The sequence below is a fragment of the Microcystis flos-aquae FACHB-1344 genome, assembly GCF_014698375.1.
Taxonomy (GTDB): Bacteria; Cyanobacteriota; Cyanobacteriia; order Cyanobacteriales; family Microcystaceae; genus Microcystis; species Microcystis aeruginosa.
This window is the reverse complement of record NZ_JACJSW010000216.1, coordinates 115,343-165,328: the sequence shown is the minus strand read 5'-3', so window position 1 is coordinate 165,328 and position 49,986 is coordinate 115,343. Positions and strand designations below refer to the sequence as shown.

Below are 49,986 nucleotides of genomic sequence, written 5' to 3'. Positions count from 1 at the left end.
GCGTAAAGATTTCAGGAGTTTGTACCCAGTAGTTTATTAGTATTACATTGCTTTAACTCAGGCTCTGTAAGACTTTGAGCCATAGCTAGTATATTTATACGGGGGAAGTTCAGCAATATCTAAAATAATCACCTTTTTTGCGGAATCATCTATCGCGTAAATAACGCGATAAACTCCAATCCGAATCCGCCAGCCTTCTCGTCCTGTCAGTTTGAGACACCCTGCTGGTCTTGGATTGTCAGCTAATGCTCTAATCCCGTCTCGAACTTTCTGATAACTATCTTGGGGAAGATTAGCTAAAGCCTTAGAAGCTTGTTTTTTAATCGCAATAGTGTAATTCATTGACGACTATTTTCAATTTCGGCGATCGCCTCTTCAAAAGGAATTTCTTCCTCTTCCGAAATAGCTAAATCATAGGCTCTAATAGCATTCAATTCTTCAGAATCTTCTAGGAGTTTTCGATATTCCTCTATATCTAAAAGAATACCGATTTGATTACCCTGTTCATCAGTAATATACTTTTGCTTTAATGGCATTGATAATTACCTTGTTTGTTAATTTTATCCCCTATTATAGCTCAAATTTCTCCTTCATCCTCAACTCAACAGCGATCGCCTTTCTCAAACACAATAAAACAGCGATCGCTCCAATTAAAGTTAAGATGAGAAACTATACCTCAACTTATCCTAAGAATTAAAGATTAAAAAGTATTTCCTATTCTACAAACTAATGGTATTAATTTAGCTAGAGTTGAGGGTTTGACTTTAGAAAATTGGAATGCTATAATAAATAATGCCTAAATACCAATATTCGGAATAAGTAATTATGCCATCTTTAGACTTCTTAATTAAAGAATTGAATAATAATGGTAGCGAAGTAATAGATATAATTAAAATTTATTCCCCAAACACCATTAAGCAAAAAGTTATGGGAAATCCGACAGCGAGCGATTGCATCTGGATTGCAACTGCTCAATGAAGACGAAATAGAACAAGAACTTGCTGCACGTCGAGGAGGGTGCAGTGAGTCATGAAATTGCTGGCACTTACGGTTTAGCGGCGATGGATGCACTTCACGTTGCTGCTGCGCTGCAAATTCAAGCTGATGAACTAATCACCACCGAAAAGCCAACCAAACCAATGCACCGAGTCAGGGAAATTCAGATTGTTTCAATAGACATCTCTTTTGCATGAGTAGAAAACGGGTTTCTCCGAGAAACCCGTTTTCTGTGCGTTACTCAGTCTCAACTTAGTTGGGGTTTAACAACCTTTCTAGGTTTTGTTCACAGTTCTCTTTATGGGAGAGCATATTTAATTTTTCAGAAAGATGTAAAGCTCGTTGCCAGTGATTAATAGCTGATTTAAGATCATGGGTTTTTTCTTCAAATTCGGCCAAAATAATTAAAGTCTCTAGTTCTACATATCGTTCTCCAATATCGAGGGCAATATCTAAAGCTTGATTAAGATATTGATAGGCTAGATCATCCTTTCGAGTGATACTATAAATTTCTCCTAATCCAGCACAAGCATGGGCAACACCTGCCACATCTGAAATAGCTAAAGCTTTTTTCTTTTGTTGTTTAAAGTATTTTTCAGACTCCTGAAAATTTGCTTGTTGCCCATAAATTGAGGCTAAATTTCCCAAAGACAAAATAATTCCTGCTTCATCGGTTATTTGCTCAGATAAGTTAAGACTTCTTTGAGTGTAATCGATAGCTTGATTCAAATCATTGATTCGCCGGTGTGCTTCTCCTAAATTTCGTAAAGCTATTGCTTGATAAATAAGATTTTTAATTTTTTCTGCCCATTTTAAGTATTTTTCTAAACAAGCAATAGTCTGGTCAACTTTTCCCTGATAACCATAACAATTACCGAGATTTAAATAAGCAACATTAATAATCTCAAATTTTTCGTCACAATCGGGAATAATCTCGGCTAGATTTAAAACTTCATTCAGTACTATTTCAGCGCTTAAATATTCCCCTTTTATTCCATCAATTGTTGCTATATTTACTTTTCCTCTTGCTTTCCAAAGAGGATTATTTAATTGCTCTGCTAAGGATAACAGTTTCTCTGCATAATTTTTTGCTTGGTCTAATTGTCCTAATTCTCGATACATATAACCAAGTTCACTTAAACAGAGAAAATCGGTTTCATTGTCAAGATTTCCTAATAATTCTTTACACAGTTTTATGCCCTCTTCATACCGTCCCCAGATGAGTAATTGTTTGTGCAAAGGTAAAGAAGTTGGATCATGAATTTCTAAGGGTAAAGAAAATAAAGATTTAGCTTCTTTATACCAACCTAATCGACACAGACAGAGAAATGCTTCCACATAACGACTTGCCCGTTCTTGAATAGAGAGCTGCTGTCCCATTTTATCCTTAATATGGCGTTCATAACCAATTAAATGCCAGATAAATGCGCCAAAATGTGCTTTTTCAAAATGACTCCCTGTCGCCCCTAAAATTTCCCCTTTTTGTTTAACTTGAGCGAGTTCTCCAAAAACAGTAAAATCGATACTTGTGAGACGTTCTTTGACTCTTAATTGAGGAGATTGAAAATCATTCATGATTTGGTTTTCCTTCTTTTCTTTGGGTAGATACTAGATGCTTGAAAGCAACATTGCGAATTAAGCTGTGCTGTTTGATATGTGGTTCATATCCCAGTTGTTTTTGAGTTTCTACTAAATAACGGTTAAACAAGGTAAAAAGAGCTAGGTCTAAATCTTGTTCCTCGTATTCTGAAAATAATTGAAGATTTTCAAACCACGCATTTTTAAATTCAAAAGATGAATAAGTGGAGCCATAGATAAGCAATAAATAAGCAGTTTCAAAAGTGTTTTCAAGTCGCTCTATTGTTCTTTCGATTTCCTCCTCTAACAGTTGTTTTCGTAATTGTTTGGTCATTAAGTTAACTTTGTAATAATCATCAGGATTGGCTTTTTGAGCTTCATCAATCATTTCTCTTAATCGTCGAAATCGGGATTTATTCTCCTCATAATAAGTGCTGATATCTCCATTCAGTCTATCAATAATATCACCGGAAATTAAGCGGATAGCGAGAGGATGTCCCTCATAAAGTTTTCCGATCTCTTTGAGGTAAGCAAGGTTACGTCCATGAAGAATTAATTCTACTTCTGCTTGTTGAAATAAGCGCTCAAATAACTGTAAACTTTCCTGATCTTCTAATCCCATTAATGGCTGAATATGCCAATATTGATCTTGACTAAAAGTTTCAAAATCTTCAGGCTTATCCTGCGAAGTTATCACAATTCGAGTCTGACAATTTTCGGCTTCTAATATTTTTTGAAAAAAGACTCGCCAGAGGGGGTCTTTAAAGCGATTACTGCCATCTTGTTGTTCTCCTTGTAAAAGATTTTCCATTGAATCAAACCAAATCAATCGACGATTATTGCTCAGATGATTAACCAGTTGAGTTAATAATTGTTCTGGGTTTTTTGCTTGTTTTGCCGTAACAGGTTCATCGCCACGATTGAGTAAATCAATAGCTGTGCTGATAAAGTTTTGTGCTTCTGATTGTGACTGTTGATCCTCCCGTTGATTAAACCCATCAAAATCAATAGGCAGTTCAGGAGGAAACCCTTCTTGACACAAAGCTAAGGCTAATTTGTAGGCGAGGGCAGTTTTTCCAATACCTGTTATTCCTGTAATTACGACAATGCGACAATCGCCTCTTAGTTTTTCCAGTAAATCACTTTGAAGAGACTCTCGCCCCACCCAAATAGGCTCGATATCTTGAGTCAGTTTTTGCAAAAGATTATCTAGATCTGCGACTTTTGAAGGGTCGATGTTCAAAGCTCGACAAAAGGCAAAAAAACCTTCCGATTGAATGGTTTTACCCCTCAAAAAATGATCTAAAGTCTCCAGTGAGCAGTTGTCGGCGTAATAAGAGTAATAAGTGTGGGCTGGGTCTTTTGAAATTTCCTCCCAATTCCCATCGGGTTTGGAAAATTGACTAGCCTCGGTGCATAAGTATTTTCTAGTCCAGCCTTCTTTTTGTTTTTGCGCCCATCGGTTTTTGACTTGCTCAAGTCCCGCTACGGAGAGTTTTAACTTCATTGCTCTCTATTCAATCTACATAAGTTTATTTCTCTATTGTTGATCAATTATCCCCAGAAATTCTCATTTTTTGAAAAACTTTCTCTCAATGTGACTAAGTACATATCAGCTATTTGCTCAATTATAGGTATAGAAAGCCATTCAAGCTTTCTAATTCTTTCTAATTCCAGCTTCTTTTGCTTTTTGCGCCCAAAAATAATCGTTTTGCTTGCTTCTCTGTAGAAATCTAAGGATTTCTATCGCTTTACTCCCAATGAAGAGAGCCTCATTGCTCGTTGTCCTCTTCCTAAGGGTAGCAAAATGGCTATTTCTCAAATAATCAACCAAACCAATGGTAAACAGTTTATCTCATTATCATCTACATCGGTGCGGCTACTGTCGTCGGATGGAGTTGATGTCAATCACTTATTTAGCGGTCAAATACCAGAGCGTCACTATGAGCAACTTTCTTGTTGGCTTGATTTAAAACCAAACGAGGAAAAGGATTCAACGGCACAAACATTTGCAACGCTAAAGACCACAAATTACACCCAAAAAGATCCCCTATTCACTTTAAGGACTGTCCGAAGAATGTTACAGGATAACGGTCTTCTCTTTGTCTATGATATATCCCAAACCCCTGATATTGAGCAATATGTGAAGATTCTGTTTTCTTGTGCTGGATTTATTGTGTTAAATAACATTGGCAACTGCTGGATTCTTAGCAAAAGAGCCTTACTTTCTTTTGATGTGCCAAAGGTCAAAGGTTATCTGGTCAAGGAAGCGGAAACACCGGCAGAAATTGAATCCTATTTCTTATTTCTCAAGAATCGCTATCCTGAGTCACAAAATTATTGCAGAGAAATCGACGATTTATTTACTCACCAATCGGTTATTTTTCTAGCCTATCCTGAACAGAATCCCTCTCAGGTAATCGGTGTTGCACGTTATACCTATTCTCTGGCTGAATATGGCTACTATTTGCCTTGTCAACTGGCAACATTTTGTGAAGGAAAACACACAGGAAAGCATTTGATGTTACCCAAAAATGTAACAAGCATCGGAGAAAGTCTCTCTCTGTATGATGAAAAGGGAACTGGCAAAAAAGGAACAAGTTATCTTGTTTATCAGCAATTGATTCGAGCTATCTTGACTTACAAACATGATATTGCTCACACTGAAATTTCCTACACGACTTATCCAAAAGGGGACGAAACCATTGAAGCACTGTATAAAGAACGTTTTGGATTTAAGCACACTCTACACGATCATGAAAAAGTTTGCTTAAAATATGGAACATTTGCCGGTCAATGGTATCTCATTGAACTGGAGCAGTGGATGATTAAGCATCAGTACCACAACGCTGACCAGATTTTTCATAAACATAAGGAAGCGTTTGCGGTGTGAAGTCTAGCTCAGTATATTTCCGATAAATACTAGATTTTGGGAACTTAAGGTAAATTATCCTGAAAATTGGCTATATCCTTAAGTGTCCCGAAGTTGAACTAGAGTCTTAGCGACGCAATGCCTTATCCCACAAAGACTTACAGCTTTTCAAAAAAAATCTGCATCGGGGAAAGTCCCAAGTTTATACCATAGAAAGTATCCATAAGGCTGATCACACGAAATTCAAGAGAGTCGCAGAAATTAAAGCGTAAAGGGCAAAAGCTAAAATCCAAACCGATATGCAAACACACGATGCCAACAAATTCAGTATTCTAGTAGGAAACCTTTTCAGAGCAAGGTTTCCCTATTTGTATATCCCAACTTGGGAAGAAGAAAGAGTGATTAATATCCTTCGCTCGGTTGCTACTGAGGCCAGCAAAATTCGCACAACTCGGAATTGTTTTGTGTGGAAGTTGACAACAGGGATGACAGCGGATAATAAACAATCTAGTCAAGCTGAAACCAATACACAGAGCAAACTATTAGAACCAATTAAAGCTCTTGAGTTCATAGATAACTATGCCGAGCCTGCTATCTTTATCCTAGTAGATTTCCATGTGTACTTTGGTGAACGAGGTAAAACACCCGATTATCAGATTATCCGCAAACTACGCGATCTTTCTGCTAGATTAAGACGCAGCAGTAAGCCGAAAAATGTTGTTTTTATTGCTCCTACAGTTGTTTTGCCCAATGAATTACAGAAAGAGGTCACAATTGTTGACTTTGAGTTGCCATCTTTTGAGGAAATTAAGGCTGTTTTAGAGGAGATGATTACAGCAAATCGGCAAAGTGGCAAAATTATTATTGAGCTTAACGACGAGGAAACTGAACGTTTAGCAAAAGCAGCATTAGGTTTGACTTTACAGGAAGCGGAAAATGCTTTTGCTCGTGCAATGGTCGAAGGCGGAAGACTCGACATTTCAGACATTGAGATTATACTTGAAGAAAAACAGCAAATTATCAGAAAAACAGGCATTTTAGAATTTATTAAAAGTACCATCAATCTAGAAGATGTAGGAGGACTCGAAAATTTAAAACGCTGGCTTAGTAAGCGTAACAAATCTTGGCAGGAATCAGCACAGCTTTATCATATTCCTCCACCAAAAGGCGTATTGATTACAGGTGTCCCTGGCTGTGGAAAAAGTTTAATTGTTAAAGCGATTAGTGCTATGTGGCAATTGCCATTACTGCGCCTAGATATGGGTAAAGTTTTCAGTGGTTTAGTTGGCAGCAGTGAAGAGAATATGCGTCAAGCTATCAAAACTGCTGAGGCGATCGCTCCTTGTATTCTCTGGATTGATGAGATAGAAAAGGGATTCAGTAGTGTTTCTGGTTCTGGCGGAGATGGTGGCACTTCTACTCGTGTTTTTGGTACTTTTCTGACTTGGATGCAAGAGAAAACAAAACCAGTTTTTGTAGCAGCAACCGCCAATAATATACACAGTTTGCCACCTGAACTACTTAGAAAAGGTCGTTTTGACGAAATTTTCTTTGTCGATTTGCCCACTTTACATGAAAGAAAGGAGATTTTTCGTGTTCATCTAAACAAACGTTTACAAGAGCCTGAAGTGTGTGGCAATCTACAGCTAAACGAAAATTTTCTAGTTAGTTTAGCTCAGATAACTGAAGGTTTTGTGGGTGCGGAAGTTGAACAAGCGGTAATCTCAGCCCTATTTGAAGCATTTGCTGAGAATCGTAGTATCGAATCTGATGATTTTTCCCTAGCCATAAAAAACACTGTACCACTTTCAGTCACACAAGCTGAACAAATTCATGCTATCCGAGAATGGGCAAACGTGAGGGCTGTAGCGGCAACCAGCAACCAAGACAGATCAGGTTACGACCAAAAAGTCGAAAAAGCTGATGTTGACGTTCGGGTGTCACGAGGCGGCAGAACTATTGATTTCTAAAGGAGAAATAATTTTATGTCTATCAGTCTTTTATTACTTCCAGTTGCTTTAGCTTTAAGAGCAATAGTTGGCAAAGATAAATTAGAAGAATGGGCAGCTTCTTCACAAAATAAAGTTCCCACTAATTTCAAGGATGGTAATGAACTAGAACGTTTTGTTATAGGTGCTGGTTACGATGCAGAAAAGTGGGGAAGTAGTTATAAAACCCATCTACAAGGAGAAAAAGATTTCTTTTTCTGGGATTTAATAGATGGCCAATGGGTTGCTGTGTTTAGAAAATCTACTCCAGATGATGTACTTAATCGCTTTATTAAGGCTGTAGAAAAGCGTGCTGGTCGTCAAATTTTTTATGCTACTAATGATTCCACCAGTCAATCAGTTAAATCAGCTAAAACGATTGAACCGGTGGAATCAACAAAATCTGAAGTATTTCCTACAAACTTTCGAGATAAAAATCTGTTACGTCAAACCTTAATAAAGTTTGGTATGCTTCCCAAAGAAACAATAAATGGCGAGTTAATTTGTAATGTTGGTCCAACCTCCTTGTGCTTTTTTCCTTCCGATGATGGTTCGTTTTTTGTTGAAGTTAACGCCAAAGAACTGAAGTTAATTTACAACAGCTTATCAACCATTGATGAAGATTACAAGCTTCAAATCCAAAAGGAAACTCTCGAATCACTGAAACAAAGAGCTAAAGAGCGAAACCTTGTTATTGAAAGCGAAGAAGTACAAGAAGACAATTCTATACTTTTGACATTAACAATTAATTCTTGAGGAGGAATTAAAAAATGAAAGATCAAGAAGAGGTTTACTTCAATGAATCTGGACTTAAAGTGACAGACCGAAATGTTTATTTAGCAAATAAAACACTCAAGACAGATGAAATTGTCAGCTTTAAAAAAGAGGAGATACCAGCTAAAGTACATCCTGTTTTATGGCTGCTTCAGCTTGTTATTGTTGGGATAATGGTATTTCATTTATACACAACTTACCAAAGCAATATCTTTCTTTTTGTTTTAGCATTGATTTTTATTGTTTTTGTTGGAGCTATGCAGTTTACGTCTATAGTAACAATTAAGCCTAGCAAAACTGTAATGGCAATCATCCTTTTTGCGGGTTGTCTTATTTTAACTTGGCCAATATTTCCACGAATCTTTTTTTATTTGGCTCTGATAATAAGTAGTGGAGCTATAAGTGGTGGTAGTAAAGAAAATGAACCGAGTCAAGAAAGACTGATTATCACCAGTGCGTCTGGACAGCATACAGTGGAACCTTTTAGCAGGAGAGAAGCTACTTTAGCTCTAGATGCAATTGAAAAGGCGATAGAAGCCGCCGAAAATTACAAAAATCTTCGAGAAAATAATTATAGTTTAAGAGTATCAGGTGAAACTTATGGTCCGTATGATTTAGATACCGTTCGGCATTTGCTTACTACACGCCAAATAAATCCTAATGGATGTCTATTTTGGAAGCCTGGAATGATAGAATGGACTCCAATAACAGAGATTCGACAACTAAGAGAATTAATTCCACCCTCCACATTAGAAAATATACAAAAACCAACAGAGACTATATCTAAAAAGACAGAAAAACAATATTCTTCTCAACAAGAAAAAGCTGTTGAATTTGAACCTGTTGATTTGAATAATGCTCCCCTAGAAGATTTACTTTTATTGCCAAATATGACAATAAACAAAGCCGAAAATCTAATCAGAGAACGTGAATTGCGTTTAGGATTTAGTAGTATTGAGGAAGTTGCCGAATTTTTACAATTACAACCTCATCTAGTAACAAAGTTAAAAGCAAAAGCTGTTATTCTTGCTTACCAATCTGAAAATATTTCAGACGCTCAAGATCAACGTCTAATTGATTTTTAATTAATAACTTAAGGAGAGTCAACTATGTCTAAAAAAATACAACTTCGGATTTTCCCTGATGGTCGCGTACAAGCAGAAGTTCAGGGTATTAAAGGCAAAGCTTGTACCGACTATATTGAAATTTTAGAAGAAGTTCTCAATGCTGAAGTATATGAGTCTTCCTATACTCCTGAATATTACGAGAATCAAGAAGTTTGGTTAAGTCAACAAATAGACGAAACCGTACAGGATAGAAGTTAAAAGGCTTCTAGTTTGTTCATCAATTGCTAACTCTATTAACATAATCTTGGCTTTTTCTATGGAATTACGAATCAATAAGTTTTTGCCTCATACGCGGGCTGAAGGACCCGGAGAACGTGCTTGTATTTGGGTTCAAGGTTGTCCAATTCGATGTCCTGGCTGTGCTGTTCCTTGGACGTGGGAAGATAACGGTGGCAAAATTGTTGAAACAGAACGTCTTTTCGAGCGCATTCTCAGCAGTCCAACTATAGAAGGAGTAACCTTTGTCGGTGGCGAACCTTTTGCCCAAGCTGCGGCTCTAGCTCATCTTGGTCAATTGTTACAAAAAGTAGGCTTGTCAGTTGTCACTTTTACTGGGTATCTTTATGAGAGTCTTAGCACCAGTTCTCGGCAAGATTGGCATAATTTACTTGCAGTAACCGATTTATTAATTGACGGTCCTTATCGTCAAGATTTAAATGACATAAATCGTCCTTGGGTTGGTTCTTCTAATCAACAATATCACTTTCTTTCACCGCGATACTTACACATGAAAAATACTTTAACCAACATTGCCAATCGTTTAGAAATTAGGATTTATCAAGATGGTCAGATATTTCTTAATGGGATGGCTAGTAGTGAACAGATAGAAAGTTTAATTAACAACTCTGGCTTTTACATATCATCGGCTACAATACCTAGTGATTGATAAATTTTATCGTTTTCTTTGTACTACAAACTTTACCAAGAGGTGAATTTATGCCTAACGAATTTATTCCCAGTGACGCTGAATTACAACATCTTATTAGTCAGTTTGAAGCAAAAGCTGCTGCACACCAAGCAGAAGCTAACAAATATAGTGAAATGGCAAAGGGTGCTAGTGATCAAGAGCGTAAGGCTCTTATAGAAAAAGCTAAACAGGAATATCGAGATGCTCAGAATTGTAGAAGTCAAGCTAATGATTTGAGGAAACTTCTCAAACAACGACAAGACCAACAAAGACAAAAATTTTCTGAAGCTACAAAAGAAGTTATGAAAGCAAGAGAAGAAGTTAATCGTCAAAAAAATGATGGTACTAAAGAAAGACTTAAAAGCGAAAAAGATCATCAGGTGCAAAGTATTTTAAAAGACAAAAAAGAAAGAGAAGAAGCTGCCCGTCAAAAAACCCTTGAAGAACAAAGACAGAAACAAATGCAAGAAGTTGCTAGAAATGCTGCTAGTTTAAGTCAACAACCAATGACACAATTACCTAGCAATCAAAGAACTCAAGGATAGAGGAAAAAATCATGTCTCAAGATCCATTTAACTTAGTGTTTAAAATGTTTGAAATATCTATAGCAGTAGCAGGTAAAATACTGCTAATGTTTTTCAACATTGTTCGTCGCTATCCCTTTCATTTCTTAACAGGTTTGCTATTTGTTCTCGCTGCTAAATATCTTGTCCCTCAATTAACCGTTGATTATCTTGCTCTGATTTTTGGGGTTGGGTTTATAGCAGCAATGATCTTTCAAGTAAAAAGCTTTGCTCTTCCTTCTAAAAGTTCAGATAGAAAAAAAATTGGTGGTGGACAAGCTACAGCACGCTGGTCAAATGAAAAAGATCTGGAAGCCTTAAATCTATTTGATTCTCAAGGTCTTGTGCTAGGAAAAATTACGAAAAAGAAAGGAATGATCTCACGAAAAACACAATCAGATTCACTACTACTTAGATTTAATCAAGATTGGAGTGGCTTTGAAGGCAATTTAATAACTATTGCTCCCCCTGGTGCGGGTAAAGGTGTTGGAGTAGTTATTCCTAATCTTTTAACCTATCCCGGCTCAGTTATTGTTACAGATCCTAAAGGAGAAAATTATGCAGTAACAGCATTTGCACGCCAACGCATGGGACAAAATGTACTTTGTTTAGATCCTTTTGGAATTTGTGACAAAAAAGATCAGGCTCAATTGAATCCTTTAGATCTTTTAGATCCTGATGAAGATGACTTAATAGATGATGCTAGAACTTTAGCAGATTCTTTAATTTTAAGACCAAAAAGTGAGCAGGGTAACGATAAATATTTTAATGATGAAGCAGTTACTCTTTTAACTGGATTTATTCTCTATGTCGTTTGTGAATCCCCTGAAGAATCGAGACATCTAGGAGAGGTAAGAAAACTGCTCACTTCTCCTCCTAATGAATTAGCTTTTCACCTTAACATGATGGAAAGCTCTTCTTATGCTCATGGAATAATTGCCAGAACCGCATCTGGTTTCAAACAATTAGCAGAAAACACCGCTTCTAGTGTCCTTTCCACTGTTAAAAGTAATACCGGATTTCTTGACTCTCCCAGAGTTATCAAGTCTTTATCTCGGAGTAGTTTTGATATTAAAGACCTCAAAAGAACGGGTGATGTTTCTCTTTACTTAGTTTTACCTACTGATAAATTATCATCCTATTCTCGCTTACTCCGATTATGGATAAGTACGGCTATTCGAGCCATTTTAAGTGTTCAAGGTAAACCGAGACATCGAGTTTTATTCTTACTAGATGAAATGGCACAATTAGGTCGGATGGATTCTCTAAGAGATGCTGTTTCAATTGTCAGAGGTTATGGCGCAACTATTTGGACAATTTTACAAGATTTATCTCAAATAAAAGCACTTTATCCCAATGATGAATGGCAACCATTTATTTCTAGTAGCAAGGTGCAGCAGTATTTTGGGGTCGCCGACTTAGAGACGGCCAAATATGTCTCAGAAAAGCTAGGCAAAACAACAATTGAAGTGATATCGACTAGCGAGGGTCAAAATCAAAGTTATGGTCAAGTTGGTGGCAATAGCACAAGTTCTGGAACTACAAGAAACCAACAAGTTAGAGACCTTCTACATCCTGATGAAATCATGAGAATGAATCGCAATGAACAAATAATTTTTATTCAAGGTCACGATCCAATTATGGCAAAAAAGATAGAATATTTCAGAGAACCTTACTTTCAAGAAATGTCCTGTGACAATCCTCAACACGAATCAGTTTAGTAAAAATGTTAAACTACTTAAAACTCCAAACTATTTTTTCAGAGAGAGCCTTTTTAGCAATTGTCGCCGAAACCTATGAAAGCTCTAAAACAGAAACAGGTGGAATTTTCTTGGGAATAAAAACAGTTAATATATGGTACATTCTCGAAACATTAGATCCGGGCATACATCCTATTTTTCAACCCGGTTATTTTGAATATGATACTGAGTATATTAATCATTTATCTAAGAAAATAGGAAGATATTATCAGGAACCTATAGAACTTCTTGGACTTTGGCATAGACATCCTAGTAGTTTTGATTGTTTTTCACAAACTGATGATATAACAAATAAAAAATATGCTTCTCAAAATTCTGATGGAGCTATTTCTGCCCTAGTTAATCTTGACCCTGATTTCCGATTAACGATGTACCATGTTTTAATTGAACCCGATTCTTTATCACGCCCTCAATATACTAAAATTCCTATAGAAGTAGGCGACCACCTCATCCCAGAAAAATTTTTAACCCTCAAATCCTTCCCAGATTCCTTAGAAAATATTAATCAACATTGAAAATATAGCTATAATGAGAAAAATTATCTTCATAGATTATGCCAAGACTAAATACAAGTGATACAGTTAAAGAACAACTTTCTCTTTTGTTAAGAAGATTATTAACGTATGTAAACGGTGAATTAGTAGATCAAGCTTATTGGTCAGATAAAATAATCTATAACTGGTTGAAATATGATAAACCTCACCCAAAACTAATTGTCAAAACAGAATTAAAGGTTTTGGTAGATTTTTGCAACGCTGGTACTAAAAAAACATCAGTTATTTCCCTCACTACAATTCAGATGAGAAATGTTCTTGATGTTTTAAAAGATTGGGGAATTCTTACAGATAATCGCACGAATCCTCAAGGATCACGACAAAGGCACTTCACCCTCAACCTTTGGAGTTCATTTACAGAAGAAAATTTGTGGAAATTTGAGGAAGAATGGGATAAGCGCAAATCTCCCGGTCTTGAAAACTCATCAGTTAAAACAGAAATAAATTATGATAATTTCGGATTAATTCCTGATATTTCTCAGATTTATGGTAGAGAAAAAGAACTAGAATTATTAAAACAAAAGTTTTTTCAAAATAGTCCCCCGTGTAAAATTATCGGAATTTTCGGAATAGCAGGAATCGGAAAAACATCTCTTGTCTGTAAACTGATTGAGCAAATTCAAGAGGAATTTCCCCGTGTTATCTATTGGTCTTTTTTGAATCCTCCTTTACCCCTAGAATTTCTTGAAAATATAAGTAATATTATTTCACAGAATATTAGTTTTAAGACAGAAGATAAATTTAAAATAAAACTGATAAAATTTATCAAGATACTAGCCAAATCTCGTTGTTTATTGTTTTTAGATAATATTGATGCGATTATTGAGCATGAAAACTATCGAGAATATAGTGAAATTTTACAAGCAATTGGTCAGTCAAAGCACAATAGCTGTTTAATTATAACCAGTCGAAAAATTCCTCAAGAACTTGAATCGTTAGTGGGAAATAAAACTTCAACTTATTTCCGAGAGTTACAAGGACTTGACTATCAAACTGGACGACAAATTTTGGGAGATATTGACACCTTTCATGGTTCAGAGGATGAATGGCAATTTTTAATTCAACAAGTCTGTCACGGCAATCCTTTATTCATCAAATCTATCGCTCATCATATTCAACGAGTTCATCATAATAATCTCTCGTATTTTCTTTTAAAAGGGAATCTTCTGATAGAAAAAGTCGAGTCTATTTTAAATTCTTACTTTCAGCAACTATCTAATTTAGAAAAAGCGATTATTTTTGAGTTAGCGATTAATCGAAATCCAGTTTCTTTGTCGGAACTAGAACATAATATTATCATTGAACCTGACGGTAAAAGTATCCAAGAAGGGATCAGATCATTATCTAGCAAAATTCTGTTAGATAAAAAAGATGACTACTTTACCATACATCCTCTACTGATTGAATATTTCACTCAAAAAATTATTACCATAGCAACCGAAGAAATCAAAACTCAAAAATTCCAATTATTAAGAAGTAACTCCTTGACTAAAACCACTGTTCCTGATTATCTAAGAAAGATTCAAATTAATGTTATTTTACACCCAATAATCAAGAACTTAATCCATAATTTTCAAGAAAATAATCTAGAAAGCAAACTAATTGATTGTTTAAAGACATTAAAACATCAACCTTCTGGACAAATTGGCGGCATTGCTGGCAATATTATCAACTTACTTAATATACTGAAAAATGGTCACTTAATCGGCTACGATTTTTCTCATATCTCTATTCGACAAGTCGATTTCTCAAACATTAGACTCAACCAAGTAGATTTTTCCTATTCACAGTTTTTTGACTGTATTTTCCCTCAAACTTGCGGTAGTATTTTATCAATTTCTTGCAGTCAGTTTAATCGCTCTTTTCCAAGAGAAGATCTTTTAGCAACTGGTGACAGTCATGGGATGATTTACCTCTGGAAAGTCAAACAAGACGGAAAATTAGAATTAAGCAAAAGTTTTCCTGCTCACGGAAGTTGGGTGTGGTCAGTAGCCTTAAATTCCGAGGGACAGTTACTAGCAAGTGGGGGACAAGACGGAATTATTAAAATTTGGTCTATTACAACAGATATATCTATAAATTGTCATTCTTTGCCCCACCCTTCTCAAAAACATCATGCTCCTATTAGAGCAGTTACTTTTAGTGCTGATAGTAAGTTTTTAGCCACAGGAAGTGAGGACAAAACTATTAAAATATGGTCAGTTGAAACAGGAGAATGTCTCCACACCCTTGAAGGACATCAAGAACGAGTAGGTGGTGTTACCTTTAGTCCAAATGGTCAACTTTTAGCCAGTGGGAGCGCTGATAAAACTATCAAAATATGGTCAGTTGACACGGGAGAATGTCTCCATACTCTTACAGGACACCAAGATTGGGTTTGGCAAGTTGCCTTTAGTTCCGATGGTCAACTTCTAGCCAGTGGAAGTGGGGATAAAACCATTAAAATATGGTCTATTATAGAAGGAGAATATCAAAATATTGATACTTTAACGGGACACGAAAGCTGGATTTGGTCAATTGCTTTTAGTCCGGACGGTCAATATATAGCCAGTGGGAGTGAAGATTTTACACTGCGGTTATGGTCAGTAAAAACCAGAGAATGTCTTCAATGTTTTAGGGGATATGGCAATCGATTATCATCAATTACTTTCAGCACCGATAGTCAATATATTTTGAGTGGTTCTATAGATCGTTCGCTCCGATTATGGTCTATCAAAAACCATAAATGTCTTCAACAGATTAATGGTCATACTGACTGGATCTGTTCAGTAGCTTTTAGTCCCGATGGAAAAACATTGATAAGTGGAAGTGGAGATCAAACGATTAGATTATGGTCAGGGGAAAGTGGCGAAGTAATTCAAATTTTACAAGAAAAAGATTATTGGGTTTTATTGCATCAAGTCGCAGTTAGTGCGAATGGTCAACTGATTGCTAGTACCAGTCACGATAACACCATCAAACTTTGGGATATTAGGACAGATGAAAAGTACACTTTTTCCCCAGAACATCAAAAGCGCGTATGGTCGATCGCTTTTAGTCCTAATAGTCAAATGCTGGTAAGTGGTAGTGGAGATAATTCTGTTAAGCTTTGGTCAGTTCCGAGAGGATTTTGTCTTAAAACTTTTGAGGAACATCAGGCCTGGGTATTATCAGTAACTTTTAGTCCTGACGGAAGATTAATAGCAACTGGTAGCGAAGATCGAACTATAAAACTCTGGTCTATTGAAGATGATATGACTCAATCTTTACAGACTTTTAAAGGTCATCAAGGAAGAATCTGGTCTGTTGTCTTTAGTCCTGACGGTCAGCGATTAGCCAGCTCCAGTGATGATCAAACGGTCAAAGTTTGGCAAGTCAAAGATGGTAGATTAATTAATAGTTTTGAAGGTCATAAGTCTTGGGTATGGTCAGTAGCTTTTAGTCCCGATGGGAAGTTACTAGCAAGTGGGGGGGATGACGCAACAATCCGAATTTGGGATGTTGAAATAGGTCAACTTCATCAACTACTGTGTGAACATACTAAAAGTGTGAGGTCAGTGTGTTTTAGTCCCGACGGTAAGACATTGGCCAGCGCAAGTGAAGACGAGACGATTAAACTTTGGAACCTAAAAACAGGAGAATGTCAGAATACTTTACGCTCTCCCAGACTTTATGAACAAACAAATATTAAGGGAGTAGAAGGGTTAAATTATGAAACGAGCAACACCATGAAAATTTTAGGAGCTTTTCTGTCACGTTGAAGAGAAGATATAAGGAGAGAAAGCGCGGGTTTGTGTTTGTTCCGGTTTGGTGTTATTATTCATAATAAATATGTTAATTTTTTGTACAAGTCGATTATAGTATGTAATCTCCATACTATAATCAGTAAGCTCTCAATAAGCGCTGGAAGCTGACCCCAAGAAAAATAAAGCTCGTGGAGGGGTTGCCATGATCTCCCAAATCTGGTTTAACAGAAACTTTGACATCCTCACCGCCGTAAACGGACGGTGATTCCCAAACCTCACGATTTAGGTTTCTGCTTCTTTCCCTTGCGGGGTTCCGCACCTGCCTTAACAGATTTACTCTGTTCTGGTCTTATGGTCGCTCTACAGACTGACACCGCAAGCCCTGCGGCCAAAATATTTTTACTAGCGTTAACATCTCGGTCATGGTGAGTCCCACAGTCTGGACAGTCCCATTCTCGAACATTTAACGGCATTTTTTCAGCAATATACCCGCAATTACTACATCTTTTAGAGCTAGGAAACCATCTATCTATTTCGATGTAGTTTCTCCCATACCAACGGCATTTATAGGCTAATTGTCGGGTTATTTCTCCCCAACTAACATCAGATATTGCCTGAGATAATTTCGGGTTTTTGACCATATTCTTGACGGCTAAATTCTCAACCACAATCGTTTGGTTTTCACGAACTAATTGAGTGGTTAGCTTATGTAAATGGTCTTTTCTGCTATCGTTGATTTGAGCGTGAATCCTTGCTACTTTGATTCTTGCTTTTTCCCGATTTTTTGACCCCTTCTGTTTTCTAGAAAGATTTTTCGATGCTCTTCGCAACCTCTGATAATGTTTCTTAAAATGCTTGGGATTAGACACTTTATCGCCATCGCTGGTAATCACGAGGCTACTAATTCCTAAGTCAATTCCAATGGCTTTATCTGTTACTGGTAATGGCTTAATCGTTGGGTCATCAAATCTTATTGAGATATGCCAGCGTCCTGAGGGATGTAATCTGACTGTTACTGTGCTTGGTTCACAGCTTTCTGGTATTTGTCTTGACCATCGAATAGGTAAAGGTTCTGTGCATTTGGCTAAATAGATTTGTTTGTCTTTGAACTTAAAAGCAGATTTGGTAAATTCGGCACTTCCTCCCTGATGTTTTTTCTTAAAGTTAGGATACTTAGTACGACCAGCAAAGAAATTAGTGAAAGCTGTTTGTAGGTGTCTTAACCCTTGTTGTAAAGGTACACAGCTTACCTCATTGAGAAAGTCTAATTCTTCTTGTTTTTTCCAATCGGTTAGCATTGAAGAAGTTTCAGTATATCCTACTCTTTCTTGTCTTTCGTACCATGCTTGTGTTCTGAGATGGAGTGCCTTATTGTAAACCAATCTTACACAGCCCAAAGTGCGCCGCAATAGCGACTCTTGTTCGGGTGTGGGGTAAAATCGGTAAGAATAGGCTTTTTCCATGTCTCATATTTTAGCATATATTTCGTAAACGATGCTCATATTTAACAGCAAAGCCGCCGTAAAACGGCGGGGTTTCAGACCCAAATTTTCGATGAGTGCTGCAACAGAGAGCCAAGGAAATGTCGAGAAAGCCCTCCACCAGGAACATAGAGGGCTTACAAAACCTCGTGAGAAATCAGCAGCAGCAACTGCAAGAACCACAAGAAACCATTTCCGAACTCGAACGTCATGGATAAAATACCAAAGGGCTCCCCAACGTGATTCTCCATTTTTTTAGAGAAAGATAGACTCTCTCTCACCAGCCGAGAAATCCTTTGTCGAAAGGTATTATTTAATCTTTCAATAGGATTAGTTTGACCAGTTTCTTTTCCGACCGGTCGATGACGTTTACTAGGAATTACTGTCTTATAGGACTCCCAAAAGTCTGTGTAAGCAACAGCACATTGTCGGTAAACACCGGGTAAACTGGCCCCAAAGTTTTTTGGCTGATTGACGACTCCTATCTCCGCGCATAGCAACCAATAATTTCCCTTGTCTTTCTATCAATTAACCGCCAAATATAAACCTTTATCGTCTTAGAAAAAACCCAAGACCACATCTCATCACATCATCACACATCACATGGGAGCATCTCATTTATGCAAGTGAGTAATTATACTTGTCCCTAAAACTGGTTTCTAGTAAGGCTTTCAAAATAGTTTGACATAAAACCTGATTTAGGGGTTACAAAGGTGAGATGCTCCCCATCACATCATCACATTCTCTAACCAATTTACCTTTTGGTTTGTCCGCAACCTTTATTTGACGGGGGACAGCCGCCAGTTTATTGTTGACATAGTTTTGTAACCATGACCAACTTACCCCTGTTACTCTAGCAATTCCTCGTCAGTAAATTCGTTCGAGTAAGAGTTTATCAATTAATTGTTTGGTTTCGTCAGAGACGGTTTTATTAGTGGGATTGAGCACAAACTGACGACCACACTCTTTACCTTGACGTTTGGGTTTTCCATTATGAATAGAACCATTCTTAATCCTATGGTGAGAACCACAATTAGGACAGGGGAATAGAGGTGAAGGGGGGACTTTGTTCGGTGCTAGACTGATATTTGAGTAAGCCAGACAGGAGCCAGAAAAAGATATTTATTAGAAAAGTCATGATCAAGCTAGAGGTTTAAAGACTGAGCGGGTTCCAATTATTTTTATTAATAAATATTTTACACAATTCATACCAGGTAAGCAAGAGAGCTACGCCACTACTACCGAATCATTACCGAAAATCAATCTGTGCGGGAAAAGATAGCCGAGCTTGAGAGGAATGCCGAGCAATAGGAAACGCGCGCAGCGCATCGACTCGGAAGGTCAAGAACTTCACCTCAACAAGTTTCGACTGTGACGCTCGAACCTTCCGCTTTGTCGAGAAAGATGGGACGATTACCGTTAGTACCACGGGGAAAAGAGCGACTCCCCCGCTAACCCTACGGGTGTAACGGGGGCATCCTGCCGACATTCAAGGTGACCAGGACAATTCTTGTCGGAGGGCAGATAAAAGTTTATGCGGATGGCGAGACTCGAACTCGCAAGGCGTAAGCCACACGCCCCTCAAACGTGCGTGTCTACCAGTTCCACCACATCCGCTTGATTTTAGCCTAACCACTATAGCACAGAAAAAAAATAATCTGCAAGCAACTTTTAAAAATTACTGCCGCACAACTTTCGCACCACCTGAGTTAGTACGGATAAACCTTTTAGGGAACCTTGAATCAAATGGAAGGCCGGGATGGGACGGATTAACATTTGTCGAGCTAGGGGCAATGGTAGCAGCTGACCTTGATTATCAATTGCCGGGGCTAAATCGGGTAAATCCTGCGTCACCTCGTCGCTAATCACGCGCACAATTGCCACTTTTTGCCCCGATAAAGCCGCTAAAATCCTTGCTCCTTCCATATCGACCACCTCATAGCCCCCCTGTCCTAAACGTCGTTTTTCCTCGGAATGGCTAATCAGGCGATCGCTGGTTAAACCTTTAACGAGGCTATATCCGGTTAATTGGGCGATTTCTGCGGTTATTTCTGGTTCGCACTGCCAATAATTCCCCTTTTCTAGGCCACAACCTTGATAGATTACCCCATCTCCGACTCGATAGCGATCGCTGAGACTGCCCGCTAATCCCATCAGCACAATTTTTCCTTTGAGCTTATTAAGAAATTCTAGAGATAGCTTAGAGGCTGGGGAACTGTCGAGGAATTCTGGAGCGCCAAGGTTAATCGGGATAATTTGCGGGGCTAAATCGCCGATGTTTCTTAATCCTCGACGGATTGAGCTATGCTCGGCCCCCCGGGGAACGAGAATAATATCTTCAGGTGTGAGCATGAAAGTTTTGAGAAAGTTTCCTAATTAGTCCCTTGAGATGTTATAAACAATAATAGTGAACTAATTAGGAAAATTCCCAAGTAAATAGCCCCGCCACTGACTGGGCGATTGTCTTTCCCACCATGAAAAAGTCTGTCATTCTGCGTTTATCCGAGGTTAACAAGCGTTTTCCCGCTTCTACTAATCTAGCTGTCGATAATATCAGTTTTAGTTTAACAGAGGGCGAAATTCTCGGATTATTGGGTCCGTCGGGCTGCGGTAAAACCACTCTACTCCGGATGATTGCGGGATTTGAAAAACCATCTCAAGGAGTGATTGAATTGGGAGGGCGAATAGTTGCCGACGAAAAAACCTTTATTCCCCCGGAAAAACGCAATACGGGCATGGTTTTTCAGGATTACGCTCTTTTTCCCCATTTAACCATTGCTGAAAATATCGCCTTCGGGTTAAAAAATTCTGGGGAGAAATTATCGACCAAAGCTATTAACGCTAGGGTGGCGGAAACTTTGGATTTAGTCGGACTGCAAGGACTAGAAAAACGTTATCCCCATCAGCTATCGGGAGGACAACAGCAAAGAGTCGCCCTCGCCCGCGCTTTAGCCCCAAAACCCTCTTTAATCCTCTTAGATGAACCTTTAAGTAATCTCGATGTGCAGGTACGGCAACGGTTACGGCACGAGATCCGTCATATCCTGAAAGCGACCGGCATCTCGGCCATTTTTGTCACCCACGACCGGGAGGAAGCAATGGTAATCAGTGACACAATTGCGGTCCTTTGTCAAGGAAAATTAGAACAAATTAACAATCCCGAAGCAATTTATAGTCATCCGGCCTCGCGATTCGTGGCTGAGTTTGTTACCCAAGCTAACTTTCTCCCCGCTAGACGGGAGGGGGAACAATGGCAAACCGAGATAGGAGTCTGGGAAATTGCCGATGGTCAAGATTTGGACAAAGGGGAATTGATGCTGAGAGAGGAAGATGTCAAAATTAAACCGGATGAGACGGGAGCTCTGGTTATTTGTGATCGCCAATTTTTAGGGCGGGAATACCGTTATTGTCTGCTAACGGCCACCGGCAGCCAAATCCACGCTAGAACAACGATTAACACCCAATTAGACATCGGTACAAAGGTAAAACTATCGATTATTCCCGATAGCGTCCGTGTATTTTCCGACTGATAACTGATACTAAATCCTGTTTAAGGGGTGTCGGGTGTGGGGTGTGGGGAGATTTTTTTCAGTAAAAAGGCAGCTCCGAGCTTATCGCTTAATACTATTGACTGATAACTGATAACTGATCCAAGGCTGACGGCTAATATTGATATCGATCGCGATTTAGGACTAGGGGGGCATTTTTAGCGACAAAATCGATAATTTTTTTAGCCACATCCACACTGGTGGCTGCTTCTATTCCTTCTAAACCGGGAGAGGAATTGACCTCGATAACCACAGGCCCATGATTGGACCGTAATAAGTCCACACCCGCAACCCGTAAACCCATGGCTTTAGTGGCCCGTATGGCCGTACTGCGTTCCTCCGGGGTTAATTTTACCTTTTCTGCCTTACCACCGCGGTGAAGATTAGAACGAAAATCCCCTTCGGCCCCCTGTCGCTTCATCGAGGCCACCACTTTTCCATCGATGACAAAACAGCGCAGATCTGCCCCACTGGCCTCTTTAATATATTCCTGTACTAGGATATTAGCTTCTAATTGCCGAAAAGCTTCAATAACTGACTTGGCTGCTTGATCGGTTTCCGCTAAGACTACCCCAATACCTTGGGTTCCTTCTAATAATTTAATCACTAGAGGGGTGCCGCCGACGGTTTCGATTAAACCATCGATATCTTGAGTTGCGTGGGCAATTCCCGTCACCGGTAAACCGATCCCTTCCCGAGCGAGGATTTGCAGACAACGCAATTTATCCCGCGACCGAGAAATTGCTTGCGAGTCGTTGGTAGTAAAAACATTCATCACCTCGAATTGTCGGACGACTGCGGTTCCATAGAAGGTTTTTGAGGCGGCAATGCGGGGAATAATTGCGTCGAAACTCTCCAAGGGTTTACCGTTATAGACAACCGTGGGTTTATGGGAGGTGATGTTCATGTAACAGCGCAAATAATTGATCACTCGTACCTCATGGCCTTGGGCTTCTCCCGCTTCTTTCAGTCGCTTGGTCGAGTAAAGAGAAGCGTCTTGCGATAAAATAGCGATTTTCATAAATTTTCGCTTAAATATTGCTTTTAAAACTGAATAGCTCGTTATCGAAAAAATCGGGTCTAAAACCTCGCCTTAAGGCGAAAAGTTTTTATCGCTCTCTAACCCACAACGAGGACAGATTGCTTTTTTATTTTTCGATTCGACTGGTCAAACTATACCGATATTTTCTAGGTGTCGATAGCCTTGAATACAGGTTCCTTCTAGGTTCAAAAATTTGTCAAGTATCATAAGTAAAATAATCTCGTTTTTGGCTATTATATCAAATCTTAACTCGATTGTCTATCTTTTGGTATTAACCTGTTTGTGCCTTAAGTCCTTCCCTATATGGATTTCAGCTACTTTTGGGCGTAGGCGCTCTCATCTAATTTTCTTTTAAGTTAATTATTTGCATAACAATTCCCGAAGAGCCATTCAATTTGACTGAAAAAATACGGGGCAATAAAAATCATTTTTATTTGGGTAAGTTTCTTGTCTAGAAATAATTTTATTCTTGAGACAATATTAGGTAGAATTCCACTGATTACTGATTACTGATTACTGAAATGCTGAAGATAAATTTTTTCGTTGTGTTTGATCGATTGAAAAAAATCGACAATGGGACGAGGATAATTAACCCCTAAAATCACACCATAACGCCTTTGTTCATCTGGAGATAATTTATAAGGTTCGTGAACTTTATCGCCTTTTATTCGGGCTAATTCGGGCAACCAGTGACGTAAATAGTCACCTTTGGGATCATAATCTTTCGACTGTTTAGGGATATTAAAATAACGAAATCCTCGCGCGTCATTACCGACACCAGCAGTGTAATTCCAATTACCCCAATTACTACAGACATCGTAATCAACTAATAATGACTCGAACCATTCTGCTCCCATACACCAATCAATACCGAGATTTTTGGTCAGAAAACTAGCGACATTTTGCCGGCCACGATTTGACATAAATCCTGTAGCAGCTAATTCTCTCATATTAGCATCCACAAGGGGATAACCAGTTTTTCCCTCACACCAAAGATTAAATCTTTGCCAATCTTCTAACCAAGGTAAATTAAGCTCTTGTAAACCAGATTTATAGAAGATTTTATTCCCGTGTTTACTGCAAATAAATCGGAAAAAATCTCGCCACAATAATTCAAAAATTAGCCAATAGGTAGAGTCATTTTTTACTCTTGTTTGCTCATATTTTTGTACTTCCTCATAGATATAACGGGGGGAAAGACAGCCAAAACTTAACCAAGCTGAGAATTTTGAGGAATAATTAGTCCCTAACATTTCATTGCGGGTTTCCTTATAGGTTTTTAAGGAATCACTATCCCAAATATATTCTTTAACCCGTGATTTTCCTGCCATTTCACCCCCTTGAAACGACAAAACACCTCCCCGGTCTAGAATGGGTTCTGTTAAGCCTAAATCGTTTAAACTAGGAAGGTTTCCCCAATCTATTTTAGGTGGTTTTGTCAACTTTTTCGGATTGGGATAAGTTGTTCTTATTTCCCAATGACGTTCTACTTGTTTACGAAAATTAGTAAATAATTCCGGCAGTTGATTAAGGGTAAAAGGTAAATCATCAGGATGATATAAAGTGGCTGTCCAAAAAGTTTTTATCTGCACAGGAACCCTGGATAAAGCCTTATTTACAGCTTTTTCTACCGCTAATTCCTCTGCTGTTACCTCTTGATGATAATAAACCCTGGCTATCTGCAATTCTTGAACTAATTGCGGGATAATTTCCTCTGGTTTTCCCCATCGGATAATTAAATTACTGCCTAAACCTTCCAGAGATTGTCGCAAATTTGCTACGCTTTCTAATAAAAATTTAGCCCGGAACTTGCCAGTTTTTGGAAACCCGTAGGAAGTAAAACCAAATTGACGCTCATCAAAACAATAGAAGGGAATTATCTCGAATTGTTCTTGAATGGCTCGATAAATTGCCTCGTGATCGTGAACCCGCAGATCATTGCGATACCAGATTAAAACCCGCATTTAACATAAATTAAAAGTTGATAACTGATCAATAAGTAGTTAGGTGTTAAAAACCATCAGACACCCCCCTTATTAAGGGGGATTAAGGGGGTATCTATCTTCAATTTAATTATCTTTTGCCGTAGTAATGGCCATAGTAACGATAATTGTGGTCTTTCCGACTAACATTATTAGCCACTAAACCTAATACGGAAATGTGGGATAATCTCAGGTCTTCGAGCAGATTTTTCAGGGCAAAGCGGTCGGTTTTGCCCAATCTGGTGACGAGAATTAGGCCAGTGGCCATGGCGGCGAGAATTTTCGCATCGGCAAAAGCGGCGAGAGGAGGTAGATCGTAGATAATTAGATCGAAGGCGTGGTCTTGCTGTAATTGGGAGATCATCTCCTGCATTTTCTGGGAAGAAAGCAAGCGGGTGGGATCCGGGGGAATTGAACCGGCGGTAAGAATCGATAAATTCTCGTAGCGGGGTAGGGATTGAACGGCCTCGTTCCAATCGAGACCCTCGGCGAGGACATTACTAAGGCCGTGGTCGTTATCGAGATTAAGTCGCTGGTGAATCTGGGGCCGTCGCAGGTCGGCATCCACCAGTAAAACTCTTTGTCCCATACCAGCGGCGGCCTTAGCGATATTTATTGCCATGGTGGTTTTACCATCTCCCGGTGATACAGAACTAATCACGAGAGACTTGAGGGGGGAATCGGAACCGAGGAGGCGAATATTGGTGTTGAGAGTGCGGAAAGCCTCCGAGAAGGGGGAGAAATTATAGTAGTAGGGGTTTTCGTTGGCTGATTTTGGGGTACTATTAGGGATAGTGATTTTGCGATCGCCGACTGTTAACTGGGGTAGGGCGGCGGTGATCACTTTTTCGATCGTGCCAAGGTCTTTTTGCCAGGGAATTGCACCTAAAAGGGGTAGTTTGGTATCTTCTTTTATTTCATCTGCACTATGATGAACGGGGTCTAATCTTTCAGCTAAAAAGGCTGCCCCCATACCTAGTAACAGACCACCGATAACCCCTAAAGCCAGATTTCGCACGGGTTTAGGGGAAACGAAGTTCTCCCCTACTTCTGGTGGGGAAATTAGTTGCCAAGGCACCACTTGTTGTGCCACCTTGAGTTGGAGTTTTTGTTGTTCCTCCAGAAAACGGCCGAGACTGGTGGTGGCAATTTCCAATTCTCGCTGCAAATCCGTATAACGACGGGCTAAAACCGCCAGATTTTTGACCGAGGCTTTCTGTTGTTCGAGGGCCCGGGCAAGGGATTCTACCTTAATTTCTAGGGTTTGGCGACTGTTAGCGGCTTCCACCAATTGTTGGGTTAATTGTACCCGCAAAGCGCTCTGTGACACCAAAGCCGGGGAGTCACCCACTGTCTGGGGCAGTTTTTCCCCTAGGGTTCTCTGGGCTTCGTTTTGCAGTAGGGGCAGTAAATTAGCCCGTTTTTCCTCTAGGGTGGCGATTATTGGGCTATCCTTGGCAAAAACTGCCGATTGTTTGGCCAATTCCACTTCCACTTCTTGCAACTGCTTGAGCAAATCTTGATAACCGGGAGATTCACTGAGATAAGTAGCGATAATTGCTTGATCGGGGGCTAATCCCACCTGTTGCTGTAAAGCCTGATAGCGAGAGTTAATTTCGTTAAGGGCAACTTGGGCTGCCCGATAATCTTGTTCAGTATTGGTTAACTGTTGTGATAAACGAGTCGCCTCTTTATCGGGATCGAGGAAATTGTATTGCTGCCGGAATTGCTGCATTTGTTTTTGTAGAGTATTAACTCGTTCCCGCAGCACGGGCAATTGAGCGTTAACAAAATCTAACCCTTGATTAATTTCGGTCTTCCGTTCCTGAGAACTATAGTTGAGGTAATGACGGGCTAAATTATCTAAAACCAGCTTAATTTTTTCCGGTTCCGCATCTTGATAGGAAATTTCTAAAACTTTCGTCTTTTTTAATTGACTAATTTCGAGATCAGATTTGCCAGTTTTACTAATTAAATCACTGTAGGTAAAATCGGGATACTTAGGGGTTATTTTACTAAGGATGGGGTTAAGAAGTTGAGGACTGGTTAAAACAGCGATTTGGGTATCATAATCGATGTCTTCACCACCTAACTGAGGTAGGATATCTTGGGCTGCCAGTCTGGAAGAACTTTTATTTTGCTCAATCGGTTGACCGATGAGCAGCAGGAATCTACCTTGATAGATAGGGGTTTTTAAGAAAGTCCAAGTAGCGATCGCTCCTGTCACCCCTAGGGTGATGCCAGCGATTATCCACCAGCGATGCTTGACCACAGAAAAGACTTGACGCAGGTTGAGTTCCTCTTCTTCCTGCGTCGGGGAGGGGATAAAAGCCGGTTGGGCAAAAACTGGCAGATTTGCTTGACTTTGGGTTTTTAAAGCCCCGTTTTGTTGGTTGTTCATCATTAATCAAATAGTTAAGGGATAACTGTATTAGACCGCATCTAGTATGCCAGTATAGCTTGAGAATAATTTGGGAATTTGTCCAAACATGGTATCTATTTAAAATAGCCTCAAACCCTTATAGAGTAAGGAATATGACATCTAAGCTGAGATTGACTTCGGGACACTTTTAAGGAGATGAACCGCAACCAGCTAGAGAACTGGAATTTCACTGGCAGGCCATTAACCCTTAAAAGTATTGCTATGCAAGGATCATAGCCGAAAAAGCCAAACTACGGGTTTCCCTGTGGATGCGGTTTCAAAGATTTTAAAGTAGGCGGGAGTAGGGTTTGATGAGAAATAGAACCAATCTCCAAAACCCTATGAACCAGTATAGTGGCTTAAAGCAAGCCCTTCAACCCCATCTCGGATGGCATGGTGCCGGGGTTTCGTTTCTGGCACTGTTCCTACTAGCCTTAATCAAAGTCAAAACCGTCAATCTGAGGGAGTTAGCCGTTGGATTTGGAGGTAAAGCTCTGAAAGAGTCTAACTACAAAAGATTACAACCCTTTTTTCGAGGATTTGAGCTAGATTACTCCTAAATTGCCAAAATTGTTGTGATACTAAATCCGGTTATTAAAGAATGATTATTTATTCCCCCTTTTGCCTATTGCAAGAGTGCATGAGTGCCTGTCCTCATAAGTAGCCTATGCTCAACGGATTTAGTCTTATGTGACAGTTGAGGGTGCGGAATGTGGGTTGACATATTGTAAAAATTGTACGGAGACAAAATTGTGGTGGTGATTCGGTAGTAGTGATGGCGGCTTAATCCTTTGCTTTGCTGTGCATTGTAGTCATGGATAAAATACCAAAGGGCTCCCCAACGTGATTCTCCATTTTTTTAGAGAAAGATAGACTCTCTCTCACCAGCCGAGAAATCTTTTGTCGAAAGGTATTAAGCTGTTCGTAATTTAAATTGCTTGTTGAGACTTGGTTTATCCGAAACCTTTATTTGACGGGGGACAGCCGCCAGTTTATTGTTGACATAGTTTTGTAACCATGACCAACTTACCCCTGTTACTCTAGCAATTCCTCGCAAGTAAATTCGTTCGAGCAAGAGTTGATCAATTAATTGTTTGGTTTGGTCAGAGACGGTTTTATTAGTGGGATTGAGCACAAACTGACGACCACATTCTTTACCTTGACGTTTGGGTTTTACATTATGAATAGAACCATTATTGATAGTATGGTGAGAACCACAATTAGGACAGGGGAATAGAGGTGAAGGGGGGACTTTGTTCGGTGCTAGACTGATATTTGAGTAAGCCAGACAGGAGCCAGAAAAAGATATTTATTAGAAAAGTCATGATCAAGCTAGAGGTTTAAAGACTGATTGGGTTCCAATTATTTTTATTCATAAATATTTTACACAATTCATACCAGGTAAGCAAGAGGGCTACGGCACTACTACCGAATCATTACCCGTTTCTTTAGGTGGCTGACCGAGAATCAGGATGTGTTTGCCGCTTATCAAGCCAGTTTCGGCTTTGTTTGGGCTTAAAATTTGTTGAAGTCCCACTAGAAGCATTCAGTCATCAGTTTTTTGTCATGCCCACTACTGCCCAACAAGTTTATAATCAAGTGGTTTGTAACTTATCATCTGGGGAACGTTTGCGATTGGCCACAATCATTCTCAATCAACTTGTCGGACAACAACAACCATCGCTCGATCAAAGTGATACCTGGACTGAGGAGGATCAGATCGATCTTGTCAATTTTTCCCTAAACTACGCGGCCAAAACTTTCTCTGATGTGGAGGGGATTTAATTGGTGACGTTTTCTTCTGGAGATGTGGTGACAATTGATTTTCCCGGTGTGACAGGAATTAAGTGCCGTCCGGCTGTGGTTTTGTCATCCGATGATGGAAAACCATAAGGGCAAGTTATGGCGAATACTAAACAATTTAGTCAACGACATAACCCCTTGTCCCCTAACCCTACGATTTTTTACTAAAATAACTGATATAGTCATTTCAGATAAGTCTGATACAATCTAGACCAGTTAAACCCTTATGAACTCTGGCATTGATATTCTCAATCTTAATTGAAATGACTATAACTGATAACTGATAACTGATAACTGATAACTGATTATGTCTCGTCGTCAACTGTTGAGTTTTTTAATTGCAGTAATTCTGGCATTTTTTGCCTTTATTCCCGATGCTAACGCTTTAGGTGGCCCCCAACCCCCTTTAAATCAACCGGCACCCGATTTTACCCTACCGACTAACACGGGAGAAGGGAATATTTCCCTATCGGATTATCGGGGTAAGTGGGTAGTTTTATATTTTTATCCCAAGGATTTTACCCCCGGCTGTACCCTAGAAGCGCGGCGTTTTCAGCAGGATTTGCCGAAATATATGGCTAAAAATACGCAAGTTTTAGGGGTAAGTGCCGATGATGTCGATTCTCATGCGGAATTTTGTGACTCGGAGGGGTTAAAATTTCCCTTACTGGCAGATACTACCGGAGATGTTAGTAAAGCTTATGGTTCTTGGATGGGTTATGTTTCCCTGCGTCATACCTATCTTATCGATCCGCAAGGGATTTTAAAAGAGATTTATTTAGGGGTAAATCCTGCCATTCACAGCGCCGAAGTTTTAGCACGTTTAGAGGAATTACAGGCGAGTTCTTGAGATAATTGCTCTTGAATCTAGAAATTATCTTGATAAAAGCTATCTGCAGCCGATGGGATAAAAAAAATCCCGACCACGATTTTTTCATCGGTGGGGGATATAGATTAACAACCTTAACCGAGATAATCAGGACTAATTGCAATTATCGTCCTTATCACCCTTACAGTCACGGTTTTGTAAAATTAGCGGCCAAGAGGAATGGTCAAAATGGTTATCTTGACTATTAACCGCTAAAGTGTGAGGAATTGAACCTAACAGCAAGGAGGCCACAACAAACAAGGTTAACGAGATTTTCATGGTTTTACTCCCTTAGACACTATCAGGTAATTGACCTATTTTTACCATAGGGCCTTCCTTCTCGGATGTCAGTCCCATTGCCAAGAGGGAAAAAGGGGTTAACATGGAAAAAAAGGGAATATAAGTAGAATAAAGTAGAACCGGATGAAACCACAGGGATGGGACGAGTTTCTTAAACATCTAGCTAGAGAATACGGTGTTCAAGGCAAATTAAAAGAGATTTTTTTAGTTCGTTTTGCCTACGAAAATTGGCGCAAACCGGATGAGGAAATTTGGGAAATGGCTGAGGCCGCCAGCCATGAAACCTATAAAAAACAAATGACTAAAATCTATAGCTATTTCTCGGCAGATAAAGATAATGGCTGTCCCGAACTCGAATTAGGTAGTAAAGGGCCGGGTAAGTTCCAAATCCTCCGAGAATGGTTCAAAGATATCAAATATCCTCAATGGAAAAATCACCCCACCCCGATACTAGCAGAAAAATCAGTTATAGATACTTATATTAGCCGCCCTCCCGTCGAAAGCGACTGTTATCAAGAAATTAATCGTCCGGGGTCACTCATTCGCATTAAATCCCCCGAAAAGACCGGTAAAACTTCTCTCCTTAAACATCTGCTCGCTCAGGCAGATAGTTGGGGACATAGCACAGTTTATATTAATTGTCAAGTGGCAGAAAAGGCGATGTTTGCCAGTTTAGACCGATTTTGTCGCTGGTTTTCGGCAAATGTCAGCCGAGAATTGGGTTTAAAGCCTCAATTAGATGAATATTGGGACGAGGAACTATTTGGCAGTTTAATCAGTTGTCAAACCTATTTTCAGTCCTATCTTTTGGAACAGATTAACGGGCCGCTCTTTTTGGCCCTAGATAATTTAGACAGAATTTTCGAGTATCCCGACATCGCTAGGGATTTTCTGCCGCTTTTGCGCTGTTGGCACGAAGAAGCTAATAATTTAGAAATCTGGCAGAATTTGCGGTTAGCGATTGCTAATTCCACGGAAATCTATATTCAATTGGACGCTAATCAATCTCCCTTTAATGTCGGTCGCGCGATTAAATTACCCGGTTTTAGCCTCGAACAACTGGAAAACTTGGCTAGTAGCTACGGATTGCCTAAAAATGACGATAATCAGCGTTTTATCGGGGATTTAATCGCTCTAGTTGCTGGTCATCCCTATCTTAGCCGTTTGGCCCTGGAAGCGCGGGTGCGCGGGGAAAAAAATATTCTCCCTAATGCTGCTACCCAAGGGGGAATTTATGCGGCACACCTGCGTCATCACTGGGATAATCTGCAAAAACAGCCGGAATTATTGACAGCGATGGGGGAAGTGGTTAATTCTTCCGATAAGGGAGCGCGATTAGAACCGATTACTGCCTATAAACTGGAAAGTATGGGTTTAATTCAGCTAAAAGGCGATCTAGCCCAGCCTAGCTGTCAATTATATCAGCTTTACTTCCGAGAGGAACAGACCAGCAGCGATCTCTAGTGGATAATTAGACACCGATAAGCATCCGGTGCGCTCAAAGATTGTTCAACTTGCTAAAGATTGTAGTTCGGAAGTGCCATAAACTCTCACGATTTTGTCTTGGCAGGCCGTGGCGATATAATTACCGTCGGGACTAAAACAAACGGAATAGATTTTCTGGGGATGGGGAATAGAAATAATGGCTTTTCCTGCTTTTAAATCCCATAATTTTAATCTTTTATCATCACTACCACTGGCTAATAGTTGATTATTAGGACTAACACTAACTGAATTGATATGATCACTATGTTCTAGGGTGGGTGAGGGGACAATAATCGAAAAAATTGCCCGATAAATTAAGTATTGACCGTAACCTAACTAAAAAAGGCTGCTATTTAGGGACGCTATAGGGTAAGATTAACTATTAGGGTGGAATTTATTGCCGATTTTAATCTTGTCCTAACCGAGCAAAATTAGCAATTGAATGTGTAATTTAAAATATCTATCCCGTCAATCTCATCTAACCGCAAATGCTTAAAATTTTAGTTGATGGTACACCGATAAGACAAAATCCTAGCGGAATTGGATTATATGCTTATCACCTGATTGCCGAATTAGCTAAATTACAAAACCAAGAAAACTTTTCCCTGTCCCTCTGTTTTCAACCATCGGTAAAAAACTGGCTGCGGGGTAATCTTTCTATACCCGAAAAACTGCAATCCTATCCAGAGGTTAAATGTTTACCAATTCCCGTCAGTCTTAGCAATATTTTAACCCGATTTCCTAATCCTCTAATTCCCTATCTAGAAAACTTTCTTGATTCTCCCGATATTCTCCACGGATTGGATCATGTGGTGTATCCTTGTCGTCAGAGTCGTCAAGTTATGACTATTCATGATGTTACCTTTATTAAATATCCTGAGTTTGTCACGGGGATTGTCAAAACCTACACCCAACGGATTAAACAATCTCTACAATGGACAGATTTAGTTATTGCTAACTCCGCAAGTACCAAACGAGATATTATTGAATATTTAGGTGTGAACCCAGAGAAAATTTTTGTTACTCCCCTCGCAAGTCGTTATTCTTCTCTCCCCAATTCTCCCTCATCTCTAACTATCACTAAACCCTATTTACTCTTTGTTAGTACCCTAGAACCACGAAAAAATATTATTAATCTTATCACCGCTTTTAACTATCTCAAGGACAGGTATAAATTAGACCATAATCTGATTCTGATTGGCAAAAAAGGATGGAAGTATCAACCAATTTTCGATAAAATATCTCAGTCTCCCTTTCGAGATAGTATCCAACATCTTGATTATCTTGCTGATGACTTAGTTGCGGATTATTATCAAAAAGCCGATGTTTTTGTCTATCCTTCTTTTTACGAAGGTTTTGGATTACCAGTTTTAGAAGCGATGACTTTAGGTTGTCCTGTGGTAACTGCTAATACTGCATCCTTACCCGAAGTCACGGGAGACTCGGCAATATTAATTAATCCCGATAATTCCCTAGAAATTGCTGCGGCAATCTATCAAGTTATTAGTGATACCTCTCTCCGTCAAGAATTAATCACTAAAGGAAAAAAACAAGCAGCAAAATTCTCTTGGCAAAAAACCGCACAAGCTACTATAAAAGCTTATCGTTCTCTTTTATAATAAGTAAGTAGTTATAATTAAATTGAAGATGGATCCCCCCTTAATCCCCCCTTGATAAGGGGGGTGCTGATCACCCCTTAATCCCCCCTTGATAAGGGGGGTGTCTGACAACTTTTAACACCTACCTACTTAACTAGCTAATATCTATGAATAGGAATCATCAATTATTAATCAATCTCGCTTTTCTCGGTACTAAATATACTGGATTGACTACCTATACTAAAAATCTAATTCCCCAATTAGCTAACTTAAATCCTACCCTAATCACTTCTAATAGTTACCCAGATTTTAACACCTATCCTGTCTCGGCAAACCTCACCCAAGAGCAGGGAACCAAAGGCAATATTAAGCGCTTAATTTGGACAGAAACCCAACTCTATCAAACCTATCAACAATTGAAATCCTCTCTGCTATTTACCCCCATTCCCGAAGCACCTATTTATGGAAATTGCCGCTATATTGTCACAGTTCATGATTTAATTCCCCTGCGATTCCTGAAATTTTCTCCTCTAACTTTTTATAATAAATACTATTTACCCCAAGTCCTGAAAAAAGCCACACATATTATCGCTGTTTCCCAAGCAACTGCCTCCGATATTCATAAGTTTTTTAACATACCTCTTGACAAAATAACCGTGATTCTTTCTGGATATGATTCTGATAATTTTCGTCCTCTAAATCTGGCGACTCGTCCCTATTTTATCTATCTTGGTCGTTATGATCCTCATAAAAATATCGCTCGTTTAATTACTGCTTTTTCCCAAATCGATCCCGAATATCAATTATTAATTGTCGGTCAATTTGACCCCCGTTTTACCCCTACTCTACAGCAACAGGTAGAAGCATTATCAATCTCTCAACGAGTGCAATTTTTAAACTATGTTTCCTATGAAGAATTGCCGCAACTTTTAAACCAAGCAACTGCTTTAGTTTATCCCTCCCTTTGGGAAGGTTTCGGATTACCTGTACTAGAAGCGATCGCCTGTGGAACTCCTGTGATTACTTCTAATCTTTCCTCTCTCCCGGAAGTCACAGGAGATGCGGCAATTTTAATTAATCCCTATAGTATCGATGAGATGAGGGAGGCAATGCAGCAAATCGCTAAAAATAACCAATTGCGTCTTAAATTAAAATCCCTGAGTCGCCAACGCGCCGAGCTTTTTAGTTGGGAAAAAACCGGTCAAGAAACCGCCACAATTCTGCAAAGTTTTCTCTAAAAATGGTGATAAAAAATTTATCAATCATTGTCGGATGAGTTATACTAAATCCGTTGAGTAACGCACAGAAAACGGGTTTCTCCGAGAAACCCGTTTTCTACTCATGCAAAAGGCAACAGGGTGAATAAATAATCAGTTTTTAATAACCGGATTTAGCATCAACTCGTAGTAGATGGATTCATGAATCCATCTACTTGGGGGGGAGATTCAGTGTTAATTCCTATATATTATTGTGCCATTCTTCGGGAATTTGAGCAACTTTTTCCTTACCATTAGGCTGATGAATAGGTTTTCCTAAAGGACGAATTTTGAGATTTCCTTGCCAATAAGCGGCGATTCTTTCCTTGGCAATTTTCACATATTCTGCTTCTTTTTCACTCCCCATCACTCGACGATTGTGCATAATACTAGCAATCAGAGAAGTTCCGACTCCGGCAAAGGGATCAAAAACCCAATCCCCCTCATTTGTCAAGGCTAAAACACATCTTTCTACTAATTCGATCGGATATTGACAAGGATGAATAGTTTTCTCTGGATGATTAGATTTAACGTTAGGAATATCCCACAGTAACTCATCCCATTCTTGTGCCAAAAACTCCCAAACATCGCTGGGATTTTTTCCTAAAGGATTACCAGAGGGTTTACCGATATTTTTACCTTTAAAATGGCGCTTACCAGGGTATTTAGCGGGGATTCTCACCGGATCAAGATTAAAGGTATATTTATCGGTTTTTGTCAACCACAAAATAGTTTCATATCTGCCAGAAAATCTTTTAGAGGTATGTAATCCATGACCAAAATGCCAGACAATTCTATTTCTTAAAAAGAAACCCATTTGTTTAAATAGCTGATAATAAAAAATATCTAAAGGATAAACTTCTCCCTCTTGAACGAAATTTCCCACCTGCCAGCAAATACTGCCATTATCTTGCAAGATTCTAGAGAATTCTCGCAGAATTTTGGTTTGGGTTTCCAGATAAGTATCCAAAGAGATTTTTTTTTCGTAGTCTTTTCCTAAATTGTAGGGAGGAGAAGTAATAATCAAGCTCACAGAATTATCTGGTATAGTCTTGATAAAATTATTGCTATCTCCTTGATAAAGAATTATTTCGGCATCAGGTTGATAAAAGTCTCGCACTGATTTTGATTGAGAAAATAAGGGCAACTGATTCATAGAAAATTTAGCAGAGAAGAGCCACTTTTAATTAGGGTTTGCGGCAAAAGTTTTTCCTGGGGGCAGGGTGTGGGGTGTGGGGTGTGGGGTTTTACCCATTTTACATCTAATATTCAAGAGAGCCAGTTTTTTCAAACAATTAATGTCATCTATAGCCAGCAAAGATATAAAAAAAATTCTACTTTTTTAGATAAAAATCGGGAAGAAAATTTTAACTTTTTTCTATTCTTCCCTCAATTGAGATTAGCTCAAACCCGGAACGCACTCACCTAATTCCACCGTAAAAGGTTGCCAAGGACGAGGATCAATTACCTTTGTCGGCAAAGCATGGGATGTTAATAATTCTTGAAAGGATTCGGGACTACCCCCAGCACTTAACACCGCCATCAATAATCCTTTAAACTCGATATCACCACCGGCAGCCGTAGAAATAATATATTGAGGCTGCAAGCGTTGACAGACTGCTAAGGCGCTTTCTTGTCCTTTGATTACCGGTCCGAGGAAAGGTATTTTTAAGTCAATCAAAGGAGTGATAATCACGGAGATTTTACCAAGAGAATCGAGGCTAGGAGAATGATAACCGTGGGGTTCGTAGTAGATACTCTGATTTGTCGCTAATTCCTTGATAACATAACCATTTTCCACCAGAGTCGGCCCGACTGGAGAACCGGGGACAGCAGTAATTTCGATCGCATTGTCAAAGATATAACTAGCACCGTGGGTTAAAGGGATGGGATGGGTATAATTGAGCGCTCGAACGACTTTTTCGGCATTAGGAGAAGCTACCACGGGAATTTGGCGATCGAGTACCTGTAAAGTAGGAGGATGGGCGTGATCTTCCAAACCTTGGGAGAGAAGAATCAGATCGATATGTTCGGGAATGGCATGATTAGCGGTTTTTTTGCCCTCAAATAGCCAAGTTAAATTACCAAAAGTCAGGGAACCTACCAACCAAGGATCGAGAAGCAGGCGTTTTCCCCCGATTTCGATTAACCAAGAATTACTATCAAGCCAAGTTAACTGCATATAACAAGAATGAGGATTTTCTTAATTTAATTTAACATTACCATTAATTTTTCTGCGCTTGGGGGTTTTTCAGTCATCAGTGAATGCCATTCATAGCAGTTATCTTAATGGTGAGGTAGGAAGTCTCTGGTTTTAGGGAACGGGCAACAGTAGCCAGTCGTCTGGGGATGATACCAAATTAGGTTACACTTCATCTTGAGGAGAAACGCTGTCACACTCCTCACTCAATGCCGGTCACTGAAAACCCAAATCTGATTACTGATTACTGATTACTGATTACTGATCACTGATCACTGATTAGTCAAGGCTTAAGAAATAGGGAAAGTTTAGCTATCTTAGGGAAAGTAGGCGCTAAAAGGGGAGGAAGAACGCATCAGCCGAGACTGAATTTCTATGACTAAACGTACCTTCGGTGTTATCGGACTAGCTGTCATGGGAGAAAATCTCGCTCTCAATGTGGAGAGTCGGGGTTTTCCTATAGCTGTTTACAATCGCACCGCCAGCAAAACTAAAGAATTTATGGAAACTCGCGCCGTCGGCAAAGATGTCAAGGCGGCCTATAGTTTAGAAGAATTCGTCCAAATTTTAGAGCGTCCCCGCAAAATTCTGGTCATGGTAAAAGCTGGCCCGCCGGTGGATGCCGTGATTGAACAATTAAAACCCCTTCTCGAAGAAGGAGATATGATTATCGATGGCGGTAACTCCCTCTATGAGGACACAGAAAGACGCACCCGCGACCTAGAATCGACCACTAAACTCGGTTTTGTCGGTATGGGAGTCAGTGGTGGCGAAGAAGGCGCTCTGCACGGTCCTTCCCTGATGCCGGGGGGTACAGAGTTCGCCTATCGGGAATTAGAGCCGATTTTAACCAAAATTGCCGCCCAAGTCGATGATGGTCCCTGTGTCACCTACGTGGGACCCGGGGGTGCGGGCCATTATGTGAAAATGGTTCACAATGGCATCGAGTACGGCGATATGCAGTTAATTGCGGAAGCCTACGATGTGCTGAAAAATGGTCTAGGACTAAGCAATCAGCAGTTACAGGAAACTTTCACCGAGTGGAATCGCACCGATGAGCTTAATTCTTATTTAATTGAAATTACCGCCGATATCTTTAAGTATGTTGACCCGGAAACCGGTCATCATTTGGTAGATTTAATCTTGGATTCGGCGGGACAAAAGGGAACCGGACGCTGGACCGTGTTAAGTTCCTTGGAGTTGGGGGTGTCAATTCCGACTATTTATGCTGCGGTTAATGCTCGCGTGATGTCCGCTTATAAGGATGAACGGGTGGCCGCCGCAAAAGAGCTACCCGGACCGGGGGAAACCTATCCGGGGGATGCGGCACTATTTGTGAATAAGGTGCGTGATGCTCTTTACTGCTCGAAAATGTGTTCCTATGCCCAGGGTATGGCCTTAATCGCTAAAGCTTCTCAGGAGTTTAACTATAATATCAGTCTGCCGGAATCGGCCCGGATCTGGAAGGGCGGCTGTATTATTCGGGCCGGTTTCTTGGATAAAATTCGCAAAGCTTTTGCGGAAAATCCGGGGCTGCCGAATTTGTTGTTAGCGCCGGAATTTAAGCAAAGTATCCTCGATCGCCAAGAAGCCTGGCGTGAGGTGTTAGTCTTGGCTAATAAGTTGGGAATTCCTGTCCCGGCTTTTAGTTCTTCTTTGGACTATTTTGATAGTTATCGTCGGGCCAATTTACCGCAAAATCTCACCCAAGCACAACGGGATTATTTTGGCGCTCATACCTACGAACGTACCGATAAACCCAGAGGTGAGTTTTTCCATACGGAATGGATGACTGAATCCTAAAGCTATCTAATATCTTCTCCCCTTTTTATTTCTGGTAAAAAGGGGAATTTTTTGGCTATCGGTCAAGAATTTTCGATAACCCTTGGGCAAATTGTTCGGCAGTCATGCTCCCACCTCGGTTGGCAGGGACTAAAAGAGAGCCGGTGCTGAGAAGTAACTCCCTGGTTGCCAATCGCTTCTAGGTGTTGAGCAGTGCCATAACCCTTGTGACGAGCGAGTCCATAATCGGGATAGCGTCTGTGCCAACGAGTAATTAAGTCATCGCGCCAGACTTTGGCCACGATACTAGCCGCCGCAATTACCGGGGATTGTTGATCTCCCTGAATTACCGCCTTTTGGGGGATTGACAAATCTTTAATAATGTGCTTGCCATCGACCCAGCAGAGACTGGGGGAAAGGGGTAATTTCCCGATAGCTCTGCTCATCGCCAGTAGGGAGGCCTGAAGAATATTCAAGCGATCGATCTCTTTCACCGTAGCATAACCGATGCGACAAACAAAATCCCGTTGTATTTGCTGGCTCAACTTTTGCCGTTTTTGGGGGCTAAGTTGCTTACTATCCTTCACCCCCAACTCCCACAGCCGCGCAAAACCAGAGGGGACAGTGACCACTACCGCCGCCACCACGGGGCCAAATAAAGCCCCGCGCCCCACCTCATCGACACCGGCAATTAAGGGTTCTGCGCTCATGACTCATCGACAGTGGCGGAGGAACGACGACGACGACGACGCAGCACCGCGGTTTCAGGCTCTATTTGTGGCTCCTCTGTCACCTCGGCGCTCACCGGGGTCTCGAAAGGAATGACTTCGCCCAGAAAAACTGGAGTTTCGGTCGTAATCGGTTCGGGCGTAAAAGTCACTGGTGGACTAGCTTCTTGGTTGATTTCCTGACTAACTTCGCTAGTGGTGGAACGACGACGACGGCGCACCAAGGAGTGATTTTCGGCTTCCTCGCCGATTTCCGTCGCTTCTACCGGGGTGTCCTCGACTTCTAGGGTAGGAGTCAAGGATATTTCAGGAGTAACAGGCATTTCTGGGTTTTCCGCTTCTCTTTCCCCTGCCAGTTTCACGGAAACAATCACCGATTTCGGGTCTTTAAACTCCTTATCCACCAGAATCAGGGGAGAAATGCCCATTAAAGAATAAACTTCCTGTTCTACCGGGGTCATTTCCACGGAAACCCGCTCCCGTTCGCTGACGGGGATATTTTTGGCGGCGCTGGCATCTTCTCCCCGTTTCGAGAGACGGGCGGGGCGTTCTCGTTTTTCCTCAAAGCGTTGGGGTTCTGATTCCGGCTCGATTTCGTTGTTAACACCGTTAGTAGAGGCTTTTTCGCCCCGTTCCTCTTTTAGTAACAGTTCCGAGGGACGACGACGGCGGCGACGGCGAGAATTATTAACCTGTTCTTGATAGTTGGGATGGAAGGAAAGATCTATCTCTTGGGCGTTTTCTTCGGCCTCAAATTCAGAGAAAACTTCTAGATAGGGTTCGGCAGCGGCAACGCTAGGAGCGCTCTTATCGGGTAGAACTTTTGTATTAGTCGGAGCAATGACAAGGGTTTCTTTTTCCGCGCGGCTAAGGGTGGGGGTTTCTAGGGCGATGGCGTTGCCTTCTCCGGGTAGATGGGCTAAATGGCCCAGTCCGCCGCAATGGTCACAGGTTTTGCCGAATAATTCATAAATGTTTTTCCCCTGACGCTTACGAGTTAATTCCACTAACCCCAATTCCGATAATTGGGCAATCTGGGGCCGGGCCTTATCGCTTTTCAGGGCCTTATTAAACAATTCCAGCAGTTTCAACTGGTCGCGACGGGAATCCATATCGATGAAGTCCACCACCACCACACCGCCGATATTTCTCAAGCGCAGTTGTCGGGCGATTTCTGTGGCGGCCTCGCTATTAGTCCAGAGTACGGTTTCTCGGGCCGTGGCCGAACGGGTAAAGGAACCGGAGTTAACATCAATTACCGTTAAAGCTTCCGTCGGTTCGATGATAATGTAGCCGCCGGAGGGTAAATCAACCCGGGGTTTGAGGGCCTCGCGAATGGCGGCGTTAACCCGGAAATAGTCGAGAATTGGCTGGGTTTCCCGATGGGAGTCGATATAAACCCCTTCGAGAGCTTTGCCGCCGCCCCAGTTCGTCAATTGCTGTTTAACTCGTTTTACCGCCACCGGGTTATCCACAACAATGCGATTGACATCGGCACTGTACATATCCCGCAAAACCCTTTGAATAAAGTCATCATCGCGGTTAAGCAGGGCCGGGGCGCGGCTGCTGACGGCCATCTGTTGGATGCTCTCCCACTGTTTTTGCAGAAATTCCAAATCCTCGATAATCGCTTCTTCCGCTTTGCCTTCGGCCTCGGTGCGTACCAGCAAACCCATCCCCGCCGGTTTGACCAAAATCGCTAAAGCTCGTAAACGGGAGCGCTCGTCTTCACTGCGGATGCGACGGGAAAGATTCACCCCGCGACCATTGGGCATCAATACCAGATAACGACCAGGGAGAGTGACATTTCCCGTTAGTCGCGGTCCTTTATTGCCGGTGGGTTCCTTCATTACCTGTACCAGCACTTTTTGCTGGGGGGCCAGTAATTCCGTGATGGCACCGGCGGTTTTTTTCAGTCTTAAGGGGCCCAGGTCGGTGACATGGATAAAGCCATTGCGTTCCGCATCGCCAATATTGACGAAGGCTGCATCTATCCCGGGGATAACATTTTCTACTAATCCTAGATAGATGTCGCCCACCTGCTGATTACCTGTGGCTACAACTAATTCCTGAATTTGATCTTCCCAAAAAACAGCCGCTATATGGTGTTGTTCGGCTATGATTATTTGTTTTGGCATTCAATTTCCTCAATCTTTCGGTTTCAAAAGCGACGGACCATGGGCTATTTGTCTATGCTTTGAGGCTACTTCTGGAAATCTGGTCTTGTTAAGAAAGTTCTAAGAAGATGAGTCCGCATCGTTAAAGCCTCATCTTGATGTTCATCTGCCCCTCAGACGTGGGAACTGAGTCTTGGTTTCAGTTGTTAAGTCTGTTTGGCAAGTGCCGGCTTGACCCACAATTAGGTAAGCACAGCCAGGAGACGAGATTTTCAATTAATCCCTGAGTCTTGCTCGATAACAGCATTTTTTATCCGTTTCCGCCAGTTCTGTCTATCAGAATCTAGGAAAAAAGGAGTTTTTGAGTTACTCCCCTCGGCAACAGGTTTCTGTGGAAGGGAAAATAGCGCACTTTTCGATTTTCCAAAAACCACGATTCTTTTAAGAAATGCTTTAATCGAGTCTTATAGACGACTATAACTCACTCGGTCACTCTCTGACAAGATGATGATCCCCTGACCAAGATAATCACTCATAATCTAGTATGACCTGCACCCATTTGGGCGGACGAGAAATCGGATTACCGAGGCGATCAAGAACTAATAACGCCACTAAATGCACGGCAAATAAGTATAATAAACTATTGACAAATATGCCCACAACTGCTATCGATTGCACTTGCAGCAGCGTCGGTTTAGCGAGAATCCCTATCTGGGTGAAAATCCAATCGATAAAATTAGTCGCTTGGGTAATCACATATAACCAGAGATTTTCGCCTAAAAGAATTGAAAACAGCCAAAAACGAAAGAATAAACCAAAAGCCCCCAACAGTCCCCCAGTCAAGATAGAAAATTCCCAGCGCGCACCCCGGCGCCAGCATAGCCCCAATTGTAACCCCATCAAGCCGTGGGGAATCAAAAAGACGATACTGCGAGTCGGTCCCATTAACACCGACAAAAGTAAACTAGAAACTAATGCTGTCATCCAAGCACAACGAGCGCCCCAACGTAAATAGGCTAAAGCGATAGGAATCGGGAAGAAAACCCTTAATAACGGTCCGAGGGGAAAATAATAGTCAATTAACCAGATTAAACTGGTAGCACTGGCCAAAAAAGCCGTTTCCACCGTGATCAGGGTAGCGATAGACTTGAGAGGAGATGCTTGGATAGGTTTGGTTGTGGGTTTATCTAGGGGTTTCTCCTCTTCCCCCAGATCTACCCAATTGGTTTCATCTATTGTCTCTTCTGAGGATTGAGCGGGAGAATTAGCGTTAGAATCGTTCATTCTATAATTTATCCGGTGGTCGGGACGGGTTGGCAAGCTATTCTTAGCTTAGACTTGTGACTCCCAGTCAGGCAAGAGGCAAAAGGGGGAATAAATAATCAGTCTTTAATAACTGGATTTAGTATGAGGTGTTAGGGGTAGGAGAATTTACGGGAAATTTCCCTGTTTCTACTGAAAAAAAACGGCTCTAAATAGGGTTTGCGGCAAAAAGTACGGGCGAATGAGTAGGTAGGGTGCGTTAGGAGCGCCACAATATTATTTAATTTACATTAATTACATAGGCGACGTAACGCACCAATATTATCCTAAATCCCTTGAGTAACCCACTGAGTAGGTAGGGTGCGTTAGGAGCGCCACAATATTATTTAATTTACATTAATTACATAGGCGACGTAACGCACCAATATTATCCTAAATCCCTTGAGTAACCCACTGAGTAGGTAGGGTGCGTTAGGAGCGCCACAATATTATTTAATTTACATTAATTACATAGGCGACGTAACGCACCAATATTATCCTAAATCCCTTGAGTAACCCACTGAGTAGGTAGGGTGCGTTAGGAGCGCCACAATATTATTTAATTTCAGATCGTAGGTTGGGTTGAACGATAGTGAAACCCAACACTTTTAAATAATTGGGTTGGGTTTCGTTCCTCAACCCAACCTACGGCTCAAAAAAAAAATCGACCCGCCCTTAGGCGGGAGACAAAGGGCAAAAGAGCAAAAGAACAAAGGGTTAAAGTCCTGGGGAGACACACGCAACCCGAAAACCGTCGATGCCGTAGTCGTAGCCGGGGTCGTCCCTGACGCGGTTGGCAGAACGACAGATATTAGGGCTGATGACCCAAGAACCGCCGCGCAGACACTTGGGATGAGAACGATTATCATTATTGATAGTCCACGCAGATCCATCCTTTGGCGCTCCGATATAGTTATCGTGCCAATCGTCTTCGCACCACTCAAAAACATTGCCACTCATGTCATAGAGTCCCCAAGCATTGGGCCTTTTCTGTCCCACAGGATGAGTTGTCTTCTGAGAATTTCCGTCATACCAAGCGTAATCTCCTAACTGATTAGCATCATCACCGAAATAATAGCGAGTAGTAGTCCCCGCACGACAGGCATATTCCCATTCCGCTTCTGTGGGTAGGCGATAGGTTTTCCCAGTTATTTGACTCAATTTCTGGCAAAAGGCTTGAGCGTCATCCCAGCTAACCTTTTCTACCGGATTTTGCAGATTATTTTTAAACCAAGAGTTGTTTGAAAAATAAGAGGGATTGGTTCCCATTACCGCTTCATATTGTGCCTGAGTCACCAGATATTTCCCAATCGCAAAACTGTTGACTTTAACTTGGTGTGGAGGCTTTTCCCAATCCCTAGCATCGGGATCACTATCAGGAGATCCCATAAGAAATTCACCTGCTGGTAAGCTCACCATCTCCAGTGTGACTCGATTGGGTAGGTTTTCGGTAAATGGAGTGGGTGAAACAATTAGGGGTATTGGTGAAACAGGCTTTTTGACTGCTTGTAAGGCATTTAAAACCTGTTGTGCTGTCCATCTTTGTTTTCTATCTTTTTGCAAACACCCTTCAATAATCGGTTTAAACTCTTTCGGTAAACTGGGGATTTGTAGCTCACAATTTATCACCTTTACCATTAATTGATTATTGTCATTATTGAACTTATAGGGAAATTGATTAGTCGTCATTTGGATTAACATAATACCTAATGACCACAGATCCCAAGCTGAGGAAATATCACCCCTAAAGGCTTCGGGAGGCATATAAATAATTGTACCGGTATTGTGGACTGTTTGAGTGTGGCTTTTGTTATTTAAGGTTCTAATTAAGCCAAAATCTGCTAACTTGTATTGTTGATTAACCTTGAGGATATTACCCGGTTTTAAATCTCGATGGACTTTATTTTGTCGATGAAGATAATTTAAGCCCTGAGCGACTTGAGCAGTAATATTTGTAATCTCATCCGCTGACAAACTGGCTTTGGCAATGTGATTTTCTAGGCTACCCTGTGCCAATTCCATCACTAAATAAAGCATCTCTGTATTGAGAAAAGTAAATTCCCCCACCGCATAACTCTTAATTAAATTAGGATGTTCTAACTTTCTGGAATTTGTTAATTCAATTAATTTATCATCGCTACTTTCGGGGATAACTTTAATGGCAACTTCTTTGACCGATGTATTTCTGACCATTTCACTAGCATGAAATACACCACCAAAACCACCCGCACCGAGAAATTTATTAAGACGATAGGGGCCTATTTGTTGCCCTTCTAACATCTTCATCATTTGGTCTAGCATAATAATAACTCCTGAATTAGCCAATTTTTAGGTTCTGTAACTATCCTATTAAGTGGGTGGTTTTAACGAAGGCAAGAGGCAAAAGCTTTATCGAAATGTGTAATTAATTTTGCTTAGGTACTTAATACTAAATCTGGCTATTAAATACTGATTATTTATTCCCTCGAGTAGAAAACGGGTTTCTCGGAAAAACCCGTTTTCTGTGGGTTACTCAAGGGATTTAGTATTAGTATGACATTGGGTGTCGGTTATCTCATAATCAAAAAAGGTGGGCGATAAACCCACCAGAAAAATAACCCAAAAACCTTAACGATAATTAGGACTTTGGATATCTCTAAGACGCGCTTCGGGACGTTTAAATCTGTCCATTTGTGCCTCAAAGAATTGACGATTTTTAAGTAAATGTTTGGGATTAGGATCGTCGAGGGGATAGAGTAAAGCCGTGCGTAGAGCTTGAATAACTGCCGAAGTAACATTATACATCGAGCGCTGGAAACTAATCCCCAATTGAATCAAAATATCGTCTTCCCCCCGGCAGTTTTGCTGATAGTAATCGATCAGATATTGGGGTAAAAAATGATACATATCATCCATTAACAACGTGGGAGGAATTCCCGCAGTACCCACGGGGAAAACATCCGCATAAAGAATGCCATAGTGAAAGTCTTTTTGTTCGTCAGGAACCTGTTTTGCTTGGGCATTATAGGACTTTGTACCCCGGAAGGGAGCAGTACGATAAAAGACCGCTTCTACATAGGGTAAAGCTGCTTCATAAAGCCAAGTAAAAGCCTTTGATTTGGGGATAATTTCGTAGCATTGACCATCAATATAAACGTGATGATAAATCGGCCGGCCAGCGATGGCAAAAATACCATTAACGAGGAAATTCATGGCATCAGGAACACCTTTAAACCCTCCTTCATCGTAGATATCAGACATCTCGAAAAATACCGGGGCCATCACTTCCCAGAATAGTCCTAAATTAGAGTAGTAGGACATCATCCGCACCTGTTCCAAAAACATATCGGGGAACAGGTCATAAAGTTTCATCATGACGGGATTTTTCTTGAAATAGGCCTTAATAGCGCGGTCGGCATTTTGGCGATATTCTTCTGAATCAAGATAGGCATCAAATAAACCCCAACCCATATCGCGGCCATGCCATAACATGGCTTGCATACAAGCTTCAGCAAATTCCATATTAATACGGTCATGCCAGAGATGATGGATTAATCTGGGCATTTTTCGGGTTTTACCTTTATCCATGAATTCTAACAATTCAGGGTGAGCGGAACCCGTACCGCGCCAGATGCGTAAATCGGCATTATCGCCAGCGTAATGATTTTGTAGGTCTAGGTATTCTTGGGGCAGAAAATATTTAAAAAAGGGCAAAGGATCGAGGAAAACTCGTTCGGCAATATAGAGCAGATCTCGCCAATAAAAATCCATCGGTACGGCATAAGCTTTATAAATGCCGATAATTTGCATCAGGTTTTCGGGAGTATCCGGCAACATGGATCCACCCGCTTCTAAACGATGGATAATGTCGGCAAATTCGTGAGTAGAAGGGGGAATTTTGGCTTTGATTAATGTCCCAGTCATAGTTTTAGGTAAAGTAATTAGCAGCGGTTACAATAATTCGGAAACAGCAAGGGATAACTAACTAGGGTCTGCTGAAAAAGTTTTTCGTGGGGGCAGGGTGTGGGGTGTGGGGTGTGGGGTGTAGGGTTTTACCCATTTTCAGACGGTCAATTACCTAATTTTCAGGAAAAAAGTCCCGGAATTTTCGCCCCGATCACTCTCGGCTGGCACTTTTTGAGGTCAAAAAAGTCTAAAAGTCTTATCCAACAAGGTTTTTAGATTTATTAAGCCAACCCTAACTATTACTCAAAAATTTACCCCGATTCAACCAGTTGGTTTTTGAGGACTTTTGTGGAGATTTTTTGAAGACAAAACTAGGTTTTGCTTCCCCCGATAAGCTGGCAACCATCGAGTTAGTGGTGGGTTCAATCCAACGGACTAAATAATTGGGTTGAATACCTAAAAAGACGATTAATACCATTAGGACAAAAGCGGGTATAGTTTCCGATTTCAAGACTTTGGGATAGTAGGCAAGTTTATTATCCAATTTACCAAAACAGGTGCGATTAAGCAGGATAACAAAGTAAACCGCCGTTAAACCGGAAGCGATGATACAGAGAACCGTCTGCACGGGAAAACGGGAAAAACTACCCTGAAAAACGATAAATTCCGCCACAAATCCCACTAATCCGGGGATACCAGCACTGGCCATACCGGCGAGAATTAATAGGGCGCTAACCAGGGGTAAACCGCGAATTGGGTTCATTAAACCGTTTAAAACGTCTAAATCTCTAGTTCCGGCTTTGCGTTCGACAATGCCCACCAGATAGAATAAGAGGGCGAGAATGAGACCGTGGCTAATCATTTGCGCGACGGCACCAAGGACGCTTAAACCCGTGCCGGCGGCGGCTGCTACCAGTATATAGCCCATGTGACCGATCGAACTGTAGGCCACCATGCGTTTAATGTCTTTTTGGGCAATAGCGCTCAAGGCCCCGTAAATAACGCTAGTAACGCCGACAATTGCCAGTCCGGGGGCGATTAAAGACCAAGTTTCGGGGAATAATTGCAGGCCAAAGCGAACTAAGCCATAAGTACCGAGTTTAGCGAGGATACCACCTAATAAAATTGCTGTAGCGGGGGAAGCTTCCGTATAGGCATCCGGTAGCCAAGTATGGAGAGGTACGAGGGGGATTTTGATGCCAAATCCCACTAACAGCAGAGTTAAGAGCAGTAACTGGGTTTTTTGGGAGAAATCGGCGGTGGAGAGGGAGGAATAGTCAAAAGTGCCACCATTGAGGAAACCTATGCCTAAAAATGCCGCTAGGACTAATAACCCAGAGACAGCAGTGTAGAGAAGGAATTTAATCGAAGCATAGCCACGTTTTTCGCCTCCCCAGATAGCAATCATCAGATAAAAGGGGATTAATTCTAGTTCATAGAAAACGATGAACAGCAGCAGGTTTTTGGCCATTAATGCCCCAGAAACCCCGGCGTTAATCAGGAGGATGAGGATGTAATAAAGTCGGGGACGCTCTACTTTTTCTTCGGTACTATAGATAGCTATTCCTGTCAAGAAACAGTTTAAAATAATTAACGGTAAGGACAAACCATCGACTCCGAGGTTATAACTTAAACCGATTGGTTTTGCCCATTCGCGGTATTCAGAAAATTGAAAGCCATTGCTGGTTAAGTTATATTGGGTCAGCAGATATAAAGACCACAAGAAGACGGCAGCAACAAAAAAGAGGGTAATTTGACGTAATTTTGCTGGGGCAAATTTATCGGGGAAAAGACCGACGATAATTGCTCCAATTATTGGCAACCAAAGCAGGGTACTGAGCATATTGGTATCGATCGAATTTAGAATGACTGGGATGAGAAAACGATTAGCCAACCGACACGATGACTAATCTGGAATTGACTAAATTAAACTCACTTTTCCGCTATCGAGATCATAGTAGGCTCCAACAATTTTTAATTGTTTTTTATCTACTAAATCACCCATGACCGGGGATTTGCCCAATTTCTCTACTTGATAGATAACATTGGATTTAATTGCTCGCTCAAGTTTGTTGGAACCGGGTTGTTTTTCGGCCCGATCAACTCCCACCTGTAGGCCATCGATTAAACGACCGATTTGTCCAGGGAAACGACCCCCTTCAATGGTGGCTTTTACCGCTCCACAACGAGAATGACCAAGGACAACAATTACCTTGGCTCCTAATACCAACGTACCGAATTCGAGGCTACCAATTTCTTCGGAAGTGGCTAAATTTCCCGCTACCCGACAAACAAATAGATCTCCTAATCCGCGATCAAAAACGATTTCTGCCGGCACGCGAGAATCGGCACAGCCCAAAATTGCCGCGAAAGGGGCTTGACTTTCGGCCACTTCTGTGAGTCGAGCTTGATCGCGGTTAGGACTTTTTTGTCTTCGTTCCCAGAAACGTTGATTGCCTTCCATGAGCATAGTTAAGGCCTGGTCTGGGTTCAATCCTTTATTTTGAGCGGTCAGCCATGGCTCAGAATTAACAGCAGTTTGGGCGTTAGTTTGGGACAGTTGCGAGCCTAAAATAGTAGCAGCCAGACCAGTTCCCAAAAAACCACCCCCATAACGGATTAATTGGCGACGAGAGGTATTGAACATAGGTAATTGTTTCCATATAATCAGGACAAATCCTATTGTCAGGGCCGGGGATGCTAAAGAAAAGCCTAAGTTATCAAATCTTTAACTGAAAACTAGAGAAATTTGTGATAGTAGGGGCCAGCAGATGATAATACCGATCAAAGCGACCCCCAAAATAATCGACAGAAAGTAAAATTGGGTTTGGCCCGAGACGTTATATTTCAAACTCTGACCACCAAAAACCGTGGCTAATCCCACCAGATTAACTATCCCATCCACCAGAAAGGTATCGATCCAGTTAATAATTTGCGAGATTAATCCGACGACAAAAACGATCGTGACTTTATACAATTGGGCTGTATAAAGGTCGTTGGCAAAGAAATCTTGAAGGGCTTTCGGTTGAAAAACGATCGGTTTGGAGATATTTTCATTCAGATAAATATATGCTGCCGGAATTACGCCAGCAGCAGTGGAAAGTACCAAGAGAAAAGCCACTCCCAGATTTAAGTTACTTGGTAATAAATGCCATTGCGCTAATAAAATCGGCAGATGAAGGGCGAAACCCATGGTCACAGTCATGGGGATAACTAAGGGCCAAAGAGCTTCCGGAGAGCGCAGGGTCATTGGTTTGATTTTACCGCCAAAGAAAACACAGAATTCTCTAGTGACACTAAAGGCAGTTAAAGCATTGACCAACAATAGCACTAATAACAGTAA

General features: G+C 40.8%; 40 protein-coding genes, 1 tRNA gene and 6 pseudogenes (1 of these 47 running past the window's edge). 21 read left to right on the top strand and 26 right to left on the bottom strand.

Translation table 11 applies throughout. The annotated features are described in order from the left end of the window. Positions 1-57: 57 nt before the first annotated feature. Positions 58-342, bottom strand: a complete 285-nt coding sequence (locus H6G48_RS23070) for a type II toxin-antitoxin system RelE family toxin (protein WP_190723409.1) — start codon at positions 340-342, stop codon at positions 58-60. Then, positions 339-536 carry a hypothetical protein gene (locus tag H6G48_RS23065; protein WP_002760112.1) on the bottom strand — a complete coding sequence of 66 codons (198 nt, stop codon included), beginning with the start codon at positions 534-536 and terminating at the stop codon, positions 339-341. The genes H6G48_RS23070 and H6G48_RS23065 overlap by 4 nt, the downstream gene beginning before the upstream one ends. Before the next feature lie 289 nt (positions 537-825). Between H6G48_RS23065 and H6G48_RS23060 the strand changes: the two genes are divergently transcribed. Together H6G48_RS23060 and H6G48_RS23055 are read left to right on the top strand one after the other, a co-directional pair. Next, positions 826-978 (top strand): hypothetical protein, encoded by a 153-nt coding sequence (locus H6G48_RS23060; RefSeq protein WP_190723407.1) that lies wholly within the window; start codon positions 826-828, stop codon positions 976-978. Between the two features lie 20 nt (positions 979-998). Continuing rightward, entirely contained in the window at positions 999-1,193 is a 195-nt protein-coding gene (locus H6G48_RS23055; RefSeq protein ID WP_190723405.1) for a PIN domain-containing protein, read from the top strand. 55 nt (positions 1,194-1,248) lie between these two features. Here the strand turns inward: H6G48_RS23055 and H6G48_RS23050 are convergent, their stop codons facing one another. Both H6G48_RS23050 and H6G48_RS23045 read right to left on the bottom strand, forming a co-directional pair. After that, on the bottom strand, positions 1,249-2,571 hold the full coding sequence (locus H6G48_RS23050; RefSeq protein WP_190723403.1) for a tetratricopeptide repeat protein: 1,323 nt from the start codon (positions 2,569-2,571) through the stop codon (positions 1,249-1,251). Then, entirely contained in the window at positions 2,564-4,081 is a 1,518-nt protein-coding gene (locus H6G48_RS23045) for an ATP-binding protein (protein WP_190723401.1), read from the bottom strand. The genes H6G48_RS23050 and H6G48_RS23045 overlap by 8 nt, the downstream gene beginning before the upstream one ends. A gap of 300 nt (positions 4,082-4,381) precedes the next feature. Here H6G48_RS23045 and H6G48_RS23040 point away from each other — a divergent pair, with 300 nt between their 5' ends. From H6G48_RS23040 to H6G48_RS22995, 10 genes are all read left to right on the top strand, one after another. Beyond that, complete coding sequence (locus H6G48_RS23040; RefSeq protein WP_190723399.1) at positions 4,382-5,467, top strand: hypothetical protein; 1,086 nt, start codon at positions 4,382-4,384, stop codon at positions 5,465-5,467. 278 nt (positions 5,468-5,745) lie between these two features. Then, positions 5,746-7,416, top strand: a complete 1,671-nt coding sequence (locus H6G48_RS23035; RefSeq protein ID WP_185237212.1) for an AAA family ATPase — start codon at positions 5,746-5,748, stop codon at positions 7,414-7,416. 15 nt (positions 7,417-7,431) lie between these two features. After that, the gene (locus H6G48_RS23030) at positions 7,432-8,190 is read left to right on the top strand and encodes a hypothetical protein (protein ID WP_190723397.1); all 759 of its coding nucleotides are present in this window, start codon (positions 7,432-7,434) and stop codon (positions 8,188-8,190) included. A gap of 14 nt (positions 8,191-8,204) precedes the next feature. Next, entirely contained in the window at positions 8,205-9,293 is a 1,089-nt protein-coding gene (locus tag H6G48_RS23025) for a GYF domain-containing protein (protein WP_190723395.1), read from the top strand. A 24-nt stretch (positions 9,294-9,317) separates the two neighbouring features. After that, positions 9,318-9,533, top strand: a complete 216-nt coding sequence (locus tag H6G48_RS23020; protein ID WP_185237209.1) for a DUF2997 domain-containing protein — start codon at positions 9,318-9,320, stop codon at positions 9,531-9,533. A gap of 58 nt (positions 9,534-9,591) precedes the next feature. Continuing rightward, positions 9,592-10,221 (top strand): 4Fe-4S single cluster domain-containing protein, encoded by a 630-nt coding sequence (locus tag H6G48_RS23015; protein WP_190723393.1) that lies wholly within the window; start codon positions 9,592-9,594, stop codon positions 10,219-10,221. 50 nt (positions 10,222-10,271) lie between these two features. Then, positions 10,272-10,787 carry a hypothetical protein gene (locus tag H6G48_RS23010; RefSeq protein ID WP_190723391.1) on the top strand — a complete coding sequence of 172 codons (516 nt, stop codon included), beginning with the start codon at positions 10,272-10,274 and terminating at the stop codon, positions 10,785-10,787. A gap of 11 nt (positions 10,788-10,798) precedes the next feature. Beyond that, positions 10,799-12,526, top strand: coding sequence for a type IV secretory system conjugative DNA transfer family protein (locus H6G48_RS23005; RefSeq protein ID WP_190723389.1), 1,728 nt, complete (start codon positions 10,799-10,801; stop codon positions 12,524-12,526). A 5-nt stretch (positions 12,527-12,531) separates the two neighbouring features. Beyond that, entirely contained in the window at positions 12,532-13,080 is a 549-nt protein-coding gene (locus tag H6G48_RS23000) for a Mov34/MPN/PAD-1 family protein (protein ID WP_002793844.1), read from the top strand. Positions 13,081-13,118: 38 nt separating this feature from the next. Beyond that, the gene (locus tag H6G48_RS22995; protein ID WP_190723387.1) at positions 13,119-16,859 is read left to right on the top strand and encodes a WD40 repeat domain-containing protein; all 3,741 of its coding nucleotides are present in this window, start codon (positions 13,119-13,121) and stop codon (positions 16,857-16,859) included. A 260-nt stretch (positions 16,860-17,119) separates the two neighbouring features. On the opposite strand, the gene H6G48_RS22990 is transcribed toward H6G48_RS22995, so the two are convergent. From H6G48_RS22990 to H6G48_RS22970, 5 genes and pseudogenes are all read right to left on the bottom strand, one after another. Continuing rightward, complete coding sequence (locus H6G48_RS22990) at positions 17,120-18,307, bottom strand: RNA-guided endonuclease InsQ/TnpB family protein (protein WP_190723385.1); 1,188 nt, start codon at positions 18,305-18,307, stop codon at positions 17,120-17,122. 228 nt (positions 18,308-18,535) lie between these two features. Beyond that, positions 18,536-18,914 (bottom strand): annotated as a pseudogene (locus H6G48_RS22985) (IS1 family transposase); the annotation flags it as partial. A gap of 140 nt (positions 18,915-19,054) precedes the next feature. After that, positions 19,055-19,463 (bottom strand): annotated as a pseudogene (locus H6G48_RS22980) (IS1/IS1595 family N-terminal zinc-binding domain-containing protein); the annotation flags it as partial. Between the two features lie 397 nt (positions 19,464-19,860). Continuing rightward, a tRNA-Leu gene (locus H6G48_RS22975) sits at positions 19,861-19,942 on the bottom strand. 54 nt (positions 19,943-19,996) lie between these two features. Next, complete coding sequence (locus H6G48_RS22970) at positions 19,997-20,677, bottom strand: nucleoside phosphorylase-I family protein (RefSeq protein ID WP_190723384.1); 681 nt, start codon at positions 20,675-20,677, stop codon at positions 19,997-19,999. A 122-nt stretch (positions 20,678-20,799) separates the two neighbouring features. Here H6G48_RS22970 and H6G48_RS22965 point away from each other — a divergent pair, with 122 nt between their 5' ends. Continuing rightward, positions 20,800-21,855: an ABC transporter ATP-binding protein gene (locus H6G48_RS22965; RefSeq protein WP_190723381.1), complete on the top strand. Its 1,056-nt coding sequence runs from the start codon at positions 20,800-20,802 to the stop codon at positions 21,853-21,855. 133 nt (positions 21,856-21,988) lie between these two features. Here the strand turns inward: H6G48_RS22965 and rimK are convergent, their stop codons facing one another. The 4 genes and pseudogenes from rimK to H6G48_RS22945 all read right to left on the bottom strand — a co-directional run bounded on the left by rimK (position 21,989) and on the right by H6G48_RS22945 (position 27,301). Beyond that, the gene (gene rimK / locus H6G48_RS22960) at positions 21,989-22,894 is read right to left on the bottom strand and encodes a 30S ribosomal protein S6--L-glutamate ligase (protein ID WP_190723380.1); all 906 of its coding nucleotides are present in this window, start codon (positions 22,892-22,894) and stop codon (positions 21,989-21,991) included. A gap of 87 nt (positions 22,895-22,981) precedes the next feature. Then, positions 22,982-23,122, bottom strand: a pseudogene (locus tag H6G48_RS22955) (ISL3 family transposase); the annotation flags it as partial. Positions 23,123-23,421: 299 nt separating this feature from the next. After that, the gene (locus tag H6G48_RS22950) at positions 23,422-24,879 is read right to left on the bottom strand and encodes a DASH family cryptochrome (RefSeq protein ID WP_190723378.1); all 1,458 of its coding nucleotides are present in this window, start codon (positions 24,877-24,879) and stop codon (positions 23,422-23,424) included. A gap of 109 nt (positions 24,880-24,988) precedes the next feature. Continuing rightward, on the bottom strand, positions 24,989-27,301 hold the full coding sequence (locus H6G48_RS22945; RefSeq protein WP_190723376.1) for a GumC family protein: 2,313 nt from the start codon (positions 27,299-27,301) through the stop codon (positions 24,989-24,991). A 359-nt stretch (positions 27,302-27,660) separates the two neighbouring features. On the opposite strand from H6G48_RS22945, the pseudogene H6G48_RS22940 reads away from it, so the two are divergent. Next, positions 27,661-27,873, top strand: a pseudogene (locus H6G48_RS22940) (IS4 family transposase); the annotation flags it as partial. A gap of 395 nt (positions 27,874-28,268) precedes the next feature. Here the strand turns inward: H6G48_RS22940 and H6G48_RS22935 are convergent. Continuing rightward, positions 28,269-28,644, bottom strand: a pseudogene (locus tag H6G48_RS22935) (IS1/IS1595 family N-terminal zinc-binding domain-containing protein); the annotation flags it as partial. A gap of 241 nt (positions 28,645-28,885) precedes the next feature. Between H6G48_RS22935 and H6G48_RS22930 the strand changes: the two are divergent. The 3 genes from H6G48_RS22930 (at position 28,886) to H6G48_RS22920 (ending at position 29,972) form a co-directional block, all read left to right on the top strand. Further along, complete coding sequence (locus H6G48_RS22930) at positions 28,886-29,104, top strand: hypothetical protein (protein ID WP_190723374.1); 219 nt, start codon at positions 28,886-28,888, stop codon at positions 29,102-29,104. A 3-nt stretch (positions 29,105-29,107) separates the two neighbouring features. Beyond that, positions 29,108-29,212 (top strand): type II toxin-antitoxin system PemK/MazF family toxin, encoded by a 105-nt coding sequence (locus tag H6G48_RS22925; RefSeq protein ID WP_242034743.1) that lies wholly within the window; start codon positions 29,108-29,110, stop codon positions 29,210-29,212. Between the two features lie 217 nt (positions 29,213-29,429). Further along, the gene (locus tag H6G48_RS22920) at positions 29,430-29,972 is read left to right on the top strand and encodes a peroxiredoxin (protein ID WP_190723372.1); all 543 of its coding nucleotides are present in this window, start codon (positions 29,430-29,432) and stop codon (positions 29,970-29,972) included. A gap of 132 nt (positions 29,973-30,104) precedes the next feature. Here H6G48_RS22920 and H6G48_RS22915 read toward each other — a convergent pair whose 3' ends face one another. Beyond that, positions 30,105-30,269: a hypothetical protein gene (locus tag H6G48_RS22915; protein WP_172969329.1), complete on the bottom strand. Its 165-nt coding sequence runs from the start codon at positions 30,267-30,269 to the stop codon at positions 30,105-30,107. Between the two features lie 144 nt (positions 30,270-30,413). Between H6G48_RS22915 and H6G48_RS22910 the strand changes: the two genes are divergently transcribed. After that, complete coding sequence (locus H6G48_RS22910; protein ID WP_190723370.1) at positions 30,414-31,754, top strand: AAA-like domain-containing protein; 1,341 nt, start codon at positions 30,414-30,416, stop codon at positions 31,752-31,754. Positions 31,755-31,799: 45 nt separating this feature from the next. Here the strand turns inward: H6G48_RS22910 and H6G48_RS22905 are convergent. Then, a pseudogene (locus tag H6G48_RS22905) lies at positions 31,800-32,045 on the bottom strand (WD40 repeat domain-containing protein); the annotation flags it as partial. Positions 32,046-32,263: 218 nt separating this feature from the next. Here H6G48_RS22905 and H6G48_RS22900 point away from each other — a divergent pair. Further along, a complete protein-coding gene (locus H6G48_RS22900; protein WP_190723368.1) occupies positions 32,264-33,394 on the top strand; it encodes a glycosyltransferase family 4 protein in 1,131 nt (376 codons plus the stop codon). Positions 33,395-33,540: 146 nt separating this feature from the next. Further along, the gene (locus H6G48_RS22895) at positions 33,541-34,611 is read left to right on the top strand and encodes a glycosyltransferase family 4 protein (protein ID WP_190723366.1); all 1,071 of its coding nucleotides are present in this window, start codon (positions 33,541-33,543) and stop codon (positions 34,609-34,611) included. Positions 34,612-34,831: 220 nt separating this feature from the next. Here H6G48_RS22895 and H6G48_RS22890 read toward each other — a convergent pair whose 3' ends face one another. Both H6G48_RS22890 and H6G48_RS22885 read right to left on the bottom strand, forming a co-directional pair. Beyond that, positions 34,832-35,785, bottom strand: a complete 954-nt coding sequence (locus H6G48_RS22890; protein WP_190723364.1) for a DNA-methyltransferase — start codon at positions 35,783-35,785, stop codon at positions 34,832-34,834. A 243-nt stretch (positions 35,786-36,028) separates the two neighbouring features. After that, positions 36,029-36,811, bottom strand: a complete 783-nt coding sequence (locus H6G48_RS22885; RefSeq protein ID WP_190723362.1) for an MBL fold metallo-hydrolase — start codon at positions 36,809-36,811, stop codon at positions 36,029-36,031. 393 nt (positions 36,812-37,204) lie between these two features. On the opposite strand from H6G48_RS22885, the gene gnd reads away from it, so the two are divergent. Next, complete coding sequence (gnd, locus tag H6G48_RS22880) at positions 37,205-38,632, top strand: decarboxylating NADP(+)-dependent phosphogluconate dehydrogenase (protein WP_190723360.1); 1,428 nt, start codon at positions 37,205-37,207, stop codon at positions 38,630-38,632. Between the two features lie 62 nt (positions 38,633-38,694). Here gnd and H6G48_RS22875 read toward each other — a convergent pair whose 3' ends face one another. From H6G48_RS22875 to H6G48_RS22840, 8 genes are all read right to left on the bottom strand, one after another. After that, positions 38,695-39,321, bottom strand: coding sequence for a ribonuclease HII (locus H6G48_RS22875; RefSeq protein ID WP_190723358.1), 627 nt, complete (start codon positions 39,319-39,321; stop codon positions 38,695-38,697). After that, positions 39,318-41,477 carry a ribonuclease E gene (gene rne, locus H6G48_RS22870; RefSeq protein WP_190723356.1) on the bottom strand — a complete coding sequence of 720 codons (2,160 nt, stop codon included), beginning with the start codon at positions 41,475-41,477 and terminating at the stop codon, positions 39,318-39,320. The genes H6G48_RS22875 and rne overlap by 4 nt, the downstream gene beginning before the upstream one ends. A gap of 507 nt (positions 41,478-41,984) precedes the next feature. After that, complete coding sequence (locus tag H6G48_RS22865) at positions 41,985-42,740, bottom strand: DUF2232 domain-containing protein (RefSeq protein WP_190723355.1); 756 nt, start codon at positions 42,738-42,740, stop codon at positions 41,985-41,987. A gap of 735 nt (positions 42,741-43,475) precedes the next feature. After that, entirely contained in the window at positions 43,476-45,059 is a 1,584-nt protein-coding gene (locus H6G48_RS22860) for an SUMF1/EgtB/PvdO family nonheme iron enzyme (protein ID WP_190723353.1), read from the bottom strand. 306 nt (positions 45,060-45,365) lie between these two features. Next, entirely contained in the window at positions 45,366-46,661 is a 1,296-nt protein-coding gene (locus H6G48_RS22855) for a CO2 hydration protein (protein WP_061433310.1), read from the bottom strand. A gap of 274 nt (positions 46,662-46,935) precedes the next feature. Continuing rightward, positions 46,936-48,486, bottom strand: a complete 1,551-nt coding sequence (locus H6G48_RS22850; RefSeq protein ID WP_190723350.1) for an NADH-quinone oxidoreductase subunit M — start codon at positions 48,484-48,486, stop codon at positions 46,936-46,938. A 78-nt stretch (positions 48,487-48,564) separates the two neighbouring features. Continuing rightward, a complete protein-coding gene (locus H6G48_RS22845; RefSeq protein WP_061433309.1) occupies positions 48,565-49,290 on the bottom strand; it encodes a carbonic anhydrase in 726 nt (241 codons plus the stop codon). 81 nt (positions 49,291-49,371) lie between these two features. Next, positions 49,372-49,986, bottom strand: partial view of an NAD(P)H-quinone oxidoreductase subunit F gene (locus H6G48_RS22840; RefSeq protein WP_190723349.1) — the 3' portion only. It continues 1,239 nt past the right edge of the window; the window shows 615 of its 1,854 coding nt (coding positions 1,240-1,854); its start codon lies off the right edge, out of view; its stop codon occupies positions 49,372-49,374.

What these genes read in the sequence shown, in the direction of transcription:
- H6G48_RS23070 (WP_190723409.1), bottom strand. Translation starts at nt 342, where the DNA reads ATGAATTACACTATTGCGATTAAAAAACAAGCTTCTAAGGCTTTAGCT.
- H6G48_RS23065 (WP_002760112.1), bottom strand. Translation starts at nt 536, where the DNA reads ATGCCATTAAAGCAAAAGTATATTACTGATGAACAGGGTAATCAAATC.
- H6G48_RS23060 (WP_190723407.1), top strand. Translation starts at nt 826, where the DNA reads ATGCCATCTTTAGACTTCTTAATTAAAGAATTGAATAATAATGGTAGC.
- H6G48_RS23050 (WP_190723403.1), bottom strand. Translation starts at nt 2,571, where the DNA reads ATGAATGATTTTCAATCTCCTCAATTAAGAGTCAAAGAACGTCTCACA.
- H6G48_RS23045 (WP_190723401.1), bottom strand. Translation starts at nt 4,081, where the DNA reads ATGAAGTTAAAACTCTCCGTAGCGGGACTTGAGCAAGTCAAAAACCGA.
- H6G48_RS23040 (WP_190723399.1), top strand. Translation starts at nt 4,382, where the DNA reads ATGGCTATTTCTCAAATAATCAACCAAACCAATGGTAAACAGTTTATC.
- H6G48_RS23035 (WP_185237212.1), top strand. Translation starts at nt 5,746, where the DNA reads ATGCAAACACACGATGCCAACAAATTCAGTATTCTAGTAGGAAACCTT.
- H6G48_RS23030 (WP_190723397.1), top strand. Translation starts at nt 7,432, where the DNA reads ATGTCTATCAGTCTTTTATTACTTCCAGTTGCTTTAGCTTTAAGAGCA.
- H6G48_RS23025 (WP_190723395.1), top strand. Translation starts at nt 8,205, where the DNA reads ATGAAAGATCAAGAAGAGGTTTACTTCAATGAATCTGGACTTAAAGTG.
- H6G48_RS23020 (WP_185237209.1), top strand. Translation starts at nt 9,318, where the DNA reads ATGTCTAAAAAAATACAACTTCGGATTTTCCCTGATGGTCGCGTACAA.
- H6G48_RS23015 (WP_190723393.1), top strand. Translation starts at nt 9,592, where the DNA reads ATGGAATTACGAATCAATAAGTTTTTGCCTCATACGCGGGCTGAAGGA.
- H6G48_RS23010 (WP_190723391.1), top strand. Translation starts at nt 10,272, where the DNA reads ATGCCTAACGAATTTATTCCCAGTGACGCTGAATTACAACATCTTATT.
- H6G48_RS23005 (WP_190723389.1), top strand. Translation starts at nt 10,799, where the DNA reads ATGTCTCAAGATCCATTTAACTTAGTGTTTAAAATGTTTGAAATATCT.
- H6G48_RS23000 (WP_002793844.1), top strand. Translation starts at nt 12,532, where the DNA reads ATGTTAAACTACTTAAAACTCCAAACTATTTTTTCAGAGAGAGCCTTT.
- H6G48_RS22995 (WP_190723387.1), top strand. Translation starts at nt 13,119, where the DNA reads ATGCCAAGACTAAATACAAGTGATACAGTTAAAGAACAACTTTCTCTT.
- H6G48_RS22990 (WP_190723385.1), bottom strand. Translation starts at nt 18,307, where the DNA reads ATGGAAAAAGCCTATTCTTACCGATTTTACCCCACACCCGAACAAGAG.
- H6G48_RS22970 (WP_190723384.1), bottom strand. Translation starts at nt 20,677, where the DNA reads ATGCTCACACCTGAAGATATTATTCTCGTTCCCCGGGGGGCCGAGCAT.
- H6G48_RS22965 (WP_190723381.1), top strand. Translation starts at nt 20,800, where the DNA reads ATGAAAAAGTCTGTCATTCTGCGTTTATCCGAGGTTAACAAGCGTTTT.
- rimK (WP_190723380.1), bottom strand. Translation starts at nt 22,894, where the DNA reads ATGAAAATCGCTATTTTATCGCAAGACGCTTCTCTTTACTCGACCAAG.
- H6G48_RS22950 (WP_190723378.1), bottom strand. Translation starts at nt 24,879, where the DNA reads ATGCGGGTTTTAATCTGGTATCGCAATGATCTGCGGGTTCACGATCAC.
- H6G48_RS22945 (WP_190723376.1), bottom strand. Translation starts at nt 27,301, where the DNA reads ATGATGAACAACCAACAAAACGGGGCTTTAAAAACCCAAAGTCAAGCA.
- H6G48_RS22930 (WP_190723374.1), top strand. Translation starts at nt 28,886, where the DNA reads ATGCCCACTACTGCCCAACAAGTTTATAATCAAGTGGTTTGTAACTTA.
- H6G48_RS22920 (WP_190723372.1), top strand. Translation starts at nt 29,430, where the DNA reads ATGTCTCGTCGTCAACTGTTGAGTTTTTTAATTGCAGTAATTCTGGCA.
- H6G48_RS22915 (WP_172969329.1), bottom strand. Translation starts at nt 30,269, where the DNA reads ATGAAAATCTCGTTAACCTTGTTTGTTGTGGCCTCCTTGCTGTTAGGT.
- H6G48_RS22910 (WP_190723370.1), top strand. Translation starts at nt 30,414, where the DNA reads ATGAAACCACAGGGATGGGACGAGTTTCTTAAACATCTAGCTAGAGAA.
- H6G48_RS22900 (WP_190723368.1), top strand. Translation starts at nt 32,264, where the DNA reads ATGCTTAAAATTTTAGTTGATGGTACACCGATAAGACAAAATCCTAGC.
- H6G48_RS22895 (WP_190723366.1), top strand. Translation starts at nt 33,541, where the DNA reads ATGAATAGGAATCATCAATTATTAATCAATCTCGCTTTTCTCGGTACT.
- H6G48_RS22890 (WP_190723364.1), bottom strand. Translation starts at nt 35,785, where the DNA reads ATGAATCAGTTGCCCTTATTTTCTCAATCAAAATCAGTGCGAGACTTT.
- H6G48_RS22885 (WP_190723362.1), bottom strand. Translation starts at nt 36,811, where the DNA reads ATGCAGTTAACTTGGCTTGATAGTAATTCTTGGTTAATCGAAATCGGG.
- gnd (WP_190723360.1), top strand. Translation starts at nt 37,205, where the DNA reads ATGACTAAACGTACCTTCGGTGTTATCGGACTAGCTGTCATGGGAGAA.
- H6G48_RS22875 (WP_190723358.1), bottom strand. Translation starts at nt 39,321, where the DNA reads ATGAGCGCAGAACCCTTAATTGCCGGTGTCGATGAGGTGGGGCGCGGG.
- rne (WP_190723356.1), bottom strand. Translation starts at nt 41,477, where the DNA reads ATGCCAAAACAAATAATCATAGCCGAACAACACCATATAGCGGCTGTT.
- H6G48_RS22865 (WP_190723355.1), bottom strand. Translation starts at nt 42,740, where the DNA reads ATGAACGATTCTAACGCTAATTCTCCCGCTCAATCCTCAGAAGAGACA.
- H6G48_RS22860 (WP_190723353.1), bottom strand. Translation starts at nt 45,059, where the DNA reads ATGCTAGACCAAATGATGAAGATGTTAGAAGGGCAACAAATAGGCCCC.
- H6G48_RS22855 (WP_061433310.1), bottom strand. Translation starts at nt 46,661, where the DNA reads ATGACTGGGACATTAATCAAAGCCAAAATTCCCCCTTCTACTCACGAA.
- H6G48_RS22850 (WP_190723350.1), bottom strand. Translation starts at nt 48,486, where the DNA reads ATGCTCAGTACCCTGCTTTGGTTGCCAATAATTGGAGCAATTATCGTC.
- H6G48_RS22845 (WP_061433309.1), bottom strand. Translation starts at nt 49,290, where the DNA reads ATGTTCAATACCTCTCGTCGCCAATTAATCCGTTATGGGGGTGGTTTT.